Below are 56696 nucleotides of genomic sequence, written 5' to 3' on the forward strand. Positions count from 1 at the left end.
CTCGGCCAGCACACCGAGGAGGTGCTGGGCGACTATCTCAAGCTCGATTCGCAGCAACTCGAAACCTTGCGCGCCAAGGGCGTGATCTAACTGCTAGCGGTGAAGGCATGTCATCACTGCCTTTCAAAGATGGGGTGGAAAACGAAAAACACAGAGAACGGCACGCGCGACAGTGAACCAAGGCGATGAGGTCCCGCCATGCCAGAGCGAACGATTCCATTCAATTGAAATGAGGCTTTGATGCGACAAGCAGTGATCTGTGAACCGGTACGCACGCCGGTCGGCCGCTACGGCGGCGTATATCGCGATCTTCAGGCGGGCGAACTCGCCGAGACGGTGCTCCGGGAACTGGTGCGGCGCACGTCGCTCGACCCGGCGCAGATTGATGATGTGATCTTCGGCCAGTGCTATCCGAACGGCGAGGCGCCTGCGATCGGCCGCGTCGCGAGCCTGAACGCGGGGCTCGGCATCCGCGTGCCGGGGCTGCAGCTCGACCGTCGCTGCGGATCGGGCCTGCGGGCGGTGATCGACGCGTCGATGCGAGTGCAGACAGGCGTGGCGGATCTGGTGATCGCGGGCGGTGCGGAGAGCATGAGCCAGGCCGAGCACTATGTGCTCGGCGCGCGTTGGGGCGGGCTGCGCGGTGATTCTTCCGCGCTGTGGGACCGGATCGCGCGCGGGCGCATCACGTCGGGCGGCCGTCATCACCCGCTCGAGGGCGGGATGCTGGAGACGGCGGAGAACCTGCGCCGCGAATACGGAATCACGCGCGAGGCGCAGGACCAACTGGCGTATCAGTCGCATATGCGCGCGGTGGCCGCACAGAAGAAAGGGCTCTTCAAGGAAGAGATCGTGCCGGTGCAGGTGAAAACGAAGGGCGGCGAGCAGCAGATCGACACGGACGAGCATCCGCGCGCGGACGTGACGATGGAAAGCCTCGCCGAACTGCGTCCGGTGCGTCAGAAGGTTGACGCGGAGTCGACGGTGACGGCGGGCAACGCGAGCGGCCAGAACGATGGCGCGGCGGCGTGCATCGTGACGACGCCGGAGAGGGCTGCGGAACTGGGTCTGCGCCCTCTCGGGCGCCTGGTGACGTGGGGTGTCGCAGGCGTGGAGCCGGAACGGATGGGGATCGGGCCGGTGCCGGCGACGGAGATCGCGCTGCGCCGAGCGGGCCTCGTGCTGAAAGACATCGACCTGATCGAGCTGAACGAGGCGTTCGCGGCCCAGGTGCTCGCGTGCACGACGGCGATGGGTTTCGAGGCAAGCGATTTCGAGCGCCTCAACGTAAACGGCTCGGGCATCTCGCTCGGGCATCCGGTCGGTGCGACGGGCGTGCGGATACTCGCAACGATGCTGCGCGAGCTGGACCGCCGCGGCGCGCGCTACGGTCTCGAGACGATGTGCATCGGCGGCGGCCAGGGGCTCGCGGCGGTGTTCGAACGCGTCGCCTGACGCTTGGGAGGTCCGGTCGTGTACACGCTCCTGAACGGGATGCGCGTCGTCGAATGCGCATCGTTCATCGCCGCTCCGTCCTGCGCACTGCATCTGCTGCAACTCGGTGCGGACGTGATCCGCATCGATCCGGTCGGCGGCGGCCCGGACTTCCGGCGCTGGCCGGTGTCCGGCGACGGACGCAGCTTCTACTGGGAAGGGCTGAACAAGGGGAAGAGGTCGATCGCGATCGACCTATCCCGGCCCGAGGGCCGCGCGCTCGCGGTCGACATCATTACCGCACAGGGCGACGGCGCGGGCCTCTTCGTCACCAACTTCCCGAAGCGTGGCTTTTTGTCCCACAACGCGTTGCGCGAGCGACGTCCGGATCTGATTACGGTTCGCGTGATGGGCTGGAACGACGGTTCGCAGGCGCTCGACTACACGGTGAACGCGGCGCTCGGGGTACCGTACATGACCGGCTCGGACGCGAACGGCGACGCACCCGTGAACCACGTGCTGCCCGCGTGGGACCTGCTGACCGGCTCTTACGCGGCGTTCGCGCTTCTCGCGGCCGAGCGGTTTCGCCGCCAGACCGGCCAGGGGCAGGAGGTGCTGGTGCCGCTGTCGGACGTCGCGCTCGCGTCGGTCGGCCACATGGGCCAGATCGCCGAGGTGCTGACGGGCGGCGACCGGCCTCGGCAGGGCAACGACCTGTTCGGCGCGTTCGGTCGTGATTTCACGACCGCCGACGGTCGTCGCGTGATGGTCGTCGCGGTCACTGCGCGGCAGTGGTCCGGCCTCGTGAAGGCACTTGGGCTCGGCGCCGAGATCGCCGGGATCGAGGCGTCGTACGGCGTGTCGTTCGCGCAGGACGAGGGCGTTCGCTTCACGCATCGCGACGCGCTGTTTCCGCTGTTCGAGCGCGCGATCGCCGCGTGCGCGCTGGCCGACCTGCAAGAAGCGTTCGACGCGAATGCGGTGTGCTGGTCGCAGTACAGGACGTTGCACGCGGCGCTGCGCGAGGATCCGCATTTCTCGACCGATCGCGATCTGTTCACGGCGCTCGATCATCCGAGCGGATATCGCTACCCGGCGCCCGGCGCGATGGCGAGTTTCGGCGGCGCTGCGCGGCAGCCGGTCGAGCGCGCGCCGCGTCTCGGCGAGCACACGGACGAGGTGCTTGCCGAGGTACTGGCGCTGTCGTCGGCGCGCATCGGCGAGTTGCACGACGCCGGCCTCGTCGCCGGCCCCGAGAAACGATAGTCAACCACCATGCGGTGCCATGCCGACCGCGACTCGAACATCATGTCTACTGACGCACAATTCATCGAACACGCCCAGGGCCTCACGCCTGCGGTGAGCACCTATGTGGCGGCTGCATCGGCCGCCGTGGCCCGGCTCTGCAAGGTCGACGGACGCGCTGATGCCGCCCTGGTGGACCGGCATCAGCGCGCGGTCCACGGACTCGCGTGGATGGCGACGACGGCCGAGGCGATCGTCCGGGCCGCGCAATGGTGCGTGAACCTCGCGGATCGGGGCGTTCTCGCTCGCGCCGACTCGCTCGCGGTGCGCATTGGCGTGGCCGAATATCTTAACCAGCTGACGAGCGGCATCCCGATGTCGCAGAGCGAGATCTTTCGACCTCGCGAGCTCGGCATGGAGGCGGAGGCTGCGAAGCTCGCGGGCCACGCGAGCGTGCGTTGGTTCGTCGCGCATGGCGCCGGGTCGGATGTGCGCGCCGAGCTTGTCGCCGCGTACCGCCATGGCATGGTGGTCTCCGAAACGATCTTCGACGAGGATCTGGACGCGATCCGCGAGCAGTTCCGCCGCTTCACCGAAAACGAGATCGTGCCGTACGCGCATGGCTGGCACCTGGCCGACGAGCTGATTCCTGATGCGGTGGTCGCGCAGCTCGCGAACCTAGGGACATTCGGCGTTTGTATCGATCCCGAATATGGCGGGATGGGGCTGGGCAAGCTCGCGATGTGCATCGTGACCGAGGAGCTGAGCCGCGGCTGGATTGCGGCGGGCTCGCTTGGCACGCGCTCGGAAATCGCCGGCGAGCTGATCTCGAGCGCCGGCACGCCGGAGCAGAAGGTGCAATGGCTGCCGCGCATCGCGTCCGGCGAGGTGCTGCCGACTGCCGTGTTCACCGAGCCGGACACGGGCTCGGATCTCGCATCGCTGCGGACGCGCGCGACACAGGGCGAGCAGGGCTGGCGCATCGACGGCAACAAGACATGGATCACACATGCGTCGCGCAGCGACCTGATGACGGTGCTCGCGCGTTCGGAGCCGAACGTTGCCGGTCACGCCGGTCTCAGCATGTTCCTCGCGCCGAAGCCGCGCGGTCGTGACAGCGAGCCGTTCCCGGCGGACGGCATGACGGGCGGCGAGATCCATGTGCTGGGCTATCGCGGGATGAGGGAGTACGAAATCGGCTTTGACGGCTTCCTGGTGCCCGCCGACGGGCTACTCGGCGGTGAGCGTGGCCAGGGATTCCGTCAACTGATGCAGACCTTCGAGGGTGCGCGCATTCAGACGGCCGCGCGCGCGGTCGGCGTCGCATGGCGCGCGTTCGAGCTCGCGTGGCGCTACGCAGGGGATCGCAAGCAGTTTCGCCGGCCGATCGTCGAATTCCCGCGCGTCGGCGACAAGCTCGCGATGATGATCGCCGAGACCGCGATTGCGCGGCAGCTCACGTATTTCGCGGCAGCCGAGAAGGACAAGGGCCGTCGCTGCGACATCGAGGCGGGGATGGCGAAGCTGCTGGCCGCACGCGTCGCGTGGAGCAACGCCGACGCGGGCGTGCAGATCCACGGCGGTAACGGCTACGCGATGGAGTTCGAGATGAGCCGGATCCTGTGCGACGCGCGGATCCTGAACATCTTCGAGGGTGCGGCGGAGATTCAGGCGCAGGTGATCGGCCGGGGCCTGCTCGCTCGGGAAGAACGACGATCGACTATCACAGCCTGAAGAACTGGCCGTTTACTAACATCGAGCGGCGTTACACGCATCGTGAAGGAGATTCAATTGAAAGTTCTGGTACCGCTAAAGCGCGCCGTCGACGCGAACGCTCACGGGCGGCGACATGCCGCCCGAGCAACGATAACAGGGCATACACGATGATTCGCGACCAGGAAACGATGAGCGTCCTGCTCGACAACGTCGCTCGCTTCGTGCGCGAGCGTCTCGTGCCGAACGAGGAGCGCGTGGCGGAAGCCGATGAGGTTCCAGCCGATATCGTCGACGACATGAAGGCGATGGGCCTCTTCGGCCTGACCATCCCGGAGCAATATGGGGGGCTCGATCTCACCATGGAAGAAGAAGTCCTCGTGATGTTCGAGCTCGGCAAGACCTCACCCGCGTTTCGCTCGGTCATCGGCACGACGGTCGGCATCGGCTCGCAGGGCATTGTGATCGACGGCACCGCGGAGCAGAAGGCGAAGTGGCTACCGAAGCTCGCGAGTGGCGAGATCATTGCGAGCTTTGCGCTCACGGAACCGGGCGCGGGCTCGGACGCGGTTTCGATCAAAACGCGGGCGGAACGCCGCGGCGACCACTATATCGTGAACGGCACAAAGCGCTTCATCACGAATGCGCCGCAGGCCGGCATGTTCACGCTCATGGCGCGCACCAATCCCGACGTGCCGCGCGCGGGCGGCATCACCTCGTTCATCGTCGACGCGAAGACGCCCGGCATCAGCTTTGGCAAGCGCGACAAAAAGATGGGCCAGCGCGGCGCGCATACCTGCGACGTCATCTTCGAGGACGTGCTGGTGCCGGCTCGGAATATCATCGGCGGCAAGGAGGGCGTGGGCTTCAAGACGGCGATGAAAGTGCTCGACAAGGGGCGCATCCATATCGCGGCGATCTGCGTGGGCGCGGCGCAGCGCATGCTCGACGACGCGCTGCGCTATGCGATGGAGCGCGAGCAGTTCGGCGAGAAGATCGCCGAATTCCAGCTCGTGCAGGCCATGCTCGCCGACAGCCAGACCGAGCTCTATGCGGCGCGCTGCATGGTGCTCGACGCGGCGCGCCGCCGCGACGAAGGCAGGAACGTAAGCACCGAGGCCGCATGCGCGAAGCTGTTCGCGTCGGAGATGTGCGGCCGCGTGGCGGACCGCGCGGTGCAGATCTTGGGCGGGGCAGGCTATATGTCCGAGTACGGAATCGAGCGCTTCTATCGAGACGTGCGCGTTTTCCGCATCTACGAAGGCACGAGCCAGATCCAGCAGATCGTCATCGCGCGCAACATGATTCGCGCGGCGGGCGGGCGTTAAGGTCGAAGGGCGGCGCGCATGTTGCGCGCCGCTTGGCGACTTTCGTGTTATTCGAGCTGGCCGATGCCGTCGGCCACGAGCAGGTCGACGAGCTTGCATGCGAAGAGCGGCAGCGCGTCGCGGTCGATCAGGCAGATCTGCAGCTTGCGCACGGCCCACTCGTCGGTGAGCGGCACGACTTTGAGCGACATGGTTTGCGCATGGCGGCGCGCCGTACCCTCGGGCAGCACGCCGATGCCGATGTTCGCCTCGATCATGCGGCACGCGGCCTCGAAATTGCCGATCTGGATGCGCCACCGTATCGTGCGCTGCAGATCCGAAGAGGCGCGCTTCAGAAACGAGAAAATCGCGCTTTCATCGGGCGGCCCGATGAAGTCGTAGTCGAGCGTATCGGCAAAGGCGATTTCGCTCGCCTGTGCGAGCGGATGGCTGAGCGCGGTGGCGAGCACGAGCCGGTCGCGCCGGTATGGCAGCACCTGCAGGCCCTCGGTGCGCACATTGCCGGCCGCGATGCCGATGTCGATCGTGCCATCCTGAACCGCACGCACGATGTCGGGCGATAGACGCTCGTGAATGTCCACGTAGACGTCGGGATGGCTGATGAGATAGGTGCGCAAGACGGCGGGCAGGAACTCGCTCATTGCCGTGGTGTTCGCAAACACGCGCACATGGCCTTTTACGCCCTGCGTGTACTCCTGCAGGTCGCCGCTCAACTGCTCCAGCTGCTTGAGCACGCGCCGCGCGTGCACGAGCAGCGTCTCCCCAGGCCCGGTGAGCGTCACGCCCTGGCTCGTGCGGCTCAAGAGCTTCACGCCCACCTGTTCCTCGAGATTCTTGATCCGCGTGCTCGCCGCGGGCAGCGAAAGGTGCGCGCGTTCCGCGCCGCGCGTGAGACTGCTCGCCTCGGCTACGTGAGTGAAGAGCTTCAGGTCGACGAGATCGAAATGCATGGGTTGGCCTGCCTGTCTCCTTTGTTGGCTGCTCGCGTCCTTGCCTAATCGACGGGACGTGCAGCTGAGCATTATTGTGCTGCAGCGCCAGGCGCGCCATCGGCGATAGTACGAGTTAATCCTGGCCGAAGCAGACGTTCTGCATATCTAAATTGTGCAACCTTTGCCGATGCGTCATGCTGCAACTCGAACGGCGCGACCTGCCACACGACGATTCAAATTGAATGAGCGCCCGGCGTAACGCGGGCTGAAGGAGCGAGAACGGTGACGACGCAACGAATGCTGGACGGCAAGGTGGTGGTGGTGACGGGATCGGGCGGCGGCATTGGCCGCGACATCGCCCTGATGATGGCGCGCCACGGCGCGAAGGTCGTGGTGAACGACGTGGGCGCTTCGCTCTCCGGCGAGGGGCACAACGGCGGTCCCGCGCAGGCCGTGGCGAACGAGATCGAGGCGTTAGACGGCCTGGCCATCGCCAGCACCGACAGCGTGGCCGACCCGGTAGGCGCCGCGCGCATTGTGCAGATCGCGCTGGATGTGTTCGGCCGCGTCGATTGCGTGGTGAACAACGCGGGCATCCTGCGCGACCGCTTTTTCCACAAGATGAGCGAGGAGGAGTGGGACGCCGTGCTGAAGGTCCACCTCTACGGCTCGTACTATGTTTCCCGGGCCGCAGCCGATCACTTCAAGGAGCAGCGCAGCGGCGCGTTCGTGCATATGACGTCCGCCTCCGGCCTGATCGGTAATCTCGCGCAGGCGAACTACAGCGCGGCGAAGCTCGGCATCGCGGGCCTCTCGAAATCGATTGCGCTCGACCTGGAAAAATTCGGTGTCCGTTCGAACTGTATCGCGCCGTTCGCGTGGAGCCGCATGATCAACTCGATCAAGATCGATTCTCCGGAACAGGAAGCCCGCGTTGCGAAGATCAAACAGATGACGCCCGCGAAGATCGCGCCGCTCGCGGTCTATCTCGCAAGCGAGCAGGCTGCGGGCGTGACGGGCCAGATCTTCGCGGTACGCAACAACGAAATCTTTCTGATGAGCCAGCCGCGCCCGGTGCGTTCGGTGCACCGCGGCGAGGGCTGGACGCCGGAGACGATCGCCGAGCATGCGATGCCGGCGTTGCGCAATTCGTTCCACACGCTCGACGTGTCCGCCGACGTATTCAGCTGGGAACCGGTGTGATGAATCGTCATATTGCTGAGCATCGGCCTTATTCAGCGAGATGAGAGTGGATTTTCGGATGTCGACGCAATGCGGCGAGAGATTGCCGATCGACATCATCGCAGCGCTGAAGATTTGAGCGATCGACAGCTGGAAACGGATCTCGCCATCGAAAAGATCGCGACGGCTTTCGCCCCGGATGCCCAATACACCGAATGGGAGATATCCAAAGGTTCTGGCGTTGAGCCCCATGATGGCTTCCTTGCACCGGGTGCAGCTTGGGCTATGCCTGGTTTATCTTTCCAAGAAAAAGATCACTATGGGTGATCTTTTTTCTTCCTGATCAAACCACAGCGACTTGGCGGAAGTTTGCGGAAAGTGTATTTTGTTCACTATGGGTGATCAAAATGCAGGAAAATTAAACCTGCTGTTGGCCGAACTGGGCGACACGAGCCTGGTGTCGAGTCGCTGGCTGCGGGTTCATGGCTACTCCAACAGCCTGGTCGCACGCTATGTGCGCAGCGGCTGGCTGGTGTCGCCGACGCGCGGAGTCTACATGCGCAAGGGTGGGCGCCTGCAGTGGGAGGGCGTGGTTCGCAGTCTACAAGTCGGCGAGGGCATGCCGCTGCACGTGGGAGGCCGCTTTGCACTAAGCCTGCAGGGGCACGAGCACTACCTGCGTCTGGGCGATGCCGGCACGATCACCTTGTATGGGGTAGAGCGGCCACCAGCTTGGCTTTACAAGCTGCCCTTGGCGCAGCGCGTCGAGTATCTGGGCAAGGGGCCGTTCGATTGGCCGCCGGCATCGTTCACGGTGGAGGTGTCCGCGATGGCGCTGTCCGAACAGGGGCTGGCGTGGTACCAGGCTGCCCCCGGCGCCGATACCTTAGTTTGTTCCACGCCGGAACGGGCCGTGCTGGAGCTCTGCGATGACGTCTCGAACGCTGCCTTGATTTACGAGGTGGATGCACTGATGCAGGCCATGACCACGCTGCGGCCGCAGCGGGTCGGCCTGTTGCTGCGCCATTGCCACAGCATCAAGGCCAAACGGCTGTTCCTGGCGCTGGCCGAGCGCCATCGGCATGCCTGGCTGTCGCACGTGCCGTTAGATGGCGTCAATCTAGGGCGGGGGAAGCGCGCGCTGGTGCCTGGCGGCCGCTTGCATCCGACCTACCAGATCACCTTGCCGGGAGACCTCGATGAACACCTGGCTTGATCATTGGGATCGGCGCTACACCGACCGGGTACGGCTGCTGGTTGAAATTCTGCCAGTCCTGGCGCAAGAGCCTCGCTTCGCGCTCAAAGGCGGCACGGCGATCAACTTGTTCGAGCACGACCTGCCCCGGTTGTCGGTGGATATTGATCTGGCTTGGTTGCCGGTGCATGACTATGCCGAGGATGCAAGGCTCATTGCTGAAGCGCTTGGGCGGCTGGCTGATGCGCTGAGTGCCCGGCCTTTGCAACTTCAGGTGCAATTATCGGCAGGCGAGGGCGCGAGCGTTACGCGGCTGGTGGCCAGTCGTGGTCGTGCGCGCGTGCAGATCGAGACGACGCCGGTGATGCGCGGCACGGTTCATCCCGCGCGGAACATGGTGGTGTGCCCGAGGGTCGAGGAGGCGTTCGGCTTCGCCTCTGCACGGGTATTGGACTTCGCCGACCTCTATGCCGGCAAGCTGGCTGCTGCATTGTCGAGACAGCATCCGCGCGATCTTTTCGATGTCGGCTTGTTGTTGGAAGACGAGCGGGCGGATCAGGTGCTCTGGCGGACTTTTCTCGTCTACCTGACTTGCAGCCCCAAGCCTGCGTGGGAAATGCTGGCGCCCCGTGTGCCTGCGGATTTCGCCGCGACCTTCGAGGCGCACTTCAGGGGTATGACGGCTGAACCTGTCGAATCCCAAGTCCTGCTGGACATCCATGAGCGCCTATTGTCTCGGGTGGCCGGGTGGCTGGATGAGCCGTCGTGCGCGTTCCTGCGATCCATAGAGGATGAGCGGCCGGACTTCGATCTGATCGGATTTCCGCATGCGGCTGAATTGCCGGCCGTTCGGCACAAGCTGCAAAACCTGGCCCGGCGTACCGACGCGAAGCGTGCGGCGGATCGGGGTCTGCTGGAAGAAACGCTGGCGCGGATTGCCGGCGCCAGATCATTAAGTTGAGACCGAAACGATGCGACCACTTAAACCAAATGAACCAGGCTGATCACGAGTGTTGACGACGATGCAGGCGCAGCGCCGGTAGAAATTGATAAAGTTCGGACATCAAAGGCGAGCTATGCCTTTCATGAAGTCGGATTGGCTTTGCCTTCGCGTACGAGGTGGCCTAACAACAGGCGAGCGAGTTTTAGCTCATTCATGCCGTTGACGCTGGTCGACTTCGTGCCGCCAGCATCGGTGTAAACAGTCATTAGGCCGTCAACGACATGAAATTCGGCGACATAGATTTGGTCGCCTAGGGACAGTTCAACGATTCGGCTCATGTGCCGTGCTCCTGTTTTGAGGGATGGATACCTCCAATATTGTCGGCGAAATGTGATTCGATTTTCTTGGGTCCAGGGTGCGGTATCGCATAGGGGGCTGCGGGATCTCGTCCCATTGGGTAGGTCGGCCTCGGCGCATGGCCGCGCCGATACGTAGGGGGAGTCGCCCTCTCAGTCGAGATGATGCTTCTTGGCATTGACGTGGATACGAACGGGTAAAATGCCGCCAAACAACGGCTTCGTTTCCTACGGGGCCGTTTCTACCCCACATTCGGATGTTTCAGTGAAAAATCCTTCAGAATCAAAAGCTAAGGCGAGCCAAGGTCCGCGAATCGGTATGGTCTCCCTCGGCTGCCCGAAAGCCCTCGTCGATTCCGAGCAGATCATCACGCAACTGCGTGCCGAAGGCTACGAAATCTCGGGCACCTATGACGGCGCCGATCTCGTCGTCGTCAACACCTGCGGCTTCATCGACGAAGCGGTCCAGGAAAGTCTCGATGCGATCGGCGAGGCGCTGACCGAGAACGGTAAGGTGATCGTCACCGGCTGCCTCGGCGCGAAAAAGAGCGCGAGCGGCTCGGGGCTGATCGAAGAAGTGCATCCGAAGGTGCTCGCCGTGACCGGGCCGCACGCAGTCGGCGAGGTGATGCAGGCCGTGCACAGCCATCTGCCCAAGCCCCACGATCCGTTCGTCGATCTCGTGCCGCCGGCCGGCATCAAGCTCACGCCGCGCCACTACGCGTATCTCAAGATCTCCGAAGGCTGCAACCATCGCTGCACGTTCTGCATCATCCCGTCGATGCGCGGCGATCTCGTTTCGCGTCCGGTCGCGGAAGTCATGCTCGAGGCGGAAAACCTGTTCAAGTCCGGCGTCAAGGAACTGCTCGTGATCTCGCAGGATACGAGCGCCTATGGCGTCGACGTCAAATTCCGCACCGGCTTCTGGAACGGCCGCCCGCTCAAGACGCGGATGACCGAGCTCGTGGGCGCGCTCGGCGAGCTGGCGGCGCAATACGGCGCGTGGGTGCGGCTCCACTATGTGTATCCGTATCCGCACGTCGACGAAATCATTCCGATGATGGCCGAGGGTCCGTTCAAGGGCCATGTGCTGCCGTACCTCGACGTGCCGTTCCAGCACGCGCACCCCGACGTGCTCAAGCGCATGAAGCGCCCGGCCAACGCCGAGAAGACGCTCGAGCGCGTCCAGGCGTGGCGCGAGATTTGTCCGGATCTGACGATCCGCAGCACCTTCATCGCGGGCTTCCCGGGTGAGACGGAGGCGCAGTTCGAGACGCTCCTCGACTTCATCCGCGAGGCCGAACTGGATCGCGTCGGTTGCTTTGCGTATTCGCCGGTCGAAGGCGCGAGCGCGAACGAGCTCGACGGCGCGCTGCCCGACGAAGTCCGCGAGGAGCGCCGTGCGCGCTTCATGGAAGTCGCCGAGGAGGTGTCGGCCAAGCGCATGATGCGCAAGGTCGGCAAGACGCTCAAGGTGCTCGTCGACGAAGTGAATGCCGACGGCGGCATCGGCCGTACCGCGGCCGATGCGCCGGAGATCGACGGTGTCGTCTATGTGGCGCCGGCGGCGAAGGCGTCGAAGCGCTACAAGGTCGGCGACTTCGTTTCGGTGAAGATCACCGGCGCCGACGGCCACGATCTCTGGGGCGAGGTCTGACAGTGAGCCCCGTGCAGCCGTCGGCGGCGCCGCTGGCGTCGACCACGCCGCCCGAGATCCTCGCGCTGGGCGAGGCGATGGTGGAGTTCAATCAGTCGTCGCCGGGGCGGCCCGATTATCTGCAAGGCTTTGGCGGCGACACGTCGAATTTCTGCATCGCCGCCGCGCGCCAAGGGGCGCGCACAGGCTTTGTGTCCGCCGTCGGCGACGATCATTTCGGGCAATTGCTGGTCGAGCTGTGGCAGCGCGAGGGCGTCGATACGTCGACGGTGCGCGTCGATGCGCATGCGCCGACCGGTGTCTATTTCGTCTCGCACGGGGCCGACGGGCACCGGTTCGACTATCTGCGTGCCGGCTCGGCCGCCAGCCGCTACGCGCCGCACGATCTGCCTCTCGATGCGATCGCCGCCGCGAAAGTCATTCACTTGTCCGGCATCAGCCTCGCGATCGGCGTCAACGCTTGCGATGCCGCGCTCGCGGCCATGGAGCATGCCCGCGCCAACGACGTGCGGGTGAGCTTCGATACCAATCTGCGCTTGAAGCTCTGGCCGCTCGCCCGGGCGCGCGCGGTGATGCTCGAAGCGATCCGGCAAACCGATATCTGTCTGCCGAGCTGGGACGACGTCACGGCGCTCACCGGACTCGCCGGGCGCGACGATATCGTCGATTTCCTGCTCGCGCGGGGGCCGCGAGTCGTCGCGCTCAAGCTCGGCAAGGACGGTGCCTATATCGCGACGCCCGACGAGCGGCGCGTCGTGCCCGGGCTCGTCGTCAATGCCGTCGACGCGACGGGCGCGGGCGATTGCTTCGGCGGCGCGTTCATCGCGCGGATCGTCGCGGGCGATGATCCATTTGCGGCCGCGCGTTACGCGAACGTGGCCGCGGCCTTGTCGACGCAAGGCTTCGGCGCGGTTGCGCCGGTTCCCGATCGCGCAGCGGTCGAGCGAATGCTGGCCGAGTGAACGTGACTCGACGCGCCGCCGCCGCGTGGCACGCGACGGACGCGAATTGCCCCGAAGGGCGGTGAGGCTGGCCACGACCGGCAGCCCGAAGGTTCATCCGATTCATAACCGAGAGACCAGGAGACACAGCGATGCAACGTGAAGTGGTGGTGGCAAGCGGCGTGCGGACCGCGATCGGCGATTTCGGCGGCAGCCTCAAGGATTTTTCACCGACGGATCTCGGCGCACGCGTCGTGCGCGAGGCACTGGCGCGCGCGCACGTGAACGGGGACGACGTGGGCCACGTGGTGTTCGGCAACGTGATCCAGACCGAACCGAAGGACATGTACCTCGCGCGCGTCGCGGCACTCAACGGCGGCGTCACGCAGCACGCGCCGGCGCTGACCGTGAACCGGCTGTGCGGCTCCGGGCTGCAGGCGATCGTGTCGGCGGCGCAGAGCGTGCTGCTCGGCGACGCGGATATCGCAATCGGCGGCGGTGCGGAGAGCATGAGCCGCGCGCCGTATATCGCGCCTGCGGCACGTTTCGGTCAGCGCATGGGCGACGCACGCATCATCGACATGATGCTCGGCGCGCTGCACGACCCGTTCCAGTCGATTCATATGGGCGTGACCGCTGAAAATGTCGCGCAGAAGTACGGCATCACGCGCGACGCGCAAGACGCGCTCGCGCTCGAATCCCACCACCGCGCGGCGCGCGCGATCGAAGCGGGCCGGTTCAAGGAGCAGATCCTGCCGGTCGCGATCGCGTCGAAGAAGGGCGAGGTGAGTTTCGATACCGATGAGCACGTGCGTTTGAACGCAACCGCCGACGACTTCTCGAAGCTCAAGCCGGTGTTCGCCAAGGAAAACGGCACGGTGACGGCCGGCAATGCGTCCGGCATCAACGATGCCGCCGCGGCCGTCGTGCTGATGGAGCGGCGCGTCGCCGAAACCCGCGGCGTGAAGCCGCTGGCACGGCTCGTCGCCTATGCGCACGCGGGCGTGGACCCGGCCTACATGGGCATCGGCCCTGTGCCGGCCACGCGCAAGGCGCTGGAGCGCGCGGGCATCACCGCCGCCGACCTCGACGTGATCGAAGCGAACGAGGCGTTCGCCGCGCAGGCGTGCGCCGTGACCCATGAGCTGGGGCTCGATCCGGCGAAGGTCAACCCGAACGGCTCGGGCATCTCGCTCGGCCACCCGATCGGCGCCACCGGCGCGCTCATCACCGTCAAGGCGCTGTACGAGTTGCAGCGCGTCGGCGGACGCTATGCGCTCGTGACGATGTGCATCGGCGGCGGGCAGGGCATCGCCGCGATTTTCGAGCGGATTTGAATCAGGCTCGCCTTGCTTGGGCGGGGCGGTACAGGTGGCGTCATTGCTAGCGCCGCGATGAGCCGCCTCCGCCCGAGGGTTGGATGAATTGGCAGGAAAAGGATGGAACGGATGCAAGGATCGAAGATGTCTGCAACACAGTGCGCCACGGGGACCGTGAATCGTTCGCTCGCGCTGCAGCGGCTCGCCTCGTGCGGCGCCATGGCCTTGTTGCTCGCGTGCAGCGCGTGCGCGCAGATCCCGGCGCAAGACGCGGCTCAAAACGCGGCGGTGAGCGACCCGGTGAAGGCGCTCGCCGCTCCGCCCGCGACGCCCTTGCCGCTCAAGCCGAGCCCCGAGTTCGCGAAATTCCCGAGCTATGCGGGCACGCTCGGCTCGCGCCGGATCGTGCTGCGGCTCGGGCCGAAGACCGATGACCCGTCGGGTGTGCACGGTGAATATCAGTTCGCGGATACGGGCGAAGTCATCCTGATCGCGGGCGATCGCGATGGCGACACGCTCGAAGTCGAAGAGTCGAACGACGGCACGCACATCACGGGCAATTGGGTCGGCAAGTTCGGGCCGGACGGCTCGGTGCAGGGCGATCGGATGAACGTCGACGATTCCGATCCGCAGCCGTTCGATTTGCATCCGGCCGGTGCGGCGCAGACGCCTGCGGCTGTCGTCAAGCCGTCGGTTGGCGCGGCTGCCGTGCCTGCGCCGTCGACCACCCAGCCGCCCGTCAATGCAACGCCTGGGTCGGCCAATCCGCGCGCAGTCGGCGGCGTGAACAATTTATCCATCGGCGATTGACGCAGCAGCCGTCAACTACCGACATCCTCTTCCGACACATCATGACCGAGCCCACTTCCAAACGCGGACTGCAAACCCGCATCGTTCATCCCGAAGTCTCGCTGACCCCCGGTTTTGCGTCGTTTTCGACGCCGGTGGAGCGTGCGTCGACGGTCGTCTTCCCCGATCTCGCGACGATGCGCGAACTCGACTGGCGCAACGACGCGCAGTGGCGCTACGGCTTGCACGCGACGCCGACTTCGCTCGCGCTCGCGCAACGGCTCGCGGCGCTGGAGGGCGGCAAGCATGCGCTGTTGCAGCCGTCGGGTTTGGGGGCGATTTCGAATGTCTATTTCGGCATCGTGAAAGCGGGCGACGACGTTCTGATTCCCGATAACGTCTACTCGCCGAATCGCGAGCACGGCGATTGGCTCGCGCGCGACTTCGGCATCACCGCGCGCTATTACGATCCGCTGATCGGCGCGGGGATCGCCGATCTGATTCGTCCGAACACGCGTCTGATCTGGATCGAGGCGCCGGGCTCGGTGACGATGGAAGTGCCCGACGTGCCCGCGATCGTCGCGGCGGCGCGCGCGCGCAACGTCGTGACCGCGATCGACAACACCTACTCGGCGGGCCTCGCGTTCCGTCCGTTCGAGCACGGCGTCGACATCTCGGTGCAAGCGCTGACGAAATACCAGTCGGGCGGCAGCGACGTGTTGATGGGCGCGACGATCACCGTCGACGATGAACTGCACCTGAAGCTCAAGCGCGCGCGCATGCGCATGGGGACCGGCGTGTCGGTCGACGATTGCTCGCTCGTGCTGCGCAGCCTGCCGAGCATGAAGGCGCGTTTCGAAGCGCACGACCGCAGCGCGCTCGCGCTCGCGCAGTGGCTGAAGACGCGGCCCGAGATCGCGGCGGTGCTGCATCCTGCTTTTCAGGATTGCCCGGGGCACGAATCGTTCAAGCGCGATTTCAGCGGCGCGGGCGGATTGTTCTCGGTCGTGTTCGACGCGCGCTACAGCGCAACGCAAGTCGACGCGTTCGTCGAGGCACTGGAGTTGTTCGCCATCGGCTGGAGCTGGGGGGGCGCGCACAGCCTCGCGATGCCTTACGACATCGCGTCGATGCGCACGGCGTCGGCGTGGCCGCACCGCGGCACGCTGGTGCGGTTCTATGTCGGGCTGGAAGAGGAGGCGGATTTGCGCGCGGATATCGAGCGGGCGATGGCTACTGCGCTGGTCTGACGACAGCAGGCCGCTGCTGCGCAGCGGCTTCGAATCGGGGTGACGAGACGGGGCGTGTCCTGGCCAGGCACGCCCCGCTTGACGTTCAAAAGAGCCGCAACAACCCGTCGAGCCCGACGTAATTGAACGCGACGCTCGCCGCTGCCCGCACGACGGGCTTCGCGCGGAACGCGACCGACAAGCCGCCTTCGTCCATCATCTTCAAGTCGTTCGAGCCGTCGCCCATCACGATCGCTTGCGTCGGCGCGATGCCGAGCTTCGCGCAGGTCTCGCGCAGCGTGCGCGCCTTGACGTCGGCATTGACGATCTCGCCGAGCACGTTCCCGGTCAGCTTGCCGTCGACGATCTCGAGCGTGTTTGCGTTCGTGAAGTCGAGGTTGAGGCGCGCTTTGAGCTTCTCGGTGAAGAACGTGAAGCCGCCCGACACCAGCAGCGTGCGCAAGCCCGCGGCCTTCGCGCCGGCCAGCATCGCCTCGGCGCCCGGCGACAGCTGCAGCCGCTCGTCATAAACGCGTTCCAGCGCGCTCGCGTCGAGCCCCTTCAAGAGCGCCACGCGCCGCGTCAGGCTCTCGTTGAAATCCTTGATCTCGCCGCGCATCGAGGCTTCCGTGATCGCGGCGACTTCGGCTTTCAATCCGCAAAAATCGGCGATCTCGTCGATGCACTCGATCGTGATGAGCGTCGAATCCATGTCCATCGCGACGAGCCCGAAATCGCTCAGCGTCTTGCCCGGCTCGACGAACGCGTAATCGAGCGCGTGCGTGCCGCAATAGACTTCGAGGTCTCCGCGCTGGGCCGGGTCGGCGCCTTCGATGCGAATGGCGAAGTCGTCGATGGACGTGGATCCGGCGCCTCGCGCGAGCGCGACGAGCGGTTTGACGTGGGCGGCGGCTAAGGGCGCGGGGCTTTGGATGACGAGATTCATGGGAGGCGCGTGGGAGCGGAGGGCGCGAGCGGCGCGTGGAAAATCCGGCTATTGTAGCGGGTCGGTGTACTGCGGAGACCGCCGATGTGTCCCGAACCCCAAGTGCCGGCGTCCGGCCATGCCAGCGAACTGGCGCGCGATTTCGATTTGCGTCGTCTGAACGCGGCGTTCTACGCCGATCCGTATCCCGTCTACGACGCGTTGCGCACCTTCGAGCCCATCAAGCGCATGCCCGACGGCTCGCTATTTCTCACGCGTTACCGCGATGTGCAGGCGGTCTACCGCGACCCGAAGACGTTCAGCTCCGACAAAACCGTCGAGTTCAAGCCGAAGTACGGCGACTCGCCGCTCTACGAACATCACACGACCAGCCTCGTTTTCAACGATCCGCCGCTGCATACGCGCGTGCGCAAGCTGATCGCCGGCGCGCTGACGGCGCGCGCGATCGCGGCTATGGAGCCCGATCTCGAGCGGCTCGTTGACGGTTTGCTCGACCGGGCGGCCGAGCGCGGCGCCTTGGATCTGATCTCGGACTTCGCTGCCGCGATTCCCGTGGAGATCATCGGCAATCTGCTCGCGGTGCCGCACGACGAACGCGCGCCGCTTCGCGACTGGTCGCTCGCCATCCTCGGCGCGCTCGAACCGGCGCCGAGCGCCGCGCAGCTCGAACGCGGCAACCGCGCGGTGACCGAGTTCGTCGACTATCTGAAGGACCTGGTGGCGCGCCGCCGCCGCGCGCCCGGCGACCCGCAGCACGATGTGCTGACGCGTCTCATCGTCGGCGAGGTGGACGGGGAACGATTGTCGGAGACAGAGCTGTTGCAGAACTGCGTCTTCATCCTCAACGCGGGGCATGAGACGACGACCAATCTGATCGGCAACGGGCTCGTGACACTCGCGCAATGGCCTGACGAGCGAGCGTTGCTGGTGCGCGAGCCTGGGCTGATCGAATCCGCGGTCGAAGAGTGCTTGCGCTTCGAAAGTTCCAACCAGCTCGGCAACCGGATCGCGACTGCCGATACGGCACTCGGTGACGTGACGGTCGCGCGCGGCACGCTGATCACGCTCTGCATCGGCGCGGCGAATCGCGATCCCGAGCAGTTCGATGCGCCCGAGCGTTTCTCGCTTCGCCGCGCGCCGAATCGCCATCTCGCGTTCGGGTTCGGCATTCATCAATGCGCGGGGCTGTCGCTCGCGAGGCTCGAGGCGCGTATCGCGATCGGGCGCTTCGTCGAGCGCTTTCCTGAGTATCGGATCGAAGGCGAGCCGGTGCGAGGCGGACGCGCGCGCTTTCGCGGGTACACGGCGGTGCAGTGCGAGGTGCGTTGACGCTGTCGTCGCTGACTGTCGTGGCGTTTCGCGGATTTTCGCCGTAAGCCGCTATGCGGTTGGGTGCGCGCTCGGCAAATCCCAATACGGCGGATCGCCGAAATGCGCGGCCAGAAAATCGATAAACGCCGTCGTCTTGGTCGGCACGAACGCGCGCGTCGGGTAGACCGCCCAGATCGCCACCGTTTCCGCCAGCGGGTAGCCGTCGAGCACCGTTACGAGCTTGCCGCTAGCCAGATGGCCGGCCACGTCCCACGTCGATTTGATGGCAATGCCGAAACCGGCGAGCAGGGCGTCGCGGATCACCTCGCCGTTGTCAGTGGCGAGCCGCCCGCCGACGCGCACGCTGACCGGTCCCGCCGGCGTCACGAACGACCAATCGCGCTGGCCCGACAGCACCATGCATTCGTGCCGCGCGAGTTCCTCCGGATGATGCGGGACGCCATGCGCTTCCAAATACGCGGGCGCGCAGCAGATCACGCGCCGGTTCACCGCGAGCTTGCGCGCGACGAGCGACGAATCCTTGAGCGCGCCGATGCGGATCGCCACGTCGACGCCTTCGTCGACGAGATCGACGATCCGGTCCGACATCCGTAAATCGACCGAGACGCCCGGATAGCGCCGCAGGAATTCGGGGATGACGGGCGAGACGTGCTGGCGCCCGAACGACGACGTCATCGAGACGCGAAGCCGTCCCTGGGGCTCGTCGCGCGCGTGGCCGACCGACGCGCGCGCGGCATCGGCCGCGTCGAGCAGCGCTTGCGCGTGCTTGATGAATGCCTCGCCTTCCTGCGTGAGGCTCACGCGGCGCGTGGTCCGGTGCAGCAGGCGCGCGCCGAGCAGCCGCTCGAGATTGGCGAGCCGGGCGCTCGCGACCGCCGCGGACAAGCCGAATTCCCGCCCCGCCGCGGACACGTTGGCGAGTAAAGCCGCGCGCAGGAACAGCGCGACGTCGAGCAAATCGAGGCGGCTGCCGGCCCCTGCCGAGCCGGGGGGAAGCGAGGGCGTTTCCATTCTTCGGAAATTCAAGAAAATGTTTCAGTGATTATGACGGTTTTCTCAGATGGCGGGTCGCCCTACGATGCAGTCAATGCAGCTCGCCGCGCCCTGCAACGAAGCAAGCGCGGGGACGAGTTGCCGAGATCATCACTTCCATCGATAGCAAACCGAAAACCCATTAGGAGCCGCCATGAAAGCCGTTGGCCTTTACCGTTATCTGCCGATCGACCATCCGGAAGCCCTCATCGACGTCGAGATCGACAAGCCGCAGCCGACCGGCCGCGATCTGCTCGTCAAAATCGAAGCGATCTCGGTCAATCCGGTCGATTACAAAGTGCGCTCGCCGAAGGACACCGTCGAGCCCGCGCCGCGCGTGCTCGGCTGGGACGCCGCCGGTATCGTCGAGGCGGTCGGCCCCGACGTCACGCTGTTTAAGGCGGGCGATCCGGTGTTCTACGCGGGCAGCATCACGCGGCCCGGCGCGAACAGCGAATACCACCTCGTCGACGAGCGCATCGTCGGCCGCAAGCCGGCGTCGCTCGATTTCGCACAGGCCGCCGCGCTGCCGCTGACCGCGATTACCGCGTGGGAAGCGCTGTTCGACCGGCTGCGCGTGTCGCCGCAGGGCGCGGATGCGGGCAAGTCGGTGTTGATCGTTGGCGGCGCGGGCGGCGTCGGCTCGATCGGCATTCAGCTCGCCAAGCAGCTGGCGAAGCTCACTGTGATCGCGACGGCCTCGCGCCCCGAATCGGCGAAATGGGCGCGTGAACTCGGCGCCGATCACATCGTCGACCACTTCGGCGATATCCCCGCGCAATTGAAGGAAGCGGGCTTCGCCGAGGTCGACTACGTGCTGATCTTCAACGACACCGACAGGCATTTTCCCGCCGCGGCGCAGGCGATCCGCGCGCAGGGCGGCATTTGCACGATCGTCGAGAACGACAAGCCGATCGCGGTGGATCTGCTGAAAACGAAGAGCGCGGCGTTTCACTGGGAATTCATGTTTACGCGCTCGATGTTCGGCACGCCCGACATGATCGAGCAGCACAAGCTCCTGACCGAAGTCGCGCGGCTCGTCGATGCGGGCGCGCTGCGCACGACGGTCGGCAAGAATCTCGGCGCGATCAACGCAGAAAATGTCCGGCGCGCGCATCAAATGCTCGAAGAAGGGCGCGCGATCGGCAAGCTGGTGCTGAGCGGGTTTTGACACCGGGTTTTGACATAACCGCAAGCGGGGTAATACCCGATCGCCAACCGGCGCGGCAAGGCCCGGTTGGCGTTAGACTTTAAGGGCATCATGCATCCGGCTCGCGCGGCCCGCGTCGCGTGTCGCGGGGCCGCACAACGAGGAGGTCACAGCATGAGCCGTCGCCGCAAACCTTTCGCCGTCTCCGCTTCCCGTTCCACTGCTGTCGTCGTTGCCGCCCTGGCCGCGGGAATGTTCGCCGCAGCCGCCTACGCGGCGCCCCCGATCACCGTCACGTCGCAAGTGCCGTTCGACGGGCCGATCCAGTACACCGTCAAGGTCACGTCCAAGCAATTCGGCAACTCGCAGGAGACGCGCACGATCAGCTCCGGCCAGACCGACGACTTCAACTGGAAGACCGTGCCGCCTGGCGGTCCCGTCGCGGCGCTCCAGGATTGCCCGGACTACGCGTCGCTGCCGCTCGATGCGAACGGCGCGATGATCCGGCAAACGCAGATTCGCTTCGCGCCCGTCGTCGCGCCAGACGGCACGGCGACGGTGCAGTTGAGCTTCCAGGCGCAGACGCCGCACGGCACGACCACCGTCAAGGCAAGCGGCAAACAGATTCAATGCCCAAAGAGCGTGTCCCTCGCGCAGATTGTGCGCTTCACGATGCCGACCAACGGCAGCGTGAAGACGCTGACTTTGAGCGACGGCTCGCAGGTGGCGGTGTCCGCCAAGCGCTGAGCGTGAAGGAGCGCGCAGCGCGCTAGCGCCGCGCGCTGCGCTCGACGAGCCGCGACGCCAGAAACCGGTGCTCCGGCGAAAAGAGCCGCCGGTAGGTGAGCAGCACGGCGCCCACCGTGCCGAGCGCCGATGACGCCGCGATCAGGAACATGATCACGATCTGGTATCTCACTGCCTGCAGCGGCGACTGCCCGGCGAGCACTTGGCCGGTCATCATCCCCGGCAGGCTCACGACGCCGACCACGGCCATCTGATTCAACGTCGGAATCATGCCCGCGCGCACGGCCTGCTTCGCGGGCCCCTGCGCGGCTTCCCAGCGCGTCGCGCCTAGTGCGAGCGCCATGTCGACGCGGTCGCGCCGCGCCGTCAATTCCTCCGTCATCCGCTCGATGCCGAGCGACACCCCCGTGAGCGTGTTGCCGAGCACCATGCCGAGAATCGGAATCGCGTACTGCGGCTCGTACCACGGATGGATGCGGATCACGACGAAAAGCCCGACCGCGGCAACGAGCCAGGAGCTGATCCAGATCGACGTGATGCTGTCCGCGAGCTGGCCGCGGTAGGTGCGCGCGCCGCGCTGCGAGCCTGCGAAGCCGGCGATGATCGTCATCAGCGCCATCAGCGGCAGCACGACATACCAGCGCGCATTCGCGAACACCCAGCTGAGCACATAGCCGATCGCGAGGAGCTGCACGACGGTGCGCACGGCGGCCCACGCGAGCTTGCGCCCGAGGTCCAGCGACAGCGCGACCGACACCGCGCCGTTCACGACAATCAACAGCGCCGCGATCGCGACATTCCAAAGACTCAGGTCCTGCAGCACGTTGTTCATCGCACGGCCTCCGGCAGCGCGCCAAGCTGGCCCGCGCGCATCGACAGCGCGCGCTCGCACATGCGCTCGGCCTGCGCCGGATCGTGCGAGACCCAGAGGTAGGCGCGCGCGTCGCGAGCGGCATCGAACCAACGGGTGACGAGCCGTTCGATCTCGAGCGACGCTTGCGGGTCGAGCGACGCGGTCGGCTCGTCGAGCAGCAGCACCTCGGGCTCCAGCTGCAGCACGCGGATCAGCGCCGCGATCTGCGCTTCGCCGCCCGACAGCTCGCTGGCCCGCTTGTCGAGGAAGTCGGCGGCGCGGCCGGCCTTCGTGGCGAGCGTCGCGGCACGCGCGCGATCGAAGCGCGCGTCGCGATAGGCGGCGAGCGTGTACGGATAGCGCAAGTTGTCTTCGACCGTGCCGTCGAGCATCGCCGGCCGCTGACGGATATAGGCGACGCTGCGCCGGTAGCGTGGAATCGCTGCGCGCTCGATACGCTTGCCATGCCACGCGATATAGCCTGCCGCGAGCGGATCGAGGAGCGCGAGCGCGCGCAGGAACACGCTTTTGCCCGAGCCGGACGGCCCGTTGATCGCGACGCGCTCGCCGGCGTAAAGCGCGAAGTCGGTTGGCGCGAGCAGGGTTTGTCCGCGCTGCGGATCGCGCCGGACGATGCCGTGTGCTTCGACGAGAGCAGGAGGCGTCATGGATGGGGTGGGGAGTCTTGATGAATGGCAGCCGGAGTGGAGGCCGTAACGGCCGTTTTCGTTGCGGCAGTGCGTCATAATAAGCGCCCTTGGCCGGGCACGCTTGCTGCGGCTCTGCATGTGAACCCAAATTGAGATGGGCGTCAATCGAGCCCCAATCCGCTCATGTCCTCAGAAAACAAAGAAGACGGCACAAGCGCCGCAATTGTCCCGCGCAGCGTTGCGCGAATCCTTGGCAAGATCGTCGCATGGCTGCTCGCGATCGCTGCCGTTCTCGTTGCTGCGACGGTGGTTTTCGCGTTGACGTTCGACTGGAATCGCGCGCGTCCATGGATCGACGACAAGGTCACGCAGGCCATCGGTCGGCCGTTCGCGATCAACGGCGACTTGCGCATCGGCTGGCAGCGTCCGGCGAGCGAGACGGGCTGGCGCGGCTGGGTGCCGTGGCCACGCTTCACCGCGCAGAACATCACGGTCGGCAACCCGGACTGGGCCAAGTCGCCGCACTTCGCGACCCTCGATCAGATCGGCTTCGAAGTCGAAGTGCTGCCGCTCCTCGCGCATGCGATCGTGATTCCGTCGATCGATCTCGTGAATCCGTCGATTGACGTCGAACGGCTCGCGGACGGGCGCAACAACTGGACCTTCAAGCTCGCGTCATCCGGCGGGCCGAGCACGTGGACCTTGCAGTTGCGCAACCTCGCGTTCGCCAAGGGCAGCGTTGCCGTGTCGGACGCGCAGAGCCAGGTCGACATGCAGATCGGCATCGATACGCTCGGGCAGGCCGTGCCGCTCGGGGACGTGTTGAAGGAACAGGAAGCGTCGTCGCGGACGGCGTCGGCGCAGGCGGTCGGTCAGCGCGGCGCGCAGCAGTTGGCGGCGCAGGCGAGCGCTGTGGCGGCCGCGCAGGCGGCGTCAAGTGCATCCGAGGCGACTGCGGGTTCCGGCGCAATCGCCCCTGTGGCATCCGGCGCTGCCGCCAACGCAAAGCCCGCGCTCACGTACGCGCTCGGCTGGACCGCGAAGGGCGCCTACGAGGGCACGGCGATCTCGGGCTCCGGCAAGCTCGGCAGCGTGCTCGCGCTGCAGGGCGGCGACCGGCCGTTCCCGCTGCAAGCGGAGGTGCGCATCGGCGACACGCATCTCGCGCTCGTCGGCACGCTGACCGACCCGTCGCACCTCGCCGCGCTCGACCTGCGGCTCTGGCTGGCGGGCGTGAGCCTCTCGCATCTGTATGCGATCACCGGCATCACGCTGCCGCAGACGCCGCCCTATGCGACCGACGGACGCCTCATCGGCGGCTTCAAGGCGGGCGGCAACGAATTCACGTACGAGAACTTCACGGGGCGCGTGGGCGGCAGCGACATCAACGGCACGATCACGTACACGGGCCGCGAGCCCCGGCCGATGCTGTCGGGCGAGCTGGTCTCGAACGTGCTGCAATTCTCGGATCTCGCGCCGATCATCGGCGCCGACACCCGCTCGAGCAAGGCCGAGCGCGGCGACACCGCGAAGCAGCCGGCCGGCCGCGTGCTGCCCGCGGAGCCGTTCCAGACCGACCGCTGGAAGGCGATCGACGCCGACGTGAAGTTCACCGGCAAGCGCATCGTCAAGAACGCGGATCTGCCGATCACCGACCTGTATACGCACGTCGTGATGCAAGACGGCGTGCTGTCGCTCGAGCCGCTCGATTTCGGCGTGGCGGGCGGCACGTTGTCCTCGACCATCCATCTCGACGGCAGCGCGGCGCCCCTCAAAGGACGCTTTACGACTTCCGCGCGACACCTGAAGCTCAAGCAGCTGTTCCCAAGCGTGAAGACGATGCAATCGGCGCTCGGCGAGATCAACGGCGACGCGGCCCTGTCGGCCACCGGCAACTCGCCGGCGGCGCTGGCCGCGACGTCCAACGGCGAAGTGAAGGCGGTGGTGACTCAGGGCACGATCAGCCGGTTTCTCATGGAGGCGGCGGGGCTCAACGTCGCCAATGTCGTCTACGAGAAGATGTTCGGCACCCAGGACGTGAAGATCAACTGCGCGGCGGCCGATTTCGTCGCGACCGACGGCGTGCTCGATTCGCGTGTGTTCGCGCTCGATACCGAAGACGCCGTCATCAATATCGATGGCCATGTCGACCTGCGCGACGAGTCAATGGATCTGGGCATCCATCCGCACACGAAGGGCTTTCGCGTCTTCACGCTGCGCTCGCCGCTCTACGTGAAGGGGACCTTCAACGATCCGCACGTGGGCGTGGACGCGGGCGCGCTCGCGCTGCGCGCGGGGGCGATGGTCGGGCTCGGTCTCATCAACCCGTTCGCGGCGCTGATCCCGCTGATCGCGCCGAGCAACAACCAGCCGCTGCCTTGCAGCGACTTGCTCTCGCAGATGAAGCAAGCGCCGAGCGCGCCGCCGCCCGGCAAAAAAGAGGCGAGCAAGCCGCCGCTCGCGGGTTCCGGCGCGCATGCGGGCGCAGCTGCGGCGCAGGGCGCGCCGGGCGTCGCGCGCAAGGCTCCCCCTGCAGCGGGTGCGGAACCGCTGAGCCCGGCCGAAGCCGCCCAGTACAAGGGAAGCTGACGCGCGCGCCGCTTCACGTAGCGGGTAATTGGCGGGCGAAAGGTGCCGAAGCCGAAGCTGACGCCCTTGCCGCCGCCGTCACGCGCTTGCCTCATCGGGTCGCCAAATTGACAGACGCGTGGCCGGCCCGGCAGCGGCCGTGGCGCCCGTTCGCGCCAAAAGCTTGCTAAAATACCCGGTTTTTCGCCGATCTATCATTCAAAGGGACGCGCCGTGCTGTCTACTGCCAATATCACCATGCAATTCGGGCCTAAGCCCCTCTTCGAGAATATCTCGGTCAAATTCGGGGGAGGGAACCGCTACGGCCTGATCGGTGCGAACGGCTGCGGCAAGTCGACCTTCATGAAGATCCTGGGCAGCGACCTCGAGCCGAGCTCGGGCAACGTGATGCTCGAGCCGAATGTCCGCTTGGGTAAATTGCGCCAGGACCAGTTCGCCTACGAAGACGTGCGCGTGCTCGACGTCGTGATGATGGGCCACGCCGAGATGTGGGCCGCGATGGCCGAGCGTGACGCGATCTACGCGAACCCCGAGGCCACCGACGACGACTACATGCACGCCGCCGAGCTCGAAGCGAAGTTCGCCGAATACGGCGGCTACACGGCCGAAGCGCGCGCGGGCGAACTGCTGCTCGGCATCGGCATCCGCATCGAAGATCACAACGGCCCGATGAGCAACGTCGCGCCTGGCTGGAAGCTGCGCGTGCTGCTCGCCCAGGCGCTGTTCTCGAACCCCGACGTGCTGCTGCTCGACGAGCCGACCAACAACCTCGACATCAACTCGATCCGTTGGCTGGAAGACGTGCTCAACCAGTACAACTCGACGATGATCATCATCTCGCACGATCGTCACTTCCTGAACCAGGTCTGCACGCACATGGCGGACATGGATTACGGCACGCTGAAGGTCTACCCGGGCAACTACGACGACTACATGCTCGCGTCGACCCAGGCCCGCGAGCGCCAAGCCGCCGCGAACGCGAAGGCGAAGGAACGTGTCGCCGACCTGCAGGACTTCGTGCGCCGCTTCTCGGCGAACAAGTCGAAGGCCCGCCAGGCCACGAGCCGACTCAAGATGATCGACAAGATCAAGATCGAGGAATTCAAGCCGTCGTCGCGGCAGAACCCGTTCATCCGCTTCGAGTACGAGAAGAAGCTGCACAACATCGCGGTGGTCGCCGAAGACATCACGAAGCAGTACGACCGCACGATCTTCAAGAACTTCAGCATCAGCGTGCAGCCGGGCGAGCGCATCGCGATCATCGGCGAGAACGGCGCGGGCAAGACCACGTTGCTGCGTTCGCTGCAGGGCGGCGTGGCGGTGGACGGCGGCACGGTCAAGTGGGCGGAAAACGCGAACGTCGGCTACATGCCGCAAGACACCTACGAAGAATTTCCGAAGGACGTCACGCTCACCGACTGGATCGACGATTACCGCAAGGACGGCGACGACGAGCAGATGGTGCGCGGCACGCTGGGCCGCTTGCTGTTCAACGCCGACGACATCAAGAAATCGGTCAAGGTGCTCTCGGGCGGAGAGAAGGGCCGCATGATCTGGGGCAAGCTGATGCTCGGCCGCCACAACGTGCTGTTGATGGACGAGCCGACCAACCACATGGACATGGAATCGATCGAGTCGCTGCAGATCGCGCTCGATAAGTACGACGGCACGCTGATCTTCGTGTCGCACGACCGCGAGTTCGTGAGCGGGTTGGCGAACCGGATCATTGAAGTGCGGACGGACGGGACGTTGTATGACTTCGGTGGGAACTACGAGGATTTCCTGGCGAGCCAGGGGGTGCAGTAATTTTGGTTCTCGCCTGAATTCGACGTCCCTGACGCAAATCAAAACGGCGCTTGCGAAAGTTCGCAAGCGCCGTTTTTCTTGATCTCGCGCAAAATGTGCCCCGCATGAACCCCGATCATCTGGCCTTTACATCGCTATATGAATATGAGGCCATCGATGATCTCCAATTCTTCGTTTCCCCCGCTCAAGATTCGTGGCCGTACGCTGCTGCCCATCGTGCAGGGGGGCATGGGCGTCGGCGTGTCCGCGCATCGTCTGGCGGGCAGCGTCGCGCGTGAAGGCGCGCTCGGTACGATTGCCAGCATCGACTTGCGCCATCATCACTCGGACCTCATCGAGATGTGCAAGGCCAAGCCCGATCGCGAGACGCTCGAGCAAGCGAACCTGATTGCGCTCGAGCGCGAGATTCGCGCGGCGAAGGCACTGGCCGAAGAGCGCGGCATGATTGCCGTCAACGTGATGAAGGCCGTGCGCGCTCACGCGGATTACGTCCGCACCGCCTGCGAGCATGGCGCCGACGCGATCGTGATGGGCGCGGGCCTGCCGCTCGATCTGCCCGATCTGACGCAGGGACACGAGATTGCGCTGATCCCGATCCTGTCGGACAGCCGAGGCATCGCGCTCGTGCTCAAGAAGTGGATGAAGAAGAACCGCTTGCCCGACGCCATCGTGATCGAGCATCCGGCATTGGCGGGCGGCCACCTTGGGGTGACCGATCTCGCCGACATGAACGACGCGCGCTTCGGTTTCGCGCGCGTGATCGAAGAGACGACGCAGACGATCGAATCGCTCGGTCTTTCGCGCGCGGACATTCCGCTCATCGTCGCCGGCGGCATCAACAGCCATGAAGCGGTGCGCGCGTGCCTCGCGGCAGGCGCGAACGGCGTGCAGCTCGGCACGCCGTTCGCCGTGACGCAGGAGGGCGACGCACACCCGAACTTCAAGCGCGTGCTCGCCGACGCGACCCCCGAGGACATCGTCGAATTCGTGAGCGTGACCGGCCTGCCGGCGCGCGCGGTGAGGACGCCGTGGCTCGATCGCTATCTGCGCAACGAGGCGCGCATCCGCAACAAGATCGGCTTGGTCAAGAACGCGTGTCCGACCGCGCTCGAATGTCTGTCGGTGTGCGGCTTGCGCGACGGGATCGAGAAGTTCGGCCACTTCTGCATCGATACGCGCCTCGCGGCGGCGCTGCGCGGCGACGTCAACAACGGTCTGTTCTTCCGCGGACGCGAGGCGTTGCCGTTCGGCCGCGCGATTCGCAGCGTGCACGATCTATTGGAACTGCTAATGACTGGTGTTGCGCGGCCGGCCGTCGAAAACCGTTGCGCATACGCACTGAGCTAAGTCGAGCTCGTCAGGTCGGATTGATCGAGGTCAATGCGCGCGTGACGCATCATTTCGCCCTTGACCGAAATCAACGTGACCACTCCGTTCTGTCAGGAAAATTGACCCGATCTCAATACGACAACGGAGAAGAAGTCATGAACAAGTGGTTACGCGCGGCGTTGTGCGCAGCCTGTGTCGTCGCAGCGCCGGCGATCGCCAATGCCGCGTCGAATGGCGACGGCATCTATCAGGGCGATATCCTCGCGCGAGTGCGCGGGATCAGTATTCAGCCGAACATCAGCAAGAGCGACGCCATGGAAGGGCTCGGCGTCGAAGTGAACAACGCGATCGTTCCCGAACTCGACTTCACCTACATGATTCGCGATGCGATCGGCATCGAGCTGATTCTCGCCACCTCGCGGCATCAGTTGACCTCGACGGCGCTCGGCAATCTAGGCGGCGTGAACGTGCTGCCGCCGACGCTCCTGCTGCAATATCACTTCAACCATGCGGGCAAGATTCGTCCGTATCTCGGTGCGGGCGTGAACTACACGTACTTCTATAACGACGGGCTCCACGTCGGCGATCAAGGCATTCAAGTGACGCGCAGCAGCTTCGGCCCGGCACTGCAGGCCGGTGTCGACGTCCAGGTCGCAAAGAACCTGTTCGTCAATCTGGACGTCAAGAAGATCTGGATGCGCACCAATGCGACGCTCGGAGACACGAACCTCGGCACGCTGCATATCGATCCGGTGATCGTCGGCGTTGGCGTCGGCATGAAGTTCTAGACGAAGCGTAGCGACACCGGGCGCAGAGGAGACCCCATCATCTGTCACGCGTCGCGAAGGCATCGAAATTCGACGCCTTCGCGACACACGGTGCCCGCAATAGGAAAGCCCCGCTCATTGGCCATCGAGAGCCGATGCGCGGGGCTTCGTTTTTCGGCGCCGGGTTTCAGAGCTTGTCGTACTGAAACCGCATGGCCGTGCCTTCGCGCTCGATGCGCTCCCACACCGCGCGCTTTTCTTCGTCGCTCAGGAAAACCCAATTCGACACTTCGGCGGCGGTGCGCCCGCACCCCTTGCAGACTTCGTCGAAGAGCGTCGAGCAGACGCCGATGCACGGGCTGTCGGGTAGGGCATGGAGGTTGGATGGCATCGAGGACCTTTCATTCGAGACCGGAGACCGGGAAGATCGCCATGTTAACGCATGCGCGGCAGCGTCCGGCGGCGATGAAAGCGAACCGAAGGTATCGAGCCTATTTCATGGCGCCCGGCGTCCGTCTCACGCCCGGCTGGCGTCCAATTCCGCCCCAAATTGCGGCTTCTCGACCCGATGTCTTTTTTGGATGATAGACAGCCGGCGATAACCCGATAAAATTGCGCCGGTTTCGCCTTGGGGCGAAGCGCCAAGCGCGCGTAAGAAGCCTGTTAGGCGGCCATGGCTGCCAAGCGCTGTACCCTTTGCGCGACAACTTGGCGTTTTTTTCAAAAAGCACGATATTTAATGGTAGTTTTCGATGTTTCAAAGGGGGGCTGCCCGCTTCGCGGTTGGCAGGCGGTAGCAACGTGCCAATAAGCGGCAGGCGCAAAGCGGCAGCACGGGCAAGGGTGTGGAGTCGACCCGGTTCGATCGGGATGGAGAAGCGAATGAACGTAAAAATGGCGGCACAACTGGCAGCAGCGGCGTTGTGCGCGACCGCGGCCTTGACGGCAAGCGCGAAGGATACGCAACTGAACGTGTACAACTGGTCGGACTACATCGCCAAGGACACGATTCCGAACTTCGAGAAGCAAACCGGCATCAAGGTCAAATACGACAACTACGACAGCGACGACACGCTGCAAGCCAAACTTCTGACCGGCAATTCGGGCTACGACATCGTCGTGCCGACGAGCAACTACGCGGGCAAGCAGATCGCCGCGAACATCTTCCAGCCGCTCGACAAATCGAAGCTGCCCAACCTCAAGTATCTCGACCCGTCGTTGATGTCGCTCGTCGCCGGCGCGGACCCGGGCAACAAGTACGCGGTGCCCTGGGCATACGGCACGACGGGCCTCGGCTATAACGTAACGAAGGCCCAGCAGGTTCTCGGCAACAATGTGCCGCTCGACAACTGGGACATCCTCTTCAAGCCAGAGTACCTCTCGAAGCTGAAGACGTGCGGCGTCTCGGTGCTCGACGCGCCCGACCAGGTCTTCTCGGCCGCGCTGCACTACATCGGCAAGGACCCGAACAGCACGAACCCGGACGACTATCGCGCGGCGCTCGCGATGATGAAGAAAATCCGTCCGTACATCACGCAGTTCAACTCGTCGGGCTATATCAACGACCTGGTTGGCGGCGACATCTGCTTCGCATACGGCTGGTCGGGCGACGTCGTGATCGCGAAGCACCGCGCGATCGAGGCGAAGAAGGCCTACAAGATCGAGTACTACGTCCCGAAGGGCGGTGCGCCGGTCTGGTTCGACGTGATGGTCATTCCGAAGGACGCCGCGCACAAGGACGCCGCGCTCCAGTGGATCAACTACATCGAGACACCGCAGGTCCACGCCGCGATCACGAACGCGGTGTACTACCCGAGCGTGAACATGGAAGCGCGCAAGTACGTCGACAAGGACGTGGCGAACGATCCGGCCGTGTATCCGAGCCCGGACGTCATCAAGACGCTGTTCTTGCTGAAACCGCTGCCGCCGGAAATCCAGCGGCTCGAAACGCGGCTGTGGACGGAGTTCAAGTCGGGCCGCTGATTGGGCTGCTAGGCAACTAGCCGCAATGCCGGCATGCAGTCATGAAGCCCTCGGTGCCGACCGGGGGCTTTGTTCGTCAAACGTGTGGAGTGAAGCAGCAGATCATGAGTGACCAATCGAGCGCGCTGGCAGGGACCGGCACGCCGTCCTTCGCCAAATCTCCCGCCCCGGTGGCGGCGGACAACTTCGTGCAGATCGTCGACGTCGTGAAGAAGTTCGGCGAGACATTTGCCGTCAAGAACGTCAATTTGTCGGTTCAGAAGGGGGAGCTGTTCGCCTTGCTCGGCAGTTCGGGCTGCGGCAAGTCGACCTTGTTGCGGATGCTCGCGGGCCTGGAGACGGCCACCTCGGGCAAGATCCTGATCGACGGCGAGGATCTCGCGCAGATGCCGCCGTACCGCCGGCCGGTCAACATGATGTTCCAGTCTTACGCGCTCTTTCCGCACATGACGGTCGAAGCGAACGTCGCGTTCGGCTTGAAGCAGGAAGGCGTGCCGAAAGCGGAGTTGAAGGACCGTGTGCAGGTCGCGCTCGATCTCGTGCAGATGGGACGCTTCGCCAAGCGCAAGCCGCATCAGCTCTCGGGCGGGCAGCAGCAGCGCGCCGCGCTCGCGCGCTCGCTCGTCAAACGCCCGAAGCTGCTGCTGCTCGACGAGCCGATGTCCGCGCTCGACAAGCAAATCCGCCAACGCACGCAGATCGAGCTCGTCAACATTCTCGACAAGGTCGGCGTCACCTGCATCATGGTCACGCACGATCAGGAAGAAGCGATGACGATGGCGAACCGTCTCGCGGTCATGAGCGAAGGCGAGATCGTGCAGCTCGGTACGCCGCACGAAGTCTACGAATTTCCGAACTCGCGCTTCTCGGCCGAATTCATCGGCTCGACGAATCTGTTTGACGGCCACGTCGTCGAGGACGAGCCGGATCACGTGTTCGTCGAGACCCCCGAATTGTCGACGCGTCTTTACGTGAACCATGGCATCACGGGTCCGCTCGGCATGCCCGTCACGATCTCGGTGCGTCCGGAGCGCATCGCGCTCACGCGCAAGCCGCCCGAGGGCGCGTTCAACTGGGGGCACGGCACGATCTCGAACGTCGCGTACATGGGCGGCTACTCGCTCTATCACGTCAAGCTCGACTCGGGCAAAATCGTGATCGCCAACGTGTCGAGCCTCGCGCTCACCGAAATCGAATCGCCGACCTGGGGCGACGAAATCTACGTGCGCTGGAGCGCCTCGGCAGGCGTGGTGCTGACGGCATGAAAAGCGCTCTGAATTCACTGCTGATGTGGCCGGCGCGGCGCTTCAAGCTGACGGGCAGCACGGCTGTCGTGGCCGGGCCGTTCATCTGGCTGCTGCTGTTTTTCTTCGTGCCGTTCCTGCTCGTCCTCAAGATCAGCTTCGCCGAGCTGCAGCTCGGGATTCCGCCTTACACGGAGCTCGTCGCGATCCAGAACGGCGTCGTGCAGATTTCACTCAACATCGCGCACTACGCGTTCCTGCTGAGCGACAGCCTCTACTTCGCGACCTACGTGAACTCGGTCGTCGTGGCGGCGATCACGACGCTCCTGTGTCTGCTGCTCGGCTATCCGATGGCGTACTACATCGCCCGCTCGAATCCGTCGACGCGCAACATCCTGATGATGGCCGTGATGCTGCCGTTCTGGACGTCGTTCCTGATTCGCGTGTACGCGTGGATCGGCATCCTGAAGAACAACGGCTTGCTGAACAACTTCCTGATGTGGACGGGCATCGTCCACCAGCCGATCGAGCTCTATCACACGAACGCGGCGGTCTATATCGGCATGGTCTATTCGTATCTGCCGTTTCTCGTGATGCCGCTTTACGCGCACCTCGTGAAGATGGACCTCACGCTGCTCGAGGCCGCCTACGACCTCGGCGCCAAGCCGTGGAAGGCGTTCGTGGCGATCACGCTGCCGCTCTCGAAGAACGGGATCATCGCGGGCTGCCTGCTCGTGTTCATTCCGGCGGTGGGCGAGTACGTGATTCCGGAGTTGCTCGGCGGCGCGAACACGCTGATGATCGGCCGCGTGATGTGGAATGAGTTCTTCAACAACGCGGACTGGCCGATGGCTTCGGCGGTCACGTGCGCGATGGTGCTGCTGCTGCTCGTGCCGATGGCGATGTTCCAGCACTTCCAAGCCAAGCAAATGGAAGAACGCCGATGATCAAACCGAATCGCACTCTGCAAGTCGTCGCGCTCGGCATCGGCTTTGCATTCCTGTACATCCCGATCCTCAGCCTGATCGTCTACTCGTTCAACGAGTCGCAACTCGTCACGGTCTGGACGCAATTCTCGACGCGCTGGTACGAGGCGCTGCTCACCGACGACGAACTGATCGCCGCGGCATGGCTGTCGCTGCGCATCGGCTTGCTGACGGCGTTTGCGTCGGTGATCATCGGGACGTGGGCCGGTTTCGTGCTTGCGCGCATGGGGCGCTTTCGCGGCTTCACGCTCTACACGGGCATGATCAACGCGCCGCTCGTGATTCCCGAGGTGATCCAGGGCATTTCGCTGCTGCTGCTCTTCATCGAAATGGGCAAGTGGCTCGGCTGGCCCGAAGGCCGCGGGATCGTCACGATCTGGATCGGGCACGTGATGCTCTGTATCTCGTACGTTGCGATCATCGTGCAGTCGCGCGTGCGGGACTTGAACCCGTCGTTGGAAGAGGCAGCGCTCGATCTCGGCGCCACGCCGCTCAAGGTGTTCTTCGCGATCACGCTGCCGCTGATCTCGCAGGCGCTCGTGTCCGGGTGGCTGTTGTCGTTCACGCTGTCGATCGACGATCTGGTGCTGTCCGCGTTTTTGTCGGGGCCCGGGTCGACGACGCTGCCGCTCGTCGTGTTCTCGCGCGTGCGCTTGGGGCTCAATCCCGAGATGAACGCGCTTGCGACGCTGTTCATCATCGTCGTGACGATCGGCGTGGTGGGCATCAACTACTACATGCTGCGCGCGGAGAAACGGCGCATGGCCGAAGAGCGGGCCTTGGCGCAACTCGAAGTCGCCTGACGGGCGGGTTGCCGCTTTCGGCGAACACGCCGAAAGCGGCAACGTCAAGACTTCCGCAACTTCCCAGGCAGATTCAACCTTTCGCCGGACTTTTACCCGCGTCGGCACGGCTCGCGGGCGGCTGACCCATCGCCTGAAATAGCGCCGCCGTGTCGCTCAAGCGCGCGCTCATATAGCGAATTTCATCGAGCCGCGCGTTCTGGTATTGCTGCTCGCCCGAGCGCGCCGTCGAAATCGGCACGGCGCCGAGCCGGTAGCGCGCGGCGGTTTCGTCGTAGGCTTGCCGCGCGGCGCGGGCTGCCGCGCTCGACGCGTCGAGTGCCTGCGCGTCGTGTTCGAGCGACGCGAGCGTGTCCGCCACATTCTCGAATGCCGATAGCACCGTCTGCTTGTACTGCAGCACCGTGGCGTCGTAGGTGTCGACGGCCGCGCGCCGCTGCGCGAGCAGGGCGCCGCCGTGGAAGATCGGCTGCGTGAGCGACCCGCCGATGCTCCAGATCGCCCCGGCGCCCGAGAGCGCGACCGGCCAACTGAACCCAGCTTGCCCCATCGATGCCGTCAGCGACAGGCTCGGAAACATCTGTGCCGTCGCCACGCCGACATCGGCTGCCGCGCCTTTGAGCGCCGCATCGGCCGCCTGGATATCGGGCCGCGTGCGCAGCAAGTCCGACGGCACGACGACCGGCACCTGTTCGGGCAAAGCGAGGCTCGCGAGGTCGAGATCGGGCGGCGCGGCATCGGGCGTGCGGCCAAGCAGGACGGCGAGCGCATGGCGCGTCGAGGCCAGCTGCTGACGCAGCCCCGGCAGGGTCGCTGCGAGCGACAGTGCGCTTTGCTGGACGTTCAGCGCGTCGGCATGCGCGAGCGAGCCGAGCGCGTAGCGCCGTTGCGCATCCTGGGCCTGTTCGTTCGCCAGGGTGACGAGCCGTTCGGTCGTGTCGATCTGCGCATGCAGCGCCGCGGCGTTGATCGCGGCGGTCACGATGTTGGCCGCGAGCGCGCGCCGCGCGGCATCGAGCTGATACGCCTGCTGGTCCACGCGCGCGCCGAGCGCCGCGTTGGCCAAGCGCGCCGCGCCGAAGATATCGAACGTGTAGTGCGTCTGGATCTGCCCGGCGAACACGTTGTAGAGAAACGTCTGCGGACCGGCTTCGGGAATGGCGAGCGCGCGCTGGCGCGTGGCTTGCCCGCCGAGGTCGATCTGCGGCAGGAGGTTGCTGCCGATTTGCGCGCGCAATTGCTCGTGCGCGGACGCGAGGAGCTTGTCGGTGGCGGCGAGCGTCGGGCTGTTGCGCAGGCCCTCGTCGACGAGCGCATCGAGCGCGTCCGACTGGTACAAGCGCCACCATTCGGGCACGGGCTGAGCGCCCGTTTCGAAGCGTTGCGCGACGCCTTGAGCCGCGACCGTCTGTACGGGCTGCGCTTCGGCGCCGTAGTGCGCAGGCGAGGGCATGGCGGGCGGTTCGCCGGAAGGGCCGAACGAGCAGGCCGCCAGGGCGAGCGCGGCCGCCGATGCGGCGACGGTGACGGCCGTGCGCGCCGTAGACGTTCTAAGCGCGACAGCCCGCAACGCTTGGGATCGTTCGCCAGAATCGCGTCGAATATTTTTCATGATCAATTCCCCGTGTGCGCGGTGGGCGACGTGGGCGGATCGCGCTCGTCGCGCCGCACCCTGAACGACGCCGCGTACAACGCCGGCAGATAAAACAGCGTGAGCACGGTCGCGCTCGTGATGCCGCCCATCAGCGCGGTCGCCATCGGGCCGAAGAAGTTCGAGCGCAGCAGCGGAATCAGCGCCAGCACCGCGGCGGCGGCCGTCAGCGTGATCGGGCGGAAGCGCCGCACTGTCGCGCCGACGATCGCGTCGAAGCGCTGGTGGCCGTCGCGGATGTCGTGCTCGATCTGGTCGACGAGAATCACCGAGTTGCGCATGATGATCCCGAACATCGCAATCACGCCGAGCATCGCGACGAAGCCGAACGGCTTGCCGAAGAGCAGCAGCGTGGCGACCACGCCGATGAGCCCGAGCGGCGCGGTCAGCACGACCATCATCACACGCGCGAAGCTCTGCAACTGGATCATCAGGAGCGTCAGCACGGCGATCACCATCAGCGGCATCTGGGCGTTGATCGACGTCTGGCCCTTGGCGCTTTCCTCGACCGAGCCGCCGATCTCGATCCGGTAGCCGAGCGGCAGCGCGGCGCGCACAGGCGCGAGCGCATGATCGAGGCTCTTGGTCACGTCGATGCCTTGGGCTTTGCCGAGCACGTCGGACTGCACCGTGATCGTCGGCTGGCGATCGCGTTCCCAGATCACGCCGTATTCGAGATCGTCGCGAAGGTGGCCGAGCGAGCCGAGCGGCACGGGCCCGTTCGGCGTGGGCATCGCGAGGTTCATGAGATGCGACGGATCGACCCGCTCGGTCTTCGGCGCGCGCAAGTCGACGCTGATCAGCTTGTCGCGCTCGCGGTATTGCGTGACCGTGTAGCCCGAGAGCGTCATCGCAAGGAAGCTCGACACGTCTTCCGACGTCACGCCCACTTCGCGCGCCTTCTTCTGATCGATCTCGAAGCGCACCGAGCGTTCCGCGGGCTCGTCCCAGTCGAACTGGACGCCCGTCGTGCGGTGGTCCGCGCGCATGGTCGCCGCGACTTTCTCGGCAATCGAGCGCACCGTGGCGATATCGTCGCCGCTCACGCGGAACTGCACCGGATAGCCGACCGGCGGGCCGTTTTCGAGCCGCGACAAACGCGTGCGGATGGCCGGGAAGTTGTCGCGCAGCGTCGTGTCGAGCCAGCGCGCGAGCTTTTCGCGCTCCTCGACGGATTTCGCGGTGATCACGAATTGCGCGAAGTTCGGCTGCGTGAGCTGCTGATCGAGCGGCAAGTAGAAACGCGGCGCGCCGGTGCCGACGAAGTCGACGAAGTGATCGATCTCGGGGCGGCCTTTGAGCGTCGTTTCGATGCGTTGGGCTTGGCGCAGGGTCGCGTCGAACGAGGCGCCCTCGGGCAGCCGCACGTCGACCAGCAATTCGGGGCGGTCCGAGCTCGGGAAGAACTGCTGCGGCACCAGCGTGAAGCCGGCGAGCGCGACGATGAAGAGCGTGACGGTGATCGCGAGCACGACGAAGCGCCGCTCGATGCACCACGAGATCCAACCGCGCAGACGCCGGTAGAAGCGCGTGTCGTAGATGTCATGCTCGTGATCGTCGGGCTCATGCGCGGCTTTCTTGCGCTCGGGCAGCAGGTGATAGCCCAGCAGCGGAATCAGCACGACGGCCGCGAACCACGAGGCGATCAGCGCGATCGCCGACACCTCGAAGATCGAGCGCGTGTACTCGCCGGTGCTCGACTTGGCAAGCGCGATCGGCAAAAAGCCCGACACCGTGACGAGCGTGCCCGTCAGCATCGGAAACGCGGTGCTCGTGTAGGCGTATGCCGCGGCGCGCGTGCGTTTCCAGCCTTGTTCGAGCTTCACCGCCATCATCTCGACCGCGATGATGGCATCGTCGACCAAGAGGCCGAGCGCGAGCACGAGCGTGCCGAGCGAGACCTTGTGCAGGCCGATATCGAACAGGTACATGCAGAGCGCGGTGACGGCGAGCACGACCGGAATCGAGATCACGACGACCATCCCGGTACGCACCCCCAACGACACGAGACTCACGATCAGCACGATCCCCACCGCCTCGGCGACCGCTTCGAGAAAGTCGTCGACCGAGTTCGAGACCGCGTGCGGCATGCTCGACACTTCGACCAGTTTGAGCCCCGCGGGCAGATGCGCGCGCAGCTCGGCGGCCTGAGCGTCGAGCGCCTTGCCGAGCCGGATCACGTCGCCGCCCGGCTGCATCGTGAGGCCGATGCCGAGCACCGCTTTGCCTTCGAAGCGCATTTGGGTCGAGAGCGGGTCGTCGTAGCCGCGCTTGATCGTCGCGATGTCGCCGAGACGGAACGAGCGGCCGTTGATCGTGATGAGCGTGTCGGCGAGCGCGTTGACGTCCTTGAACTGGCCGCTCGGGCGCACGAACACGCGGTCGTCGTAGGTCGTGAGCGTGCCCGCGGGCGCCACGGCGTTCTGCGCGTTGATCGCTTGCGCGAGCTGTTGCGGCGAGATGTTCAGGCGCGTCAGCCGCGTGTTCGAGACCTCGATGTAGATGCGCTGGTTCGGGTCGCCGAAATAGTCGACCTTCGCGACGCCCGGCACGCGCAGGAACACCGTGCGCAGTTCGTCCGCGTAGTCGTGCAGTTGCGCGGGAGAGAAGCCGTCGCCTTCGAGCGTGTAGATGTTGGTGTAGACGTCGCCGAACTCGTCGTTGAAGTACGGCCCCTGGACGCCGGCGGGCAAGGTCTGGGCGATGTCGCCGACCTTCTTGCGCACCTGGTACCAGGTGTCGGGCACGTCCTTGGCGGGCGCCGAATCCTTCATGTTGAAGAAGATCAGCGATTCGCCCGGGCGCGAGTAGCTGCGCAGAAAATCGATGTTCGGCGTTTCCTGCAGCTTGCGGCCGATGCGGTCGGTGATCTGGTCCTGCATCTGGCGCGCGGTGGCGCCGGGCCAGAAGGTCTGGATCACCATCACGCGGAACGTGAACGGCGGATCTTCCGATTGCGCGAGCCGCGTGTAGGCGAGGATGCCGAACACAGTCGCGAGCGTGATCAGGAAGATCACGAGCGCCTGATGCCTGAGCGCCCACGCCGACAGATTGAAGCGGCCTTCTTCGTCGCTCGCGTGTGCAAGCGGGCCGGCCCGCTCGTCCGGGCCTTCGCGATCCACTGTGCTCATGATGCGAAGTCCTCGGGATGGAGCGGCGCCATCACGCGCACTTTTTCTCCGGCGCTGACCGTGTGCACGCCTTGCAGCACGACGCGGTCGCCGTCGTTCAAGCCTGCGGAGACCGAGACCGTGCGCTCGTCGTAGCGCACGACTTGCACGCGGCGCAGTTCGAGCGTGCCGTCGCCCGGGCGAACGATCCACACAGCCGGATCGGTGCTGTCGTGAAAGAGGGCGGTGGCGGGGAGGGTGTACGGATGCGTGTCGTTCGTCACGCCATCGAACGCGACATCGGCGGTCATGCCGAGCCGCACATCGGGGCCCGGCGCTTCGAGCGTGAGTTTCGTGCGATAGGTGCGGCTTTGCGGATCGGCTGCGGGCGACACTTCACGCACGCGCGCGGTGAAGCGTTTGCCGGGCAGCGCGGGCAGTGTGATGGTCGCCGTGCGGCCGACCGCGAGCGCGGCGAGTGCGCTTTCCGGCGCGTCGCAGACGATGTCGATATCGCCCGACCACGCGAGATGGTAGACGGCCTGACCCGATGACACGTTCTGCCCCGTATCGGCGTCTTCGGCGGTGATGACGCCCGCGTGGTCCGCGGCGAGCGTCGCGTACTGCAACTGGTTCTTCGCGAGCGCGAGCTGCTGCTGCGCTTGATCGCGCTGCGCCGAGGCGGCCGCGTACGCATTCTGCGTCTGCTCGAGCTGGGCGGGCGCGATCAGCTTTTCCTGCGCCTGCGCGGTGTCGCGATCGAGCTGCTGCTTGGCGTAGACGAGTTGGTGCTGCGCACCGTCGAGCTGCGCCTGTGTATTGGCGACGCTCTTTTGCAAGTCTTCCGGGTCGAGGCGGGCGACGATCTGCCCGGCCTTCACGGTATCGCCGAGACGCACTTGCCGCTCGACGATCTTGCCCGCGACGCGAAACGAGAGCGGCGTGGAATAGCGCGCATCGACTGCGCCGGGCAGCGACGCGAGCGCCGGGCGTCCATCCGGATGCACGGCGACGGCGACGACCGGGCGCGGCGCCGTCGCGGTCGCTTCCGTCTGATGGCACCCGGCGAGGGCCATCGCGCCGCACAGCGCGAGCGCCATGCCGCCTAAGCGGATACGGCTGGCGAACGAGGGATCGGAGTGGTCGGTACGACCCGAATGGCGAGACGGGCGGATTGGCATGCGCACCGCGGGTGATGCGTGAAGGCTGGGACGATTCACAGTGACACCATGGCTTACGAAATGACGAAATGACGAAAGCGGCGAAGCGAACGGGTTCGGCAAGCCGCTGGGCTTTGCCGCAGAGGCTTGCAGTAAGCGTTTCAAACGCTGCGCACCCCTTGTCTCAAAATACAAAGTGGATTCTAATACATACTTGTATCTGAATGCAAAAGTGAATCCGTGTGGCGACGATGTAAAATTTGCCCATGACACGAAAACGATTGACCCGCGAACAGAGCAAGGACCAGACGCGCCAGCGTCTGCTCGATGCTGCCTTGACCGTCTTCACGAAGAAGGGATACGTCGCCGCGAGCGTGGAAGATATTGCCGCTGCGGCTGGCTACACGCGTGGCGCGTTCTATTCGAATTTCCGCGGCAAGCCGGAGGTGCTGCTCGAATTGCTCCGAATCGATCACGAGCGGATGCAATCGGAACTGGAAGACATCTTCGTCGAAGGGGCCACGCGCGAGCAGATGGAAGCGAACGTGCTGACCTATTACAGCCAGCTCTTTCGCGACAACAAGTGCTTCCTGCTATGGGGCGAGGCGAAGCTGCAAGCGAGCCGCGACGCGAAGTTCCGCACGCGCTTCAACGCATTCATGCATGAGAAGCGCGAGGAGATGTCGAGCTATATCCGGGCGTTCTCCGAGCGCGTGGGCACGCCGCTGCCGCTGCCGGCCGAAACGCTTGCGATCGGGCTCATGGGCCTGTGCGACGGCGTGCAAGCGCTTTATCTTTCCGACCCGCAGCATGTGACGGCCGAGCTGATGGAATCGGTGCTGGCCGGGTTCTTCGCGAGAGTGGTGTTCGGGCGCAATCCGGCTTGAGCGCCTTTCAAACGCTGACACCCGGGCCATAGTTGCTGCCGATCAACCGCGCGACCGATTCGATGTCCGCATAGTCCTGCTCGGGCAGCCCATCGAGAATCGACAGCAGCTCGTTGCTCGCGCCCGCGTCGCGAGCGATCTCCACGAGCTGGTCTTTGTTGGCCGGGTAAGGCACGGCGCGCAAGACATCCGCGATCTGCAGGTCGATCGCTTCGGTCGGGATCTTCGATTTTTTGGTCATGTCGCGGTCCCATCCTCTCTGGCGGCGCGGGCAAGCGCTTCAGGTCTGCGCCTGCCGCTCATGCGCGGCGAACTTGTGCGCGAGCCCGGTCGGCTTCGGCAGCGTGATGCGGGCCCAGCCGTCCGGCCGGATCGCGACGGCGCTCACGCCGGGAGCGGGAGGCGCGACGGGGGCGGAGTTGGCGCGTAAGGCGAGCGCGGCGTCCCGCGCGGTCAGGCTGTCGAGCGCGGTCGTGTGAACCGGTGCCGCGAAGCAGGATGCCGAGAGCAATGCCATGGCTGTCACTGTCGAGATTTTCATCGCTCGACCTCCTTCTCTATACGCCACCGCCGGTGCCACACCGGCAGCATACGCCGCGCCTAACGTCTAACGCGGGTCTAACGCAGCACCTCAAAACGCGCCCACGGCCACGACGGCCGGTCGCGCATATAACCGTTGAGCCAGTTCCATTGCGGATGCCGTTTCATGAACGCCTGTGCGTCGAACGGCCGCCCGCAGGGATGTCCCCAGCGCGCCCAGAAGGCCAGGCCGCGCGCCATTTCGCTATCGACCACCTTGCCGTCGTTCGCGCCCCACGGGTTGAACGGACCTTGGTCCGAGCCGCCGAAGCGCGCGTCGTCGAGCTCGAGGTGCCCGCAAATCGTGCGCGAGCACGGGTTGTCGGCGCGATCGAGATAGACGTCGTGATGGTCGGCGATCATCTCCTTGGCGAGATCCATGTCGATCTTGCCGTGATGCAGTTCCGCCAGTTGCATGAAGCGCAGGCGCCGCGCGCCGTTTTTACGCACGTCCGTGTAATCCTCGCCTTCGCCGATGCATTCCTGATTGCGGATCTTCAGATCTGTCGCGGTGTTGTAGCCGCTATAGAAACCGTCCTTCGTGCTTTCGAATCCGGAGTAGTGCAGGCCGAGTTCGTAGCGCGCGATCTCGCCCGTCTTCCAGTCGCCGAGCAGCCAGCTGTTCGCGTAGCCGCCGTTATTCGAGATCGCGAACATCTCGCACCAGTCGCCGATACTGTTCGCGTATTGCGTCGCGCGGCGCGAACGGTAGAACTCGGGCGCGCCCGCCGCGTTGTAGCCGGCGAAGTTCGAGATCGTCGTCTCGGTGATCATGAGGCCGGCCGACGTGATCCAGAAATCGGTCAGGCTCGAAATACAGCCGGGCAGGCCCTGCATCAGAATGCGGTGGCCCGCCTCGGGAACGATGTCGAACACGACGTTGAACGCGTCGCCCGCGGCGTAGCGGTCCCACGAGTTGTGCGCCATCACGATGCGGCCGTCGCGCGTCGCGCTGCCGGTGGCGATGAACGCACTGCAATGATGCCCGCGCCGGCCGCGCCACGGCTTGATGCCGAGCCGCGGATCGCGCGCGGCAGCCTGGCTCGGCCACCAGCTTTGCAGCAAGTCCATGTAGCCGTTCCAGGCCAGCACTTCGTCGAAGCGCAGCTTCGCGCCGTCGGCGATGCCTTGAATTTCGTCGGCGAATTCGGTGTCGAGCTTGGGCGCGAATTGAGCGACCGCGGCTTTCGTGAACGTTTCGAAATCTTCGCCCGTATCCCAGCGCGCCAAATACTTGGCCGTGTGGATCGCGTTCCGTATCTCGGTTGCGAGGAGCTGGCCGTGCTGTTCGCCACGGTCGTAGGGTTCGCCTTCGATATGGACAAAGATCCAGCCGGCGTGATCGCGGCGCACGGCATCGAGGGAAGGTTCGCTCATCTTCGCTCCGACGAGATGATTGACTGGCAGCGCGCGCAGCGCCAGGCCAGGTCTGGGGCGCTCTGAATCAATTGTAGAAAATATGCCACGCTTTGCCATCGCGCGCAGCGGCGATGGCGAGGTCTTGGCGGCGCCAGATGCGGCGCCGCGAGGGCGCACGTCCGGCTTGGAGCGGTTCGGGAAAAAGTGTGGGCGGGGCGGCGAGCGCTGTCCCGTGCGACAGGCTCAGAACGCCGGATTCATCCGACGGTAGGCGTCGAGCAGCGCCGTCTTGTAGACCGCGCCGACGAGCTTCGGCTCGGACGCGCTTTCGATCACCGGCAGCCGCTCTCCCTGGAACGCCATGAAATGCTGCAGCGCGTCGCCGATCGGCATGTCGGGCGTGAGCACGTCGAATTGCTGCTGGAGGTAATCGGCGGCGGTGCGCTCGGCGGTGTCGCGTTTGTCGAGCAAATCGGACGTGATGTCCTTCAGCGCGACGACGCCGAGAAAGCACCCGGCATCGTTGGTGACATACAGGTACTTCACGGGGTATTCGAGGAAGATGCGCGTCATCTCGTTCACGCTCGCGGTGAGCGGCACAACGGTGTCGGCCGGCTTGACGAGTTCGCGCAACAGCAGCGAGCGCAGCCGCAGGCGCTCTTGCTCGTCTTCGAGGCGGCGCAGCGTGATCTCGTACATCGACGTCTTGCCGATCGCGCGCGCCACGAAGTACGCGACGACGCATGAGAGCATCAGCGGCAGCACGACCTGATAGCTGAGCGTCATCTCGAAGATCATCAAAATCGCCATCAGCGGGGCCTGCGTCGCCCCGGCGAGGAACGCGCCCATGCCGACCATCGCATACGCGAAGGGCTCCGACGTGGCGTGCGGCCAGATCGCGTGCACGACGAGGCCGAAGAGCGAGCCGAAGGTCGCGCCGACGAAGAGCGTCGGCGTGAACACGCCGCCGACCGCGCCCGAGCCGACGGTCGCGGCCGTCGCGATCAGCTTGAAGACGAGCACGGTGACGAGCGCGGTCCAGGTCCACGGCGAATGAAGGATGTGGTTGACGACGCTATAGCCGTTGCCCCACACCTCGGGCACCCATACCGAGATCACGCCGACCACGAGACCGCCGAGCGCGAGCCGGAGCGGCAGCGGCACGGGCAGGCGCTTGAATTGTTTCTTGGTGGCGTCGAGCAGGTGCAGGAACTGCGGCGCGGCCGCACCGCACAGCAAGCCGAGCGCCACGAACAGCAGCACCTCGACGCCGGTGATCGCCGGGAACACCGGCATCTGGTACGGCGGCTTGTAGCTTGTGAATTCGCGCATCGTGATGTTGGCGACGACCGACGAGACGACGATCGGCCCGAAGCTCTCCATCGCGATCGAGCCGAGCACGATCTCGGTGACGAAGAACGCACCGGCGATCGGCGCGCTATACGCCGACGTGATGCCGGCCGCCGCGCCGCACGCGACGAGCAGGCGCAGCCGCGCGGGATCGAAGTGCACGACGCGTCCTACCGCCGACGCGGCGAGCGCGGCCAGTTGCACCATCGACCCTTCGCGCCCGATCGAGCCGCCGAAGCCGATCGTGAACAGCGACGAGATGCTGCGCCACAGGCTCTGCCAGACCGGCACGATGCCTTCGCCGATCGCGATCGCTTCCATGTAGTCGGAGTTCGCTTTCTTGTCGGCGCCGCGGCGCGCGATCAAGAGCGCACAGCCGGCCAAGAGGCCGCCGGCGGCCGGCAGCCAGATGCGCACGGTCCACGGCAGCTCGCGCGCCATCTCGACGAAGCTGCCGATCTTGCCGACGAACAGCCATTGAAAGAAGTCGATGCCCTGGCGAAACGCGATGGTCGCCAAGGCGCCCAGCACGCCGACGATCACGGACCAGACGAGCATCGTGTGCGCGTCGGACAAGCGGAACAGTTCTTTGGCGCGGGTGCGCAGGCGGAGCAGGAATGAAAGCACGGCTTGAGGCGGGGATCGTTATGGGTTCCGGGGCGAGCGCAAGGATAGCACCGGGCTAGGGGTCGAATGCGGTATCGGCGTTTTCTCCGTTCGGGCAGACGCGGCTGGGCGGGCCTGGGTGTGGCTGTGCGCGCCAGGTCAGTGGGCGGCTTTGTCGAGTTCCGGGTAGTGGCGGAAGATGCACGACTCGTTGTGCGACAGCCTCCGGTCCGACGCGAGATACGCGGCGATATTCGGACGCGCCATCACGGCGTCGTGCAGGGCGGCGAGGCGCGGGTAGTGCTCGCCGAAACGCTTCGTCGCTCGCGGAAATGCGTAGAACAGCCCGTCGATCAATTGGAACATCGACAAATCCACGTAGGTCAGCGCGTCGCCCACCAGGTGGCCGTCGCCGTGCGGATTCAGCTTGAGCACGCGCTCGAAGTAGCGCATGAACTTCGGGATGCGGTGGTCGATGAATTCGGTCGCGCGCACCTTGGCGGCGTCCTTTTGCTCCTCGTAATACAGGTCGTTCGAAAGCGGATGATGCGTGTCGTGGACTTCGGTCACCATGTCCGCGATCGTGAGCTGCAGGCCGTGCGCGACGAAGCGCGAGTCGTCCAGCGGCGCGAGGCCGAGCTTCGGGCCGAGGTAGAGCAGGATGTTCGCAACGTGCGGGACGATCAGGTCGCCGTCTTTCAGAAAGGGCGGGGCGAACGGCGGGTACGGATCGGTTTTGCTGTCCATGATCGACAGCATGTCGCCGGTGCCGTCGTCTTCGCGCGCGATGTCGACATACGGCGCTTGCGCCTCTTCGAGCGCGAGCCGCACGAATTCGCCGCGGCCTTGCAGGCCGTCCCAGTAATAGAGTTCGTAAGCCATCTTGTGTCCTCGCTGAAGTGTGCGATGCCTTGCATCGCGGGTTCACATCGAACAACGGCAAGTATGAGCGTTCGAGACGGCGGGCGCCCCGCCGGATCGCCGGCCGACGCAAGGGCGCCCCCCGGATCGCCGGCCGACGGACGGCCGCCCCCCACAAACACGCATGCCCCGCGCGAGGCGGGGCACTTCAGGCTTGGGGGCAGCGCGCGCTGCATCGTCGATCGCTTAGGCGAACAAGCGTTCCACCGCCCAGGTGATGCCCAATCCGCCGACGACCAGCCACACATACAGGATGAAGCCGGTCAGCAGGGCGCGCGGGCCCGCTTCGCGAATCTGCGACACGCGCGTTTCGATGCCGAGCGCCGTCATCGCCATCGTGAGTGCGAAGGTGTCGATCAGGTTGACCGTGTGCGTGGCGGTCTCCGGCAGCACATGCAGCGAGTTCACGACGACACAGGCCAGAAACCCGATCGCGAACCAGGGTACGGCGAGCTTGCGCGGCTTGGCGGCGTGGTGCGCGGCTTCATGCGCGGCCGGCTTCTTCGCCCGATTGATCCACATGCCGAGCGCGAGCAGCACCGGCACGAGCAGCATGACGCGGGTCATCTTGACGATCGTCGCGATGTGGGTGGCTTCGCCGCTCACGTTGCTGGCCGCTCCGACCACCTGTCCGACCTCGTGGATCGTGCCGCCGAAAAAGAGGCCGACGCCGAGCGTGTCGAGATGCAGCCAGCCCGCGCGATTCAGAACCGGGTAGAGGAACATCGACAGCGTGCCGAACAGCACGACGCTGCCCACGGCCATGGCGCTCTTGTGCGGCTTCGATTGCAGCGTCGATTCGAACGCGAGCACGGCGGCGGCGCCGCAGATCGCGCTGCCGGCGGCGGTGAGGATGGCGGTGTCGCGGTCGAGCTTCATGAGCTTCATGCCGGCCCAGGTGCCGAGCGCGAGCGTGCTGACGACGATCACCACGGACTCGACGAAGCCGGAGAGGCCGACTTGTGCGATTTCCTGCAGGCTGACACGCAGCCCGAAGAATGCGACCGCGATGCGCAGCAGCTTGCGCGCCGAGAAGTTGACGCCGGCGGCCCAGCTGGCGGGCATGCCGTCGCGCAACGCGTTGCCGTAGATCGCGCCGGCGACGATGCCGACGATCAGCGGGCTCATGCCGAGTCCGGCGATGGCGGGGAGCGAGGCGACGCTCGTCACGGCCGCCGCGAACAGCGCCACGAACAAGATGCCGTTGAGCTGGCCGCGCATCGACGATTCGTGCGCGGCGTGCGGGACGGCGAGGTGTGGGGTGGACATGAAGTGGGTCCGGTCGATTTCGATGGGCTAATCCTAGATTGGTTATATCGATATGAAAAATCGTCATTTGTGACGTAAAATATCGGTATAGCCGATAGTTAATCGAAATGACCCCTGACCAGCTTATAACGTTCGCCGCCGTCGCCGAGCATCTGAACATCAGCCGCGCGGCCGTGGCGCTGCATCTGTCGCAACCGGCGGTGTCCGGGCAGTTACGCCAGTTGCAGGAGGAATTCGGCGAGCCGCTTTACCAGCGCGACGGCCGGGGGATTCGCCTCACGCCAAGCGGCGCGCAGCTCGCCGAATACGCTCAGCGGCTGCGCGATACGTACCGCCAGGCTCATGCGTACCGCGACGCCTTGCGCGGCCTCGAACGCGGCACGCTGCGCGTCGGCGCGAGCACCACGCTCGCGAGCTATCTGCTGCCGTACCTGATCGCGGAGTTTCAGCGGCGCTTTCCCGAGATCGCGATCCAGACGGCCGGCGGCAATACGGCCGATATCGTCCACTCGCTCGGTTCGCTCGATATCGCGATGATCGAAGGGCCGGTCGGCGCCGATCTGCCGCCCGGCACCGGGGTGCATCCGTGGCGCGAGGACGAGATCGTCGCGATCGTGCCGCGCGAGCATCCCTTGGCGCAGCGGGAGTCGGCCCGCTCGGAAGCGGCCGAGGCGGGTGCGTCGGCGCTATCGGCGACTTTCGATGAGCTTGCGGCCTATCCGCTCGTGCTGCGCGAAGAGGGATCGGGCGTGCGCCAGCTCGTCGAGCGCGCGTTCTCGCGGCATGGTCTGCCGATGCGCGTGGCGCTCGAAGTCGCGGGCGTCGAAGGTGTGAAAGAGGCGGTGCGGGCGGGGATGGGCATCGGCTTCGTGTCGGCGATGTCGATGCGGCACGAGGACAACGCGCTGAGCCGCGTCTCGCTCGGCCCGGCGCCGCTGACGCGGCGCTTTTCGATCCTGATGCCGCATGAGAATGCGCCGTCGCGGGTGGCCGAGCGGTTTCTGGCGCTGTGCCTCGAGGGTATCGCTTGAACTGGGCTAGGGATTTCCACTATGGCGCGGCGAAGCGCGGGCGGCGCAATATCTGTTCATCAAGCGCATCGGCGCTTTTTTTAAGCTTACTTATGGAACCGGTTCCAGTCAGCGATTCAGCGCAAATTCAGGGCCAATTCGACACAGCGGAAGTCGTCATCGTCGCGAGCGCGTTCGGTGCGGACGTCATCCGGCGCGACGGCCATGTCGCGTGGCTGGCCGCGGCCGCAGAGGCCGGGGCGGCCGGTTTCGAAGTGCGTCGTGAATTGTTCCGCTCCGATGCCGACACGTCGCTCGATGCGCTCGCGTTGCTCGGCCATGCGATCGAGCGGTTCGGCATGTGGCCGGTCTACTCGACGCCGGACTCGCTGTATCGCGACGACGGCTCGCTCGACCGCGTCGCGTTGAGCGCCGCGATGGCCGAGGCCGGCGCGCTCGGCGCACGCTTCGTCAAGCTGCAGCTGGGGGCGTTTGACGGACGTGCCGATGGCGATGGCCTTCGCGACGCCGTCGCCGAGGGCCGGGCGCGCCTTGTCGTCGAAAACGGCCAGTTGCGCGAAGGCGGATTGCTGAGCCAGTTCGTCGAATTATTCGCGGCCCTCGAACGCGAAAGCACCGGCGGCGTGCTCGGAATGGCGTTCGACATCGGTAATTGGCAGTGGCCCGGCGAGGACCCGCTGCACGCCGCGAAGGCATTGGCGCCGCACGTCGAGTACATCCATTGCAAGGCCGTCGTGGGCGAGGGCGCGCGCCGCTTCGCCGCCGCGCCCGCCGCCGACGACGCTTCGTGCGCCCGGATTTTTTCGGTGTTGCCGCGTCACGTGCCGCGCGGCATCGAGTTTCCGTTCGATCGAGATCGCGTCGCCAGCGACGCCAAGCGGCGTGTCGCGTGGCTCGCCGCCGCATGAAAACCGCCTTGGGACGCACGATGCAGTCAAACCCGTATTCAGAGGGAAATGGTATGTCCACCCAGCTCGATGTCTTGACCTACGGCGAAGCGATGGCGATGTTCGTCGCGAACGAAACCGGGCCGCTCGCGAGCGTCGGCGAGTTCACGAAGCGCATCGCCGGCGCCGATCTGAACGTCGCGATCGGCTTGTCGCGCCTCGGCTTCAAGGTCGGCTGGATGAGCCGCGTGGGGCGGGATTCGTTCGGCCAGTACGTGCTCGACACGCTCGCCAAGGAGGGGATCGATGCGAGTCACGTCACGGTCGATGCGCGCTATCCGACCGGCTTTCAACTGAAATCGAAGCACGATGACGGCAGCGATCCGGCTGTCGAGTACTTCCGCAAGGGCTCGGCCGCGAGCCATCTGTCGCTCGACGACTACGCCGCCGACTACGCGCTCGGCGCGCGCCACCTGCATTTGACGGGCGTCGCGCCCGCGATCTCGGCGTCTTCGTGCGAACTGGCGTTCCATCTGGCGCGAGAGATGCGCGCGGCAGGCAAGACGATTTCGTTCGACCCGAATCTGCGGCCGACTTTGTGGCCGTCGCGCGAAGCGATGGTGGCATCGCTCAATGCGCTCGCGGCGCTCGCCGACTGGGTGCTGCCCGGCATCGGCGAAGGCCGCACGCTGACCGGCTTCGACCAGCCCGAGGACATCGCGCGCTTCTACCTCGATGCCGGCGCGCGCGGTGTGATCGTCAAGCTCGGCGCGCAGGGCGCGTATTTCCGCACCGGCGACCACGATGGCGTGATTCCCGCACAACCGGTGGCGAACGTCGTCGACACGGTGGGCGCCGGCGACGGATTTGCGGTCGGCGTCATCAGTGCGCTGCTCGAGGGTCTCACGCTGCCGGCAGCGGTGGCGCGCGGCAACCGGATCGGCGCGCTCGCGATCCAGGTGAGCGGCGATTCCGAAGGCTTGCCGATACGCACGGAATTGGCGAGGCTCGAGCGCCTGGAACGGCTCGGCGACAGCAGCGAACATGCCGCGACCGATGCCTTGGTTTGAAGACAGCCGCAACACCGACCGATAACCCCAACAAGATGCCGGCGGCGTCGGCGCAACCGCACCGGTTCGCCTACGCTTGACGACACGGCACGTTCTCAGCAGTCAAAGGAGACAGAAATGCCCGCAACGATGCCCGAAACGCTAGCCCCCCGCCGCTGGTGGGCGATCATGCCGATCGTTTTCATCACCTACAGCCTCGCTTATCTCGACCGCGCGAACTTCGGCTTCGCATCGGCCGCCGGCATCAATCAGGATCTCGGCATCAGCAAAGGGCTCGCGTCGCTGATCGGCGCGCTGTTCTTCCTCGGCTATTTCTTCTTCCAGATTCCCGGTGCGATCTACGCCGAGCGGCGCAGCGTGAAGAAGCTCGTCTTCGTAAGCCTGATCTTGTGGGGCGCGTGCGCGGCGCTGACGGGCGTCGTCAGCAACATTCCGTCGCTGATGGCGCTGCGCTTCGTGCTCGGCGTCGTCGAGGCGGCCGTGCTGCCCGCGATGCTGATTTTTCTTTCCAACTGGTTCACGAAGAGCGAACGTTCGCGCGCGAACACGTTCCTGATCCTCGGCAATCCGGTGACGGTGTTGTGGATGTCGATCGTGTCCGGCTATCTCGTGCACGCGTTCGGCTGGCGCAACATGTTCATCGCCGAAGGGCTGCCGGCCGTCGTCTGGGCGGTGTGCTGGTGGTTCATCGTCAAGGACAAGCCGGCCCAGGTGTCGTGGCTGTCCGAGTCCGAGAAGCGCACGCTCGATGCCGTCCTCGCCGCCGAACAAGCCGCGATCAAGCCGGTGCGCAATTACCGCGAGGCGTTCAAGTCGCCCGCCGTCATCAAGCTGTGCGCGCAGTATTTCTGCTGGAGCATCGGCGTGTACGGCTTCGTGCTGTGGCTGCCGTCGATCCTGAAGAACAGCTCGACGCTCAGCATGGTCGAAACGGGCTGGCTTTCCGCGCTGCCGTATCTCGCGGCGACGATCGCGATGATCGCCGCGTCGTGGGCCTCCGACAAGCTCGATGCCCGCAAGGCGTTCGTCTGGCCGTTCCTGCTCGTCGGCGCGGTCGCGTTCGCCGCGTCGTACGCACTCGGCTCGACGCACTTCTGGACCTCGTACGCGCTGCTCGTGATCGCGGGCGCCGCGATGTACGCGCCGTACGGCCCGTTCTTCGCGATCGTGCCGGAGCTGCTGCCGAGGAACGTCGCGGGCGGCGCGATGGCGCTCATCAACAGCATGGGCGCGCTCGGCTCGTTCGTCGGCTCGTACGTCGTCGGCTATCTGAATGGCGCGACGGGGTCGCCCGCGGCCTCGTATGCGTTCATGAGCGTCGCGCTCGTGGCCGCCGTGATCCTGACGCTCGCCGTGAAGGCGCAGGCTGCGCCGTCGCCGGTGCTGGCCGTTCATCTGCCTGCTCATCTGCCCAGGAAGTGAACACGGGAAAAACACGAAAAGGACACCGATGAAACCGAAAATCATCGCCTACAAGGCGCTGCCGGACGACGTGCTCGCCTACCTGCGCGAACACGCCGACGTGGTCACGCTCGACGACGCGGCGACAGCGTCGCCCGATACGCTCGCCGCCGCGCTCAAGGACGCCGACGGCGCGATCGGCGCAAGCGTGAAGGTGACGCCCGCGATGCTCGAAGGCGCGGCGCGGCTCAAGGCGCTGTCGACGATCTCCGTCGGCTTCGACCAGTTCGACGTCGACGACCTCACGCGGCGCGGCATCCTGCTCGCACACACGCCGGACGTGCTGACCGAATCGACCGCCGACACCGTATTCGCGCTGATCCTCGCGAGCGCGCGGCGCGTGGTCGAGCTGGCGGACTGGGTCAGGGCGGGGCAATGGACGAAGAGCGTGGGCGAGGCGCAGTTCGGCGTCGAAGTGCAGGGCAAGACGCTTGGCATCGTCGGCCTGGGGCGCATTGGCGGGGCGCTCGCCCGACGCGCGGCGCTCGGCTTCAACATGCGCGTGCTGTACACGAACCGCAGTCCGAACGAAGCGGCCGAGCGCGCGTATGGCGCCAAGCGCGTCGAGCTTGCGGCGTTGCTCCGCGAGTCCGATTTCGTGTGCCTGCAAGTGCCGCTCACGCCCGAGACACGTCATCTGATCGGCGCTGCTGAATTGAAGACGATGAAGCCGGGCGCGATTCTGATCAACGCATCGCGCGGACCGACCGTCGACGAGGCCGCGCTGATCGACGCGCTGCGCGACGGCACGATCCTCGGCGCGGGGCTCGACGTGTTCGAGCGCGAACCGCTGCCGGCCGATTCGCCGTTGCTGCACATGAAAAATGTCGTCGCACTGCCGCACATCGGTTCGGCGACCGGCGAGACCCGTCACGCGATGGCGCGCTGCGCGGCCGAAAACCTCGTCGCCGCATTGGCGGGTACGCTCTCGCGCAATATCGTCAACCGCGAGGTGCTCGACCGGCGCTAGGGCTTGCCATTGGCGTGAACGGGCCCTAAGCGGGTGCTTAAGTGGTGTAGGGCAGCGGCGTAGGCTATGATGCGCGCTCTGATGCAGTTCGAAAGCGCGCCTCGAGCGCGCTTTTGTCTATTTCGGCGCATAGTTGCCGCAGGTTGCGGGCGATCCTCGCGCAACTGCGGCACAGCGCCGCTTCCGTTTCTGACGACGAGGAGTTTTCGGTTGGCTGACGTATTTCCGCACCTCTCCAGTTGCAGCCGCACGGCCCGCCCGTGCGCCGGCTGCCGCGCCGCTCATGAGGCCGCGCGATGAGCTACGTGCGTACGGGAGCGCCACGCCGCGCGACGATCAGCGATGTCGCGCGCGAAGCGGGCACGGGCAAGACGAGTGTGTCGCGCTATCTGAACGGCGAGACCAATGTGCTGTCGCTCGATCTGCGCGAGCGGATCGAAGCGGCGATCAAGCGGCTCGACTACCAGCCGAACCAGATGGCGCGCGGCTTGAAGCGCGGGCGCAACCGCCTGATCGGCATGCTCGTCGCCGACCTGACGAACCCCTATACGGTCGAAGTGCTGCAAGGCGTCGAGGCCGCGTGCCAGGCGCTCGGCTACATGCCGCTCATCTGCCACGCGGCGAACGAAGTCGAAATGGAGCGGCGCTACCTGCAGCTGCTGACGACGTATCGCGTCGAAGGCGTGATCGTCAACGCCTTGGGCGTGAAGGACGAGATGCTCAAGCCGCTCGGCGAGGGCGGCATTCCGGCCGTGCTCGTCGACCGCAAGGTGGCGGGGCTCGATGCCGATATCGTCGGGCTCGACAATGCCGAAGCGGTTCGGGCCGGCACGCAGCATCTGCTCGAGCGGGGCTTTGCCGAGATCCACTTCGTGGTGCAGCCGTTCGAGCAGGTCAGTTCGCGGCGTGTGCGCGAAGCTGCGTTTCGCGAGGCGATCGACAATGCGCTACGCGCGGCCGTGGCGGATGGCGCGGGTGGTGGTGGTGCTGGTCAGGCGCCGCGCCTGCAAGGCCAAACGGTCGTGCTCGATCTCGCCGATCCCGAGGCCGTGATCCGCACGCACGCCGCGCTCGATCTCCGCATCGACGCCGCCATCGACGGTTCGGGCAAGCGCATCGCGCTGTTCGCGGCGAACGCGCCGGTCGCCTTGTCGCTCGCGCTGCATCTGAATTCGCACTATGGCTCGCGCTGGCAGGACCGCGTCGCGCTGATGTCGGTCGACGATCCTGAATGGGCCGAACTGACGGGCATCACGACGATCCGTCAGCCGACCTATGCGATCGGCTACCGCGCGATCGAATTCCTGCACGAGCGCATCGATGGCGTGGTTTCGCCCATCCGCGAAGCGATGCTGCCGGGCGATTTGATTGTCCGGGGCTCCACAGCGCGATAGGCGCTCCGCCACGCGCGCTGCTCATCGATAGTCGTTCCATCGATCGATGCGCCGATCGCCGCATCGACACCTGTATCAACAACAAGGACGTTCATGGTTGCACCGCTTACGCTCATTTGCCTCACGATCGCGACGCTCTTCGTCGCGGCATTGCCCGCCGTGCTCTACTGGCGGCTGCGGCGGCCGCTGGCGTTCGACAAGCGCTACGCGATCACCGGCATCGCGGTGTTCGCGCTGTTCGCGATGGTGATCGAGCGCGGGCTCAACACCTATCTGCTGAGCCGCAATCCGATGACGGCGATGTGGCTCATGAACCCGGTCGTGTTCGTCGCCTATGGCGCGCTGATCGCGGGCGTTTGCGAGGAGGTGGGACGCTGGCTCGGCATGCGCTGGCTCATCAAGAAGAGCGGCGCGGTGCCCGGCTCGGACAGCCCGGCGCTCAGCTACGGCCTGGGTCACGGCGGGGCGGAGGCTTGGCTCGTCGGCGTCATGGTGCAGGTGCAATGGATCGTGTACGCGGTGCTCGCGAGCCAAGGCAAGCTCGATCCCGGCATGACGAACCTGCCCGACGAAACGGTGATGCAGATTCATCTGCTGCTGTCGACGCTGTCGGTGCCGATGGCGTTGATCTTCGCGCTGGAACGCACTGCGGCGCTCGTGTTTCAGATCGGCCTGTCGGTGCTGATGTGGCGTGGCCTGCGGGCCGGCTGGCGCGGCATCCTGCCGCTCGCGATCGTCGTGCACGCGCTGATCGACGTGCCTGCCGCGCTGTTTCAGGCGGGCAAGCTGCCGCTCGTCGCGGTGGACGGCGCCTACGCGCTGGCTGCGGTCGTGGTGGCCGGCGTGCTGATCAAGATTTACCGGCGCCCGGCGCAGGGCGATGCGGGCGCGGCGGCGAGATCGATTTGATGCGCGCTTTGACCCGCGATTTGACGCGCGCTTTGACGCATACCCTGGCTCGCAATCAACCGAACACTTAGGCGATTACGAAGACGACGATGGAAGCCTATCAATACGAATGCGCGAGTGCGGACTTCGAGGAACTGGCGCGCGTCGTCAGCGACTTGTTTCCCGAGCAGACGCGTTTTGTCGAGCGGCCCGCTGCCGACGGCACGCCGGCGTTGTCGATCCAATGGGTCGCGATGCGCTTCGGCTCGACGGCCAAGCGCTTCGAGATGGAAGTGCGCTTCGCACCGCCCGCGCTCGCGCGCTATCGCGCGACGCCGCCGCGCGCGCGTGGCCGCAGCTTCGCGATCCTGCGCGCGTACGTGGAAGCGATGCTCGGCTCGCTCGAAGAGCAGTATGCGGAAGGCAAGGCGGTGCCGCGCGAAGTGACGATCGAACTCGCGGACGAGTTCGCTTGACGTTTGCTTTCGGCTCGCGGCAACGCGCGTGCGTTGCCGCACGACGCAGTCATTCCACCCGCAGTCAATCCACCATTACGCGCGCAATCCACCCTCAATCGGCGCGCCGATAAACCTTCGCGAAGCGCTGCGCCTGCACCACGCCATAGTCGCCGGGCGCGTACTGCATGACCCAATCGCCCGCGGTGCCGCGCAGCACATCGCCCGCGGCAGAGCGGGCGATCGAGAACGGCGCATCCATCCGCTTGGCGAGCACCACCGAGGGACGATTGCGATAAGCGCCAGGTTCGCCATGCGCGAGCGACGGCGAGGCAGGCAGGTACTTCGCATCGAAGCGCTCGCGCGAGACCACCCAGCGGTCGCCGGTCGAGCCCGTGATCAGCGCGTCGCCGCGCACGTAGCGGTTCGGCCCTTCGAGGCTCATCAGTTCGCCCTCGCCGGAAGCGAATTCGACGGCGACGGTTTCGTCCTTGATATAGCGGTGCGCCGCAGGATCGTGGCGCAAGTCGACGTCTTTCAGTTCGATCATCGGAAATGGAAGTAAGGGAGAGTGACGGGGCGAGAGATTAGCGCGAAAGCTTACCGCGTGCGCGCTTCCGGCAGCATCCACGACAAAAATCCACAGGATATCCGAGCGGCCAAACGGATTTGCAGCCTGCCGCCGGTAGCGGGAGCGCACTCGCGGTATGATGCGCGCTCCCGATGGAAGCCCTGAAACCGCAACGGTCGCTGCGGAACCTACCGATGGTCCACCTCAATTTGTCCGCTGGCATTCTGAGTCCGAGCCTGCAGGGGCTCGGCGTTCCCGCCTTGGCAGGCGTGCTTGCCGCGCTGGTGCTCGGCGGCATGGTCAAAGGCATCGTCAGCATCGGCGTGCCGCTCATCGCCATGCCGATCCTGAGTCAATTCCTGCCGATCAAAGATGCGGTGCTGCTGCTGTCGATGCCGATCATTCTCGGCAACATCCCGCAGGCGCTGGAAGGCGGCGAGACGCTTCCGACCGTGCGCAAGATCGCCGCGCCGCTCGTCGGCACCGTGCTCGGCAATCTCGTCGGGGTGACGATGCTGATTTCGCTCGCGCCGCATCGCGCTCAGGCCATCGCAGGCGTGCTGCTGATGCTTGCCGCACTGCTCATGCTCGCGTCGC

The 56696-nt window shown here is 65.4% G+C and carries 52 protein-coding genes (2 of these 52 only partly in view); 35 read left to right on the plus strand and 17 right to left on the minus strand.

From position 1 onward, the window contains the following. The 5 genes from FAZ95_RS10105 to FAZ95_RS10125 form a co-directional block, all read left to right on the plus strand. Positions 1 to 90, plus strand: the final stretch of a protein-coding gene (locus FAZ95_RS10105; RefSeq protein WP_137332323.1) for a CaiB/BaiF CoA transferase family protein. Its footprint begins 1206 nt before the window's first position; the window shows 90 of its 1296 coding nt (coding positions 1207-1296); the start codon falls outside the window, past its left edge; it ends in the stop codon at positions 88 to 90. Positions 91 to 240: 150 nt separating this feature from the next. Then, entirely contained in the window at positions 241 to 1455 is a 1215-nt protein-coding gene (locus tag FAZ95_RS10110) for an acetyl-CoA C-acetyltransferase (protein WP_137332324.1), read from the plus strand. An 18-nt stretch (positions 1456 to 1473) separates the two neighbouring features. Continuing rightward, a complete protein-coding gene (locus FAZ95_RS10115) occupies positions 1474 to 2700 on the plus strand; it encodes a CoA transferase (protein ID WP_137332325.1) in 1227 nt (408 codons plus the stop codon). Between the two features lie 42 nt (positions 2701 to 2742). Further along, on the plus strand, positions 2743 to 4413 hold the full coding sequence (locus FAZ95_RS10120; RefSeq protein WP_137332326.1) for an acyl-CoA dehydrogenase family protein: 1671 nt from the start codon (positions 2743 to 2745) through the stop codon (positions 4411 to 4413). 149 nt (positions 4414 to 4562) lie between these two features. Then, the gene (locus tag FAZ95_RS10125; protein ID WP_137332327.1) at positions 4563 to 5720 is read left to right on the plus strand and encodes an acyl-CoA dehydrogenase family protein; all 1158 of its coding nucleotides are present in this window, start codon (positions 4563 to 4565) and stop codon (positions 5718 to 5720) included. 47 nt (positions 5721 to 5767) lie between these two features. Here FAZ95_RS10125 and FAZ95_RS10130 read toward each other — a convergent pair whose 3' ends face one another. Beyond that, a complete protein-coding gene (locus FAZ95_RS10130; protein ID WP_137332328.1) occupies positions 5768 to 6670 on the minus strand; it encodes a LysR family transcriptional regulator in 903 nt (300 codons plus the stop codon). Between the two features lie 279 nt (positions 6671 to 6949). On the opposite strand from FAZ95_RS10130, the gene FAZ95_RS10135 reads away from it, so the two are divergent. The 4 genes from FAZ95_RS10135 (at position 6950) to FAZ95_RS10150 (ending at position 9990) form a co-directional block, all read left to right on the plus strand. Beyond that, positions 6950 to 7855 (plus strand): SDR family NAD(P)-dependent oxidoreductase, encoded by a 906-nt coding sequence (locus FAZ95_RS10135; protein ID WP_137334495.1) that lies wholly within the window; start codon positions 6950 to 6952, stop codon positions 7853 to 7855. 12 nt (positions 7856 to 7867) lie between these two features. Then, positions 7868 to 8161, plus strand: coding sequence for a hypothetical protein (locus FAZ95_RS10140; RefSeq protein WP_254699867.1), 294 nt, complete (start codon positions 7868 to 7870; stop codon positions 8159 to 8161). Positions 8162 to 8228: 67 nt separating this feature from the next. Further along, positions 8229 to 9050: a type IV toxin-antitoxin system AbiEi family antitoxin domain-containing protein gene (locus tag FAZ95_RS10145; protein WP_137334496.1), complete on the plus strand. Its 822-nt coding sequence runs from the start codon at positions 8229 to 8231 to the stop codon at positions 9048 to 9050. Next, complete coding sequence (locus tag FAZ95_RS10150; RefSeq protein ID WP_137332329.1) at positions 9034 to 9990, plus strand: nucleotidyl transferase AbiEii/AbiGii toxin family protein; 957 nt, start codon at positions 9034 to 9036, stop codon at positions 9988 to 9990. Before FAZ95_RS10145 ends, FAZ95_RS10150 begins: the two co-directional genes overlap by 17 nt. A gap of 122 nt (positions 9991 to 10112) precedes the next feature. Here the strand turns inward: FAZ95_RS10150 and FAZ95_RS10155 are convergent, their stop codons facing one another. Then, the gene (locus tag FAZ95_RS10155; protein WP_137332330.1) at positions 10113 to 10310 is read right to left on the minus strand and encodes a hypothetical protein; all 198 of its coding nucleotides are present in this window, start codon (positions 10308 to 10310) and stop codon (positions 10113 to 10115) included. 337 nt (positions 10311 to 10647) lie between these two features. Between FAZ95_RS10155 and rimO the strand changes: the two genes are divergently transcribed. From rimO to FAZ95_RS10180, 5 genes are all read left to right on the plus strand, one after another. Then, entirely contained in the window at positions 10648 to 11985 is a 1338-nt protein-coding gene (gene rimO / locus FAZ95_RS10160; protein ID WP_217497436.1) for a 30S ribosomal protein S12 methylthiotransferase RimO, read from the plus strand. Positions 11986 to 12062: 77 nt separating this feature from the next. After that, the gene (locus FAZ95_RS10165) at positions 12063 to 12947 is read left to right on the plus strand and encodes a sugar kinase (protein ID WP_437437737.1); all 885 of its coding nucleotides are present in this window, start codon (positions 12063 to 12065) and stop codon (positions 12945 to 12947) included. Positions 12948 to 13078: 131 nt separating this feature from the next. Continuing rightward, the gene (gene bktB, locus FAZ95_RS10170) at positions 13079 to 14263 is read left to right on the plus strand and encodes a beta-ketothiolase BktB (protein ID WP_137332332.1); all 1185 of its coding nucleotides are present in this window, start codon (positions 13079 to 13081) and stop codon (positions 14261 to 14263) included. A 126-nt stretch (positions 14264 to 14389) separates the two neighbouring features. Then, positions 14390 to 15055, plus strand: coding sequence for a hypothetical protein (locus tag FAZ95_RS40025; protein ID WP_437437724.1), 666 nt, complete (start codon positions 14390 to 14392; stop codon positions 15053 to 15055). 41 nt (positions 15056 to 15096) lie between these two features. After that, positions 15097 to 16284: a cystathionine beta-lyase gene (locus FAZ95_RS10180; RefSeq protein WP_137332333.1), complete on the plus strand. Its 1188-nt coding sequence runs from the start codon at positions 15097 to 15099 to the stop codon at positions 16282 to 16284. 85 nt (positions 16285 to 16369) lie between these two features. On the opposite strand, the gene serB is transcribed toward FAZ95_RS10180, so the two are convergent. Further along, positions 16370 to 17209, minus strand: a complete 840-nt coding sequence (serB, locus tag FAZ95_RS10185) for a phosphoserine phosphatase SerB (protein WP_137332334.1) — start codon at positions 17207 to 17209, stop codon at positions 16370 to 16372. Between the two features lie 84 nt (positions 17210 to 17293). Between serB and FAZ95_RS10190 the strand changes: the two genes are divergently transcribed. Beyond that, a complete protein-coding gene (locus FAZ95_RS10190) occupies positions 17294 to 18538 on the plus strand; it encodes a cytochrome P450 (protein WP_137332335.1) in 1245 nt (414 codons plus the stop codon). 51 nt (positions 18539 to 18589) lie between these two features. Here the strand turns inward: FAZ95_RS10190 and FAZ95_RS10195 are convergent, their stop codons facing one another. Continuing rightward, positions 18590 to 19552 (minus strand): LysR family transcriptional regulator, encoded by a 963-nt coding sequence (locus tag FAZ95_RS10195; RefSeq protein WP_137332336.1) that lies wholly within the window; start codon positions 19550 to 19552, stop codon positions 18590 to 18592. Between the two features lie 175 nt (positions 19553 to 19727). Between FAZ95_RS10195 and FAZ95_RS10200 the strand changes: the two genes are divergently transcribed. Next, on the plus strand, positions 19728 to 20744 hold the full coding sequence (locus FAZ95_RS10200; protein ID WP_137332337.1) for a zinc-binding alcohol dehydrogenase family protein: 1017 nt from the start codon (positions 19728 to 19730) through the stop codon (positions 20742 to 20744). Positions 20745 to 20897: 153 nt separating this feature from the next. Next, positions 20898 to 21470 carry a DUF6013 family protein gene (locus tag FAZ95_RS10205; protein WP_137332338.1) on the plus strand — a complete coding sequence of 191 codons (573 nt, stop codon included), beginning with the start codon at positions 20898 to 20900 and terminating at the stop codon, positions 21468 to 21470. A 22-nt stretch (positions 21471 to 21492) separates the two neighbouring features. On the opposite strand, the gene FAZ95_RS10210 is transcribed toward FAZ95_RS10205, so the two are convergent. Both FAZ95_RS10210 and FAZ95_RS10215 read right to left on the minus strand, forming a co-directional pair. Next, positions 21493 to 22302 carry an ABC transporter permease gene (locus FAZ95_RS10210; protein WP_137332339.1) on the minus strand — a complete coding sequence of 270 codons (810 nt, stop codon included), beginning with the start codon at positions 22300 to 22302 and terminating at the stop codon, positions 21493 to 21495. After that, positions 22299 to 22991: an ABC transporter ATP-binding protein gene (locus FAZ95_RS10215; RefSeq protein ID WP_137332340.1), complete on the minus strand. Its 693-nt coding sequence runs from the start codon at positions 22989 to 22991 to the stop codon at positions 22299 to 22301. Before FAZ95_RS10215 ends, FAZ95_RS10210 begins: the two co-directional genes overlap by 4 nt. A gap of 165 nt (positions 22992 to 23156) precedes the next feature. On the opposite strand from FAZ95_RS10215, the gene FAZ95_RS10220 reads away from it, so the two are divergent. The 4 genes from FAZ95_RS10220 to FAZ95_RS10235 all read left to right on the plus strand — a co-directional run bounded on the left by FAZ95_RS10220 (position 23157) and on the right by FAZ95_RS10235 (position 29485). Next, positions 23157 to 25562 (plus strand): AsmA family protein, encoded by a 2406-nt coding sequence (locus tag FAZ95_RS10220; RefSeq protein WP_137332341.1) that lies wholly within the window; start codon positions 23157 to 23159, stop codon positions 25560 to 25562. A gap of 213 nt (positions 25563 to 25775) precedes the next feature. After that, on the plus strand, positions 25776 to 27368 hold the full coding sequence (locus FAZ95_RS10225) for an ABC-F family ATPase (protein ID WP_137332342.1): 1593 nt from the start codon (positions 25776 to 25778) through the stop codon (positions 27366 to 27368). 156 nt (positions 27369 to 27524) lie between these two features. After that, positions 27525 to 28715, plus strand: coding sequence for an NAD(P)H-dependent flavin oxidoreductase (locus tag FAZ95_RS10230; protein ID WP_137332343.1), 1191 nt, complete (start codon positions 27525 to 27527; stop codon positions 28713 to 28715). 137 nt (positions 28716 to 28852) lie between these two features. Beyond that, positions 28853 to 29485 carry an OmpW/AlkL family protein gene (locus FAZ95_RS10235; RefSeq protein WP_137332344.1) on the plus strand — a complete coding sequence of 211 codons (633 nt, stop codon included), beginning with the start codon at positions 28853 to 28855 and terminating at the stop codon, positions 29483 to 29485. Positions 29486 to 29651: 166 nt separating this feature from the next. Here FAZ95_RS10235 and FAZ95_RS10240 read toward each other — a convergent pair whose 3' ends face one another. Next, positions 29652 to 29855: a DUF1289 domain-containing protein gene (locus FAZ95_RS10240; RefSeq protein ID WP_137332345.1), complete on the minus strand. Its 204-nt coding sequence runs from the start codon at positions 29853 to 29855 to the stop codon at positions 29652 to 29654. 503 nt (positions 29856 to 30358) lie between these two features. Between FAZ95_RS10240 and FAZ95_RS10245 the strand changes: the two genes are divergently transcribed. The 4 genes from FAZ95_RS10245 (at position 30359) to FAZ95_RS10260 (ending at position 34480) form a co-directional block, all read left to right on the plus strand. Next, complete coding sequence (locus FAZ95_RS10245) at positions 30359 to 31447, plus strand: polyamine ABC transporter substrate-binding protein (protein WP_437437738.1); 1089 nt, start codon at positions 30359 to 30361, stop codon at positions 31445 to 31447. 104 nt (positions 31448 to 31551) lie between these two features. Then, positions 31552 to 32712 carry an ABC transporter ATP-binding protein gene (locus FAZ95_RS10250; RefSeq protein ID WP_175425559.1) on the plus strand — a complete coding sequence of 387 codons (1161 nt, stop codon included), beginning with the start codon at positions 31552 to 31554 and terminating at the stop codon, positions 32710 to 32712. Further along, a complete protein-coding gene (locus tag FAZ95_RS10255; RefSeq protein ID WP_137332347.1) occupies positions 32709 to 33638 on the plus strand; it encodes an ABC transporter permease subunit in 930 nt (309 codons plus the stop codon). The genes FAZ95_RS10250 and FAZ95_RS10255 overlap by 4 nt, the downstream gene beginning before the upstream one ends. Beyond that, entirely contained in the window at positions 33638 to 34480 is an 843-nt protein-coding gene (locus tag FAZ95_RS10260) for an ABC transporter permease subunit (RefSeq protein ID WP_137334499.1), read from the plus strand. Before FAZ95_RS10255 ends, FAZ95_RS10260 begins: the two co-directional genes overlap by 1 nt. Positions 34481 to 34553: 73 nt before the next feature. Here the strand turns inward: FAZ95_RS10260 and FAZ95_RS10265 are convergent, their stop codons facing one another. From FAZ95_RS10265 to FAZ95_RS10275, 3 genes are read right to left on the minus strand one after another with little or no spacing between them, the layout of a single operon-like run. Next, a complete protein-coding gene (locus tag FAZ95_RS10265; RefSeq protein WP_137332348.1) occupies positions 34554 to 36092 on the minus strand; it encodes an efflux transporter outer membrane subunit in 1539 nt (512 codons plus the stop codon). 2 nt (positions 36093 to 36094) lie between these two features. Next, on the minus strand, positions 36095 to 39262 hold the full coding sequence (locus tag FAZ95_RS10270; RefSeq protein WP_137332349.1) for an efflux RND transporter permease subunit: 3168 nt from the start codon (positions 39260 to 39262) through the stop codon (positions 36095 to 36097). Continuing rightward, positions 39259 to 40341 carry an efflux RND transporter periplasmic adaptor subunit gene (locus tag FAZ95_RS10275; protein ID WP_137334500.1) on the minus strand — a complete coding sequence of 361 codons (1083 nt, stop codon included), beginning with the start codon at positions 40339 to 40341 and terminating at the stop codon, positions 39259 to 39261. The genes FAZ95_RS10270 and FAZ95_RS10275 overlap by 4 nt, the downstream gene beginning before the upstream one ends. 326 nt (positions 40342 to 40667) lie before the next feature. On the opposite strand from FAZ95_RS10275, the gene FAZ95_RS10280 reads away from it, so the two are divergent. Then, positions 40668 to 41288: a TetR/AcrR family transcriptional regulator gene (locus tag FAZ95_RS10280; RefSeq protein WP_137332350.1), complete on the plus strand. Its 621-nt coding sequence runs from the start codon at positions 40668 to 40670 to the stop codon at positions 41286 to 41288. A gap of 7 nt (positions 41289 to 41295) precedes the next feature. Here FAZ95_RS10280 and FAZ95_RS10285 read toward each other — a convergent pair whose 3' ends face one another. The 6 genes from FAZ95_RS10285 to FAZ95_RS10310 form a co-directional block, all read right to left on the minus strand. Further along, entirely contained in the window at positions 41296 to 41529 is a 234-nt protein-coding gene (locus FAZ95_RS10285; RefSeq protein WP_137332351.1) for a DUF2795 domain-containing protein, read from the minus strand. Between the two features lie 39 nt (positions 41530 to 41568). Beyond that, positions 41569 to 41829, minus strand: coding sequence for a hypothetical protein (locus FAZ95_RS10290; protein WP_137332352.1), 261 nt, complete (start codon positions 41827 to 41829; stop codon positions 41569 to 41571). A gap of 77 nt (positions 41830 to 41906) precedes the next feature. Continuing rightward, complete coding sequence (locus tag FAZ95_RS10295; protein ID WP_137332353.1) at positions 41907 to 43244, minus strand: C45 family autoproteolytic acyltransferase/hydrolase; 1338 nt, start codon at positions 43242 to 43244, stop codon at positions 41907 to 41909. 225 nt (positions 43245 to 43469) lie between these two features. Next, entirely contained in the window at positions 43470 to 45203 is a 1734-nt protein-coding gene (locus FAZ95_RS10300) for a ClcB-like voltage-gated chloride channel protein (protein ID WP_137332354.1), read from the minus strand. A gap of 138 nt (positions 45204 to 45341) precedes the next feature. Next, positions 45342 to 46064 (minus strand): glutathione S-transferase, encoded by a 723-nt coding sequence (locus FAZ95_RS10305; protein WP_137332355.1) that lies wholly within the window; start codon positions 46062 to 46064, stop codon positions 45342 to 45344. Between the two features lie 225 nt (positions 46065 to 46289). Then, positions 46290 to 47372 (minus strand): YeiH family protein, encoded by a 1083-nt coding sequence (locus tag FAZ95_RS10310; RefSeq protein ID WP_137332356.1) that lies wholly within the window; start codon positions 47370 to 47372, stop codon positions 46290 to 46292. 107 nt (positions 47373 to 47479) lie between these two features. Between FAZ95_RS10310 and FAZ95_RS10315 the strand changes: the two genes are divergently transcribed. The 8 genes from FAZ95_RS10315 (at position 47480) to FAZ95_RS10350 (ending at position 55549) form a co-directional block, all read left to right on the plus strand. Continuing rightward, a complete protein-coding gene (locus FAZ95_RS10315; protein WP_137332357.1) occupies positions 47480 to 48403 on the plus strand; it encodes a LysR family transcriptional regulator in 924 nt (307 codons plus the stop codon). A 92-nt stretch (positions 48404 to 48495) separates the two neighbouring features. Then, positions 48496 to 49311, plus strand: coding sequence for a TIM barrel protein (locus FAZ95_RS10320; RefSeq protein WP_137332358.1), 816 nt, complete (start codon positions 48496 to 48498; stop codon positions 49309 to 49311). Positions 49312 to 49364: 53 nt separating this feature from the next. Further along, positions 49365 to 50360 carry a sugar kinase gene (locus FAZ95_RS10325; RefSeq protein ID WP_137332359.1) on the plus strand — a complete coding sequence of 332 codons (996 nt, stop codon included), beginning with the start codon at positions 49365 to 49367 and terminating at the stop codon, positions 50358 to 50360. A 129-nt stretch (positions 50361 to 50489) separates the two neighbouring features. Next, a complete protein-coding gene (locus FAZ95_RS10330; protein ID WP_137334501.1) occupies positions 50490 to 51782 on the plus strand; it encodes an MFS transporter in 1293 nt (430 codons plus the stop codon). 28 nt (positions 51783 to 51810) lie between these two features. Next, positions 51811 to 52791: a 2-hydroxyacid dehydrogenase gene (locus FAZ95_RS10335; protein WP_137332360.1), complete on the plus strand. Its 981-nt coding sequence runs from the start codon at positions 51811 to 51813 to the stop codon at positions 52789 to 52791. Positions 52792 to 53087: 296 nt separating this feature from the next. Next, positions 53088 to 54185, plus strand: coding sequence for a LacI family DNA-binding transcriptional regulator (locus FAZ95_RS10340; RefSeq protein ID WP_137332361.1), 1098 nt, complete (start codon positions 53088 to 53090; stop codon positions 54183 to 54185). Positions 54186 to 54278: 93 nt separating this feature from the next. After that, on the plus strand, positions 54279 to 55094 hold the full coding sequence (locus tag FAZ95_RS10345; RefSeq protein WP_137332362.1) for a YhfC family intramembrane metalloprotease: 816 nt from the start codon (positions 54279 to 54281) through the stop codon (positions 55092 to 55094). An 89-nt stretch (positions 55095 to 55183) separates the two neighbouring features. Continuing rightward, positions 55184 to 55549, plus strand: coding sequence for a DUF3022 domain-containing protein (locus FAZ95_RS10350; RefSeq protein WP_137332363.1), 366 nt, complete (start codon positions 55184 to 55186; stop codon positions 55547 to 55549). A gap of 94 nt (positions 55550 to 55643) precedes the next feature. On the opposite strand, the gene FAZ95_RS10355 is transcribed toward FAZ95_RS10350, so the two are convergent. Then, the gene (locus FAZ95_RS10355) at positions 55644 to 56078 is read right to left on the minus strand and encodes a PGDYG domain-containing protein (protein ID WP_137332364.1); all 435 of its coding nucleotides are present in this window, start codon (positions 56076 to 56078) and stop codon (positions 55644 to 55646) included. A 215-nt stretch (positions 56079 to 56293) separates the two neighbouring features. Between FAZ95_RS10355 and FAZ95_RS10360 the strand changes: the two genes are divergently transcribed. Further along, on the plus strand, positions 56294 to 56696 hold the 5' portion of the coding sequence (locus FAZ95_RS10360; RefSeq protein ID WP_137332365.1) for a sulfite exporter TauE/SafE family protein. Its footprint extends 392 nt past the window's final position; the window shows 403 of its 795 coding nt (coding positions 1-403); its start codon is at positions 56294 to 56296; the stop codon falls past the right edge of the window.

Origin of the sequence: Trinickia violacea, assembly GCF_005280735.1 — a bacterium.
In the GTDB taxonomy this organism is placed as follows: Bacteria; Pseudomonadota; Gammaproteobacteria; order Burkholderiales; family Burkholderiaceae; genus Trinickia_A; species Trinickia_A violacea.

Excerpts from the sequence above, each read along its gene's own strand:
- FAZ95_RS10110 (WP_137332324.1), top strand. The coding sequence starts at position 241 with ATGCGACAAGCAGTGATCTGTGAACCGGTACGCACGCCGGTCGGCCGC.
- FAZ95_RS10120 (WP_137332326.1), top strand. The coding sequence starts at position 2,743 with ATGTCTACTGACGCACAATTCATCGAACACGCCCAGGGCCTCACGCCT.
- FAZ95_RS10125 (WP_137332327.1), top strand. The coding sequence starts at position 4,563 with ATGATTCGCGACCAGGAAACGATGAGCGTCCTGCTCGACAACGTCGCT.
- FAZ95_RS10130 (WP_137332328.1), bottom strand. The coding sequence starts at position 6,670 with ATGCATTTCGATCTCGTCGACCTGAAGCTCTTCACTCACGTAGCCGAG.
- FAZ95_RS10135 (WP_137334495.1), top strand. The coding sequence starts at position 6,950 with ATGCTGGACGGCAAGGTGGTGGTGGTGACGGGATCGGGCGGCGGCATT.
- FAZ95_RS10145 (WP_137334496.1), top strand. The coding sequence starts at position 8,229 with ATGGGTGATCAAAATGCAGGAAAATTAAACCTGCTGTTGGCCGAACTG.
- FAZ95_RS10150 (WP_137332329.1), top strand. The coding sequence starts at position 9,034 with ATGAACACCTGGCTTGATCATTGGGATCGGCGCTACACCGACCGGGTA.
- FAZ95_RS10155 (WP_137332330.1), bottom strand. The coding sequence starts at position 10,310 with ATGAGCCGAATCGTTGAACTGTCCCTAGGCGACCAAATCTATGTCGCC.
- rimO (WP_217497436.1), top strand. The coding sequence starts at position 10,648 with ATGGTCTCCCTCGGCTGCCCGAAAGCCCTCGTCGATTCCGAGCAGATC.
- FAZ95_RS10165 (WP_437437737.1), top strand. The coding sequence starts at position 12,063 with ATGGTGGAGTTCAATCAGTCGTCGCCGGGGCGGCCCGATTATCTGCAA.
- bktB (WP_137332332.1), top strand. The coding sequence starts at position 13,079 with ATGCAACGTGAAGTGGTGGTGGCAAGCGGCGTGCGGACCGCGATCGGC.
- FAZ95_RS40025 (WP_437437724.1), top strand. The coding sequence starts at position 14,390 with ATGTCTGCAACACAGTGCGCCACGGGGACCGTGAATCGTTCGCTCGCG.
- FAZ95_RS10180 (WP_137332333.1), top strand. The coding sequence starts at position 15,097 with ATGACCGAGCCCACTTCCAAACGCGGACTGCAAACCCGCATCGTTCAT.
- serB (WP_137332334.1), bottom strand. The coding sequence starts at position 17,209 with ATGAATCTCGTCATCCAAAGCCCCGCGCCCTTAGCCGCCGCCCACGTC.
- FAZ95_RS10190 (WP_137332335.1), top strand. The coding sequence starts at position 17,294 with ATGTGTCCCGAACCCCAAGTGCCGGCGTCCGGCCATGCCAGCGAACTG.
- FAZ95_RS10195 (WP_137332336.1), bottom strand. The coding sequence starts at position 19,552 with ATGGAAACGCCCTCGCTTCCCCCCGGCTCGGCAGGGGCCGGCAGCCGC.
- FAZ95_RS10200 (WP_137332337.1), top strand. The coding sequence starts at position 19,728 with ATGAAAGCCGTTGGCCTTTACCGTTATCTGCCGATCGACCATCCGGAA.
- FAZ95_RS10205 (WP_137332338.1), top strand. The coding sequence starts at position 20,898 with ATGAGCCGTCGCCGCAAACCTTTCGCCGTCTCCGCTTCCCGTTCCACT.
- FAZ95_RS10210 (WP_137332339.1), bottom strand. The coding sequence starts at position 22,302 with ATGAACAACGTGCTGCAGGACCTGAGTCTTTGGAATGTCGCGATCGCG.
- FAZ95_RS10215 (WP_137332340.1), bottom strand. The coding sequence starts at position 22,991 with ATGACGCCTCCTGCTCTCGTCGAAGCACACGGCATCGTCCGGCGCGAT.
- FAZ95_RS10220 (WP_137332341.1), top strand. The coding sequence starts at position 23,157 with ATGTCCTCAGAAAACAAAGAAGACGGCACAAGCGCCGCAATTGTCCCG.
- FAZ95_RS10230 (WP_137332343.1), top strand. The coding sequence starts at position 27,525 with ATGATCTCCAATTCTTCGTTTCCCCCGCTCAAGATTCGTGGCCGTACG.
- FAZ95_RS10235 (WP_137332344.1), top strand. The coding sequence starts at position 28,853 with ATGAACAAGTGGTTACGCGCGGCGTTGTGCGCAGCCTGTGTCGTCGCA.
- FAZ95_RS10240 (WP_137332345.1), bottom strand. The coding sequence starts at position 29,855 with ATGCCATCCAACCTCCATGCCCTACCCGACAGCCCGTGCATCGGCGTC.
- FAZ95_RS10245 (WP_437437738.1), top strand. The coding sequence starts at position 30,359 with ATGGCGGCACAACTGGCAGCAGCGGCGTTGTGCGCGACCGCGGCCTTG.
- FAZ95_RS10250 (WP_175425559.1), top strand. The coding sequence starts at position 31,552 with ATGAGTGACCAATCGAGCGCGCTGGCAGGGACCGGCACGCCGTCCTTC.
- FAZ95_RS10255 (WP_137332347.1), top strand. The coding sequence starts at position 32,709 with ATGAAAAGCGCTCTGAATTCACTGCTGATGTGGCCGGCGCGGCGCTTC.
- FAZ95_RS10265 (WP_137332348.1), bottom strand. The coding sequence starts at position 36,092 with ATGAAAAATATTCGACGCGATTCTGGCGAACGATCCCAAGCGTTGCGG.
- FAZ95_RS10270 (WP_137332349.1), bottom strand. The coding sequence starts at position 39,262 with ATGAGCACAGTGGATCGCGAAGGCCCGGACGAGCGGGCCGGCCCGCTT.
- FAZ95_RS10275 (WP_137334500.1), bottom strand. The coding sequence starts at position 40,341 with ATGGCGCTCGCGCTGTGCGGCGCGATGGCCCTCGCCGGGTGCCATCAG.
- FAZ95_RS10280 (WP_137332350.1), top strand. The coding sequence starts at position 40,668 with ATGACACGAAAACGATTGACCCGCGAACAGAGCAAGGACCAGACGCGC.
- FAZ95_RS10285 (WP_137332351.1), bottom strand. The coding sequence starts at position 41,529 with ATGACCAAAAAATCGAAGATCCCGACCGAAGCGATCGACCTGCAGATC.
- FAZ95_RS10290 (WP_137332352.1), bottom strand. The coding sequence starts at position 41,829 with ATGAAAATCTCGACAGTGACAGCCATGGCATTGCTCTCGGCATCCTGC.
- FAZ95_RS10295 (WP_137332353.1), bottom strand. The coding sequence starts at position 43,244 with ATGAGCGAACCTTCCCTCGATGCCGTGCGCCGCGATCACGCCGGCTGG.
- FAZ95_RS10305 (WP_137332355.1), bottom strand. The coding sequence starts at position 46,064 with ATGGCTTACGAACTCTATTACTGGGACGGCCTGCAAGGCCGCGGCGAA.
- FAZ95_RS10310 (WP_137332356.1), bottom strand. The coding sequence starts at position 47,372 with ATGTCCACCCCACACCTCGCCGTCCCGCACGCCGCGCACGAATCGTCG.
- FAZ95_RS10315 (WP_137332357.1), top strand. The coding sequence starts at position 47,480 with ATGACCCCTGACCAGCTTATAACGTTCGCCGCCGTCGCCGAGCATCTG.
- FAZ95_RS10320 (WP_137332358.1), top strand. The coding sequence starts at position 48,496 with ATGGAACCGGTTCCAGTCAGCGATTCAGCGCAAATTCAGGGCCAATTC.
- FAZ95_RS10325 (WP_137332359.1), top strand. The coding sequence starts at position 49,365 with ATGTCCACCCAGCTCGATGTCTTGACCTACGGCGAAGCGATGGCGATG.
- FAZ95_RS10330 (WP_137334501.1), top strand. The coding sequence starts at position 50,490 with ATGCCCGAAACGCTAGCCCCCCGCCGCTGGTGGGCGATCATGCCGATC.
- FAZ95_RS10335 (WP_137332360.1), top strand. The coding sequence starts at position 51,811 with ATGAAACCGAAAATCATCGCCTACAAGGCGCTGCCGGACGACGTGCTC.
- FAZ95_RS10340 (WP_137332361.1), top strand. The coding sequence starts at position 53,088 with ATGAGCTACGTGCGTACGGGAGCGCCACGCCGCGCGACGATCAGCGAT.
- FAZ95_RS10345 (WP_137332362.1), top strand. The coding sequence starts at position 54,279 with ATGGTTGCACCGCTTACGCTCATTTGCCTCACGATCGCGACGCTCTTC.
- FAZ95_RS10350 (WP_137332363.1), top strand. The coding sequence starts at position 55,184 with ATGGAAGCCTATCAATACGAATGCGCGAGTGCGGACTTCGAGGAACTG.
- FAZ95_RS10355 (WP_137332364.1), bottom strand. The coding sequence starts at position 56,078 with ATGATCGAACTGAAAGACGTCGACTTGCGCCACGATCCTGCGGCGCAC.